Below are 54,728 nucleotides of genomic sequence, written 5' to 3'. Positions count from 1 at the left end.
GCCGTTGTTCTGCTGTTACGGGTCAGCCGTTGCCCTGGCCGCCGCCACCGCCACCGCCGGGGATGATCGGCGTTTCGGTGTTGCCCGGGTCGGTCGGGTCGGTGCTCGGCGGGGTGGGCGGGGCCTTCACGGCGATCGACAGGGTCACCTTGGTGCCCTCCTTGACCTTCGAGTTCGCGGCCACGCTTTGCTTGGTGACCGTGCCCTCGGGCGCGGTCGGGTTGGTGTCGTCGTTGACGTACCCGACGGTCAGACCCAGCGCCTTGAGCTGCGCGGTGGCGTCGTCCTTGCTCAGCGTGGTGACGTCAGGCACGGTGACCTCGACCTGGCCGGACGAGACGGTCAGGGTGAACTTGGTGCCCTTGGCGTACTGGCCGTCCTGGCCCGGGTCGATCGAGAGCACGGTGCCCTTGGGGGCCTCGTTGTCGACCTCCTTGGACTTCGACGCGACCTTGAACTGGCCGGCCGCGTTCTCCAGCGCCTTGCGCGCGTCGTCCTCCAACTTGCCGACCACGTCCGGTACGGCGAAGGTGTCGCGTCCGGCCGACACCACCAGCGCCACCGACGCGCCCTTTTCCAGCTTGGTGCCCGCCGGCGGGTCCTGGCTGATGACCGTGCTCTTGCCGACCGTGTTGCTGGCCTGAGAGGTCTGGGTGTACTTCAGCCCCTGGTCGGTCAGCGTCTGGATGGCCTCGGTGACCGAGAGACCCTCGACCTTCGGTACCTCGACCTGCTCCACGGGCTGACTGGAGTTGGTGGTCGGGCCGGCGCCACCGGTGTTGTTCTTGTCGCCCATGTTGGTGATGATCGCGTAGGCGCCGACGGCGATCGCCACGATCGCCAGGCCCAGCAGGAAGTACGCGAGCCCCCGGTTGCGACGGGCACGCGCGGTCTCCGCCTCGTCGTCCCCGTTGTCGGGCGGGAGCAGGTCGTGCGTCTGCGGCTGGTAGGCCTGGGTGGCGGCAGCCGGCGCGACCTGGGTCGGCGCCATCGCACGCGTCTCGGCGACGGCCGCCATCGGCGCGGTCACCTGCTGGCCGGCTAGTACCCGGTGGATGTCCTGGCGCATCTCGTTGGCGCTCTGGTACCGGTGCTCGCGGTTCTTCGTCAGCGCCTTCAGGACGACGGCGTCGACCTCCGGCGGGATGTCCGGGTCGAAGGACGACGGTGGCAGCGGCTCTTCCCGGACGTGCTGGTAGGCCACCGACACCGGCGACTCGCCGACGAAGGGCGGCCGGCCGACGAGCAGTTCGTACAACAGGCAGCCGGTCGAGTACAGGTCGGAGCGGGCGTCCACGGTCTCGCCGCGGGCCTGCTCGGGCGACAGGTACTGCGCGGTGCCGATCACGGCCGCCGTCTGGGTCATCGTGGACGAGGTGTCCGCGACGGCCCGGGCGATGCCGAAGTCCATCACCTTGACCTGGCCCTGCGGGGTCAGCATCACGTTGCCGGGCTTGATGTCGCGGTGCACGATGCCGGCCCGGTGGCTGTAGTCGAGCGCCTCGAGTACACCGGAGGTGATCTCCAGAGCGCGCTCGGGCATGATCTTGCGGCCCTCGCGGATCAGGTCGCGCAGCGTCTTCCCGGTCACCAGCTCCATCACGATGTACGGAATGGTGATGCCGGAGCCGTTCGGGTCCGGCTCCTCGCCGGTGTCGTAAACCGACACGATGGTGGGGTGGTTCAGCGAGGCGGCCGACTGGGCCTCCCGCCGGAACCGCGCCTGGAAGGTGGCGTCGCTGGCCAGGTCGACCCGCAGCCGCTTGATCGCGACGGCGCGGCCCAGACGGTTGTCGATGCCCCTTCGGACGTCTGCCATCCCCCCTCGACCGAGCGGTTCGCCTTCTTCGTAGCGCCCGCCGACGAGACGTGCCTGCGATGTCATTACTCTGCCTTCCAACCTGCGCGGATCGAACTCGGCCAAATCTTCAAAGTGCCCACGGTAGCCCGGACCATCCACCGGCTGTCGTCGGCCGGACGCTCTGTCACCGGGTTATATCGCATCGTCGTCACCGGCCGAGCACCGCTTCCATCATCTTCTTGGCGACCGGCGCGGCCAGCTTGCCGCCGGCGATGTCGTCGCGGCCGACGCCGACCGCGTCCTCGATGATCACCGCGACCGCGATCTGCGGGTCGTTGGCCGGCGCGAAGGCGGTGAACCAGGCGTACGGCGGCCGGTCCTTCGCGCTCTGCGCCGTACCGGTCTTGCCGGCCACGTCGATGCCGCTGATCTGGCCGGGCTTGCCGGTGCCGTTCTTGACGACGTTCACCATCATCGCGGTCAGCTCGCCGGCGACCTCCGGGGTGACCGCCTGGTGCAGCTCCTCGGGCTTGGTCTCCTCGACCGTCTTCAGGTCCGGGGTCCGGACGTTCTGGACCAGGTAGGGCTTCATCACGGTGCCCTTGTTGGCGATCCCGGCCGCCACCATCGCCATCTGCAGCGGGGTGGCCCGGACGTCGAACTGGCCGATCGCGGACTGCGCGACCTGCGGCGCGTTCGGGTCGCCGGGGAACTGGCTGGCGGCCGCGCCCAGCTCGGGCAGCTGCCGCTCGCCGAAGCCGAACTTCTCGGCCTGCTCGCGCAGCGCGTCCGCGCCGAGGTCGAGACCGACCGAGGCGAAGGCGGTGTTGCAGGACAGCGCCAGCGCGACCGTCAGGGTGGCGTTGTCGCTGCCGCCGCAGTTGCGGCCGTTCTCGTTCGGCAGCGGGGTGGTGGTCTGCGGCAGCGGCAGGCTGGCCGGCGAGTTCACCTTGGTGTCCGCCTTGTACCGGCCAGTCGACAGCGCGGCCGCCAGGGTGACCAGCTTGAAGGTCGACCCCGGCGGGTAGACCTCCTTGATCGCCCGGTTCGACATCGGCTTGTTGGCGCTCGCGTTCAGCGCCTTCCAGGCGTCGCTGGCCTTGTTCAGATCGTGCGAGGCGAGCAGGTTCGGGTCGTACGACGGCTTGCTGACCAGGGCGAGGATCTTGCCGGTCTTCGGCTCGATCGCGACCGCCGCGCCCTTGTTGTTGCCGAGTGCCGTGTACGCCGCCTGCTGGGCGGCCGCGTTCAGGGTCAGGCTGACGCTCGCGCCCTGCTGTCCCTTGTCGGTCAGCACGTCGACGAACCGGCGGAAGGCCAGCGACGGGTCGGACCCGTTCAGCTCACTGTTCTGGTTGAGCTCGATCCCGCCCCGGCCGAACTGGAAGGAGTAGTACCCGGTGACCGGCGCGTAGAGCGGGCCGTTGGAGTAGGTGCGCTGGTACTTGTACTGGTCGTTGCTCTCCACGCTGCGCGCGATCAGCGTGTTGCCGATCAGGATCGGGCCGCGGTTGACCGAGAACTGCTCGTTGCGGACCCGGCGGTTGTCGTTGCGGCCGTTCAGCTCGCCTGCGCGGAAGGCCTGCAGATAGGTCGAGTTGGCGATGAGGGCGAGCATCAGGATGATCGCCGCAACGGCCAGTCGTCGGATCGCTGAGTTCACTGCTTCTGCACCGCCATGGCGATCGTTTCGTCGGAGACCGGCGCCGCAGGGGTCTGCGGCCGCCGGGCCTGGTCACTGATCCGCAGCAGCAGCGCCACGATCGCCCAGTTGGCGACCAGCGACGTACCACCCAGGGCCATGAACGGCGTGGCCAGACCAGTCAGCGGGATCAGCCCGGTGACACCGCCGACGATCACGAACACCTGCAGCGCGAACGACATCGCCAGACCGGTCGCGATCAGCTTGCCGAAGATGTCCCGGCAGCCGAGCGCGGTGCGCAGGCCGCGCTCGATGATGAGGGTGTAGATCAGCAGGATCGCGATCAGGCCGGTCAGGCCCAGCTCCTCGGCGAACGAGGAGATGATCATGTCGCTGTTGCCGTAGAGGGTCCACTCCGGATGGCCCTGGCCGAGCCCGCGGCCGAGGATGCCGCCCCAGGCCTGGCCGAGCAGGCCGCCGGCGATCTGCCCGCCGTCGATCGAGAACGGGTCCAGCCAGTCGGTGATCCGTTCGTGCACGTGCCCGAAGGCCGTGTACGCGAAGAAGGCGCCGCCGGCGAACAGCAGGCCGCCGATGATCAGCCAGCCGGCCCGCTCGGTGGCGACGTACAGCAGGAACAGGAACAGGCCGAAGAACAGCAGCGACGAGCCGAGGTCGTTCTCGAAGACCAGAACGCCCAGGCTGACCACCCAGGCGATGCCGATCGGCCCGAGGTCACGGGCGCGCGGCAGGTCGAGGCCCAGGAACCTGTGCCCGGCCAGCGTCAGGACGTCGCGCTTCACCACCAGGTAGCCGGCGAAGAAGACGACCAGGCACAGCTTGGCGAACTCACCGGGCTGGAAGGACATCCCGGCCAGGTGGATCCAGATCCGGGCGCCGTTCAGGTTGACGCCGAGACCGGGGATCAGCGGCAGGACCAGCAACACCAGACCGGCCAGGCCGGCCGTGTAGGTGAGGGCCTGCAGCCGCCGGTGGTCGCGGATCACCAGGACGACGACGAGGAAGAGGACCACCCCGACAGCGGTCCAGGTGATCTGCTGCGGGGCCGCGGCCGCCTTGGGGTCCAGGCCCCGGGCCAGCCGGTCCGCGGCGATACCGAGGTCGATGCGGTGGATCATTGCGACGCCGAGGCCGTTCAGCAGCACTGCGCAGGGCAGCAGCACCGGGTCGGCGTACGGAGCGCGGTAGCGCAGGGCCAAGTGGGCGATAAGGGCGAGCAGGCCGATGCCGGCCGCGTAGTACCCGGTGCTGGCCGGGACTGCGTCCTGCACGGTGAGGCCGATGTTGACGTAGGCGGCCACCGAGACGCCGACCGCCAGGATGAGCAGCATCAGCTCCACCCCGCGCCGGGTCCGCGGGATGATCTGGATGACGGAAGTCGAAGCGATACTCATCTGACGCCGTCACAGTCGTCGGGGTTGACCGTGCCGTTGCTCGGGGTGGAGACCGGCGTGGAGGCCGGAGTCGAGACAGGCGTGGTCGCCGGCGGCTTGGGCGGCGTAGAGACCGGCGTACTGGGCTTCACGGTGGGCTTCACGGTGGGCTTCGGGGTGGTGGTCGGCTTGGGCTTGGCCGCGCACTCGTCGGCCGCATGCTGCAGCTCGGTGACGATCTGCCGGGCCGCGGCCAGGTTGTCGGCCTGGATCGTGCCCTCGACCTGCTCCCGGCTGTACGTCGGGAGCTTGTCGACCAGCAGCGTCTGCTTCTCGAAGACGGATGACAGGTCGAGTCCGGGGACGACCTCGTCGACTCCCTTGAAGATCGCCACGTAGTCGCCGTCGGTACCGACGTAGTACTGCTTCTGGGTCCAGTTGTAGGCGAACCATCCGCCACCACCGATCAACCCGAGGATGACGACCACCACTGCGAGCCGCCGCAGCCAGAGGAACCGCTTGGGCGCCTGCGGTGCGTACCGGAGCTCCTCCGGGTCGAGGCCACGACCGCCGCCGCCTGCTCCGCCGTCACCGTCGCCCTGGGCGCGCATGGTCGCGGTGGCCGGACCGGTCCCGCCCTGGGCGAGCTCGGCCGCGGCACCGACCAGTTGGGGCTGGGTGCCGCTCGCGGGCTCCGTCTCGACCACATCGGCTACGACACAGGTGATGTTGTCGTTGGATCCCGCCTCGAGCGCGTGGGTGATCAGCTCGACCACCACGGAGTCCGGCGTACCTTCGGCCATCGACGTGGCGATGACCTGCTCGCTCACATAGTCGGGCAGGCCGTCGCTGCACAGCATCAGCCGGTCGCCGGCCTGGACGTCGAGGATCTCCAGGTCCGGATCCGAGTCGGGGCGGCCGTCGAGCACACGGAGGATCAGGTTGCGGTGCGGGTGGGTGAAGGCCTCTTCCTTGGAGATCCGGCCCTCGTCCACCAGCGACTGGACGAACGTGTGGTCGTGGCTGAGCTGGTAGAGCAGCCCGTCGCGCATCCGGTAGGCGCGCGAGTCGCCGAGATGGGCGAGCCCGAGCTGCTGGCCGTCGAAGAGCAGTGCGGTGACGGTCGAGCCCATGCCCTCGCGCTCGGGGTCCTCCTCGACCAGCTCGGACAGCCGCTCGTTGGCCCGGTGGACGGCGCCCGCGAGCGCCTCCATCATGTCGGGGCCGGTGATCCCGGGCTTGTCCAGCCGGCGGATCACCTGGACGGCGGCCGAGCTCGCGACCTCGCCGGCCGCGGCGCCGCCCATCCCGTCGGCGAGCAGCAGCAGGTGCGGACCGGCGTACGCCGAGTCCTCGTTGTTGCGGCGGACCCGGCCGACATCGGACAGTGCGGCGTAGTCGAGCGATAGCGTCATGACCGGCGACCTACTTCGCGATGTTCAGCGTCGTGCGACCGATCCGGATGGAACCGCCGATCTCAGCCGGAACCGGACGGGTCACCCGCTGGCCGTCCAGGTACGTGCCGTTGGTGGAGCCGAGATCCTCCACCCACCATTCGCCCTCGGACAGGAACAACCGGGAGTGCCGGGTGGACGAGTAGTCGTCGTCGAGCCGGATCTGGCAGTCCGAGCCGCGGCCGATCACGACCGGGTCCTCGACCAGGGTCGCGCCGACCCCGGCCTGCGGGCCGTCGGCGATGGTGACCGAACCGGGCAGGCCCTTGCGCTTCTTCACCGGCTTGGCCGGCTTCGGGGTCCGGCCGTTCGGCTGCGGCGACGACGCGGGCGCGATCGCCCGGGCGTCGACCTTGGCGCCGAACAGGTCGGAGCGGATCACGGACAGCACCGCGAGGACGAACATCCACAACAGGGCCAGGAACCCCAGTTTGATCAGGGTCAGCGTCAGTTCCGACATGGAAGTTCCGTCACCACCCGCTGCTAGGCGGCTGGGCGATCGGCTCGTCCGCTAGGCGCAGCGTCATGGTGGTGTTCCCGATCCTCACGGTCGATCCGTCGGTCAGTTCGGCCTCGGCGGCCCGGCGTCCGTTGACCAGGGTGCCGTTGGTCGACCCGAGGTCGACCAGGACCACCCTGACACCTCCGGGGCCTTCCGGCATAAGCCGGATCTCCGCATGCCGCCGGGAGACGCCCGGATCGTTGATCTGGATGTCCGCGTCGGTCCCCCGGCCGAGCACGACGCCCGGCGGGTTGATCGGCCGGCGACGGCCGTTCACCTCGAGCATCACCTGCGGGTGGCCGCGGCGCACCGGCGGCGGGCCGGGCGGCGGCTGCACGGGCGCGCTCTGCAGCACGGTCGCGTTCGGATCCGGGGCCGGCTGGTACGACGGCTGCGGCGGGGGCTGCGGCGACCGTTGCTGGTTGCCGTGGGTGGCGCTGACGACGCGGAACTTCCCGGTCGGCAGGTCGTCTTCCTGGGTCAACTCGATCTCGATCGGTCCGGAGAAGGTGTAGCGCTGGATGTCCGCGTGATCGCGGAGTTCGTTGGCGAGCTCGTGGTTGAGCGTGCGGCCGTAGGCGTTCAGCCGCTCGAAGTCGCCCGGGCCGAGCTCGATGGTGAAGTGGTTCGGCACCAGCCGGCGGTCCCTGGACAGGATCCGCGCGGTGTTGTCGATCTCACGCTTGAGGGCCGCGGCCAGCTCGATCGGCTCCACGTCTCCCTTGAACGCGCGCGCGAAGACACCACTCACGATGCCCTCGAGGCGTCGCTCGAAGCGCTGCAGCGGTCGCACGCGTCCTCCTCCACGGTCGGTCGTCGGGTGGACCCAACGATCGTGCTTGCCGTACGGCACCTTCAAGAGGCTCGCCGTACCCCGTGCCCACCGGTGCGTGGGTGGACACACTGGTACGACGATCGATCGTATCGGCAGGTTCGACCGAACCCGCAATGTCAGAGTCTGCCTGAGGCCGTGCTAGTGTTTTCTCTCGGTCGCAGATGGCAGTTTTATCAGCCCGAAGTGACCAGCGCGCGAGTGGCGGAATAGGCAGACGCGCACGGTTCAGGTCCGTGTGCCCGAAAGGGTGTGGGGGTTCAACTCCCCCCTCGCGCACAGCAACTCCCGGTCAGATCACTGATCGGGAGTTTTTGTTTCCCCAGGACGTTCCGGCCGTTGCTTTCCTGCGGCATGCATCACACTCGGCGTTCGGTCAGCGGTTCCACAGGCCGTGCGTTCTCAGCACGGTGAGGACCTGGGTTTCGAGGTAGCGGGCGTCAGGGGTGTCGGGGGTGACCGACCAGGCGACCTCGAGGTCGAGGCGGAGGACGGCTTCGCGGGCCCAGTCCTGGGCGGTCTTCGGGCCGTGCCGGCGGAGGTCGTCGAGTTGCTGCTCCAGCCAGGCGGGGTCGGCCAGGGCGCGGTCGAGGGCTTCCTCGCCGAAGCCGCTGATCGCTCCGCGGCCGTTGCGATAGACGGTGAGGCGGCCGTAGAGGCCTTGGGGGCGGCCACTCGCTGCTCTTTCGCCGGCCATTCCGACGTACCGGATGATCGCGGTCAGTGGTTCGCGGAGGAGGTAGACGCCGGGCTCGCGGGGTGCGGAGGGGATCGCCTGCTCGAAGGGCATCCAGTCGGACCATTCGGCCAGGTCGCGGACTTCGGCGTACCGGTCTCTCAGTACGTGGTCGTGGACGGCGGACCAGTTCATGGCCCGAGCATGCCTGCCGCCGCCGACATTCCGGACAGCTTCGTGACGGTCGCCGCGTCCGGGCGGGATTGTCGGTCCGGGATGGGACCGTGGGGCGATGACGGGGATTCGTATTGCTGTTGCCGAGCCGATGATCACCAAGGATCCAGCGGAGAACGGCGCCAAGGTCCGGGAGCTCATGAAGGTCGCCGCCGGGCACAAGGCGCGGCTGATCCAGTTTCCGGAAGGTCAGTTGTCGGGGTTTCCGAACGAGCAGTTCCAGGACTGGTCCGAGGTCGACTGGCCGCTGGTCCGCGACGAGCTGGACAAGATCCAGAAGCTCGCCGCCCGGCTGAAGCTCTGGGTCGTGCTCGGTTCCGCCCATCCGCTGACCCCGCCGAACCGGCCGCACAACAGCCTGTACGTGATCTCCGACCAGGGCCGGATCGTGGACCGCTACGACAAGCGCTACTGCTCGAACACCGAACTGACCCGCTACTTCAGCCCCGGCTTCGAGCCGATCGTCTTCGACGTCGACGGCTACCGGTTCGGCTGCGCGCTCTGCGTCGAGGTCAACTTCCCCGCCCTCTTCAGCCACTACGAACGCCTCGGCGTGGAGTGCCTGCTCCTCTCGGCGTACCCAGCCGACGCGATCTTCGAGGTCAAAGCCCGCGCCCACGCCGCGATCAACAACTACTGGATCGCGATGTCCCTCCCCGCCCAGACCGCCGACCTGATGCCGTCGGGCCTGATCGCCCCCGACGGCACCTACGTAGCCACCGTCACCCCACCCGCCGAACTCACCATCGCCACCATCGACCGCGACGACCCCACCTACGAGATCCCCTTGACCAAACTCCGCCCCTGGCGAGCCCTGGCCCGCAAGGGCGACATCTACTCAGCCCGCCGGGTAGTCGGAGACCCCCGCTCCACCAACCACACCATCAGCTAGCTCGTACTACGGCCCAGGTACGTGACCACGTCGACGTCGGGGACGGGGATGTGGTGGAAGCCGAGGCGGTCGTAGAAGGCTCGCGCTGGGGTGTTGGTGGTGAGCATCGTCAAGTGGACGGCTGGGATGTTTGCGGCGGCCAGGGCTTTGAGGAGGGTGGCCATCAGAGCTCGGCCGTGGCCGGCGCCTTGGTAGGCGGGGAGTAGGTCGATGTGGAGATGGGCGGGGTAGGCGGCTACCTCGGGGATGACCAGGCGTTCGGGGTTGTGGAGCAGGCTGATCATTTGCTCGGTGGGGGTGGTGGGCGGCTCGGTGAGGGGTGGGTAGCGGTCGGCTACTCGGGGGAGCCATTCGGTGCGGAGGCGGCTGGCGAAGGTGGGGGTGTCGGGGGCGGCCAGGATGTAGCCGACGGGGTGGTCGGCGTCGGTGAGGACGAAGGCGTAGTCCGGTTCCAGGTCGGCGTACGGGAAGGCGAAGAGGGTCGGCATCAGGTCGAGGTCCGGGTAGAGGGATCGGGAGTCGCCGCCGTTGTCGGCGGTGCGGACGCAGATGTCGGCGACGGCGTCCCGATCGCTCGGGCGGTACGGCCGGATCTCAGGCATGGACCCCTCCAACAGGCTTGAGAGCGCACTTGAGAGCGCTCCCATACGGTAGTCGACCGGGGCCTGGGGGCCTAGAGGGCGGCCGTCAGCGGAGCTTCAGGCGGGCGAGTAGACGGTGTGCCGGGGCGCGGTGGCGGCCTGCGAGCGGCCGGGCGGGGGCCGGGTTTCCGGAATGTCGTGGCGCGCCGCGGTGAGGCGTGGTGGTGTTGGTGCCCAGGAATGTGCCGAGCAGGGTCCAGCCGGCGAGTACCGCGGCAGCAACCAGGCCGGCGAGGCCGGCGTAGTCCGTCCAGTTCATGGTGATCTCTCTCGATGGCGGCTCGGGCGGGAGGTCCGCGATTGCGTCTTTCACCGGTAGTGACGCCATGACCTGGATTTCGTGACGGCAGTTCGGTGCCACGATTAGGTGGAGTTTCGAGGAGGTGGGCACGATGCACGACGGATCGTTGCTGGACGCCGAGGAGGAGCAGGCGTACCGGCTGCTGGTCGGCCTGTCCGTGGCGCGGTCGGCGGAGCTCGCCGAGGTGGCCAAGCTGCCGCAGCACGAGGCGGCCGAGGTGCTGCAGCGACTGCAGGCGAAGGGTCTGGTCGCGGCCCAGCCGGGTGAGGATCCCGTCTTCCGGCCGCTGGCTCCCGACGTGGCGCTCGGTACAACGTTGTTACGGCGGCAGGAGTCACTGGAGTCGGCCCGGAAGACGGTGGCGTCGCTGAGTGAGGAGTTCCGCGCCAGCGCCAGCCGCCGGGACGCGCACCATCTGGTCGAGGTGATCGTTGGCGCGAACGTACTACGGGACCGCCTCCGCGATCTGCAGCAGTCTGCCCGCACGGAGATCCTCTGGTTCTGCCGTGCCAACCCACTGGCGATGCAGGGCGCGGAGAACACGGAAGAGTACGGCGCGCTCAGCCGGGGCGTCCGCTACCGGGCGATCTACGAGCGAGCGCTGCTGGAGACGCCGGGAGAGCTGGACAGCATCGCCGAGGGCGTGAGCTGGGGTGAGGAGGCCCGGGCGCTGCCGACACTCCCTGTGCGGCTGGCGATCGTGGACCGCGCTACTGCGGTCTGCCCGCTGGTGCGGGACGAGGAGGCGGGGATTGGCGAGCCCACGGCCGCAGTGATCGGCAGGGGTCAGCTACTGGATGCTCTGCTCGCTCTGTTCGAGAGCCACTGGGAGGCGGCGACTCCGGTGCGGCTGCAGTCCGGCGAGGCGCAGGATCCGGAGGGCCTGGACGACAACGAGCGGTTCCTGCTGTCGCTGCTCGTCGCGGGAGTACCGGACAAGTCCATCGCGTCCCAGCTCGGCATCAGCCGCCGGACAGTGCAGCGCCGCCTCGACCGTCTGATGTCTCTGGCCGGCGTAGATACCCGCACTGGCCTTGCCTTCCAGGCAGCCCGCCGCAACTGGCTTTAGGACTGTAGCCGGGGCCCCGCCCTGAGACCCCGGCTACAGCGATCTACTTGAGCCCGTAGGCCCTGATGACGGTCTGGGTCACCTTGTTGCCGGCGCTGTCACCAGCAACGACCTTCAGCGACACAGTCCCCTTGCCTGCCGGTACTACGGCCACGTAGTGACCCAGTGCTCCGACAGTGACGACCCGTCGCCACGTCTTGCCCTCATCGAAGGACACCGACGCCTGCAGCGATGTCGACCGCGCCGCAGCCGCACCCGCCTGCTGCTTGACGCTGAACCCGATCACGTGCGGCCGACCGGCCACCCGTCCAGTCAGATCGACCGGTACGTCGTACCCGACCTGCAGCAACGACAGCGGCACAGCCTTGTCCGCAGGAGCCTGCTTGGACCGGAAGTCCCAGACGGTGTTGGTGCTGGTTCCCCAGTTCCACTCCCCCTCCGTGTCCTTCCGCTCAGTCGACAGCTCCAGCTTGTACGCCGCGTCGCCGCCGCTCGTGATCACGTCCTCCCACGCATCCGGCAGCTCAGCCACCACAGCACCGTCACGGGTCAGTACCGCCGAAGCAGAGGTGGTCTCCCCGACGGTGTAGTGCCCGTCGGCGTCCACGAAGGACGGCACCCGCAGCGACAACCGGTCACCCGTCCGGGTGGAGACGACGCCAGGAGCAGCCGCCGGCCGTACCACCGGGCCGAACCAGGTCTCGCTGGACGTACCCGGCTTGTAGCTACGCGGCAGCGACGCCATCCCGCCCTGCAGCGGGTTCATGTCGTCCCAGGTGAAGAGGTGGTGCACCCGGTGTTGCCAGAGCGAGTCACCGGTGGTCACCCACTCCTCCCGGACCTTCGGCGTCTCGACGAAGCGCTGGGAGTCGTTCCAGGAGTACTCCTGCCACGGGCGCCAGCCGAACCGCTGCTCCTTGGCCCAGTTGAAGCCACCGTTGTCGGCGTACGAGGTGGTCACCCGGGCGCTGTTCGCCGAGGTCACCTTGTAGTCGATCTTGGCGGGGATCGAGCCGTTCGACACCTGCTGCACGTCGTACAGGTAAGGGCTCGAGGTGGTCAGCGTCAGGTCGACCGTCGCGTGGCCCTTGCGGATCCGGTCGAACAGCTTCTGGCCGTCGTTGCTACCGGTCACGAGCGCCACGATCGGCTCCCGGTCGCCGGTCGGCTTCCAGACCGTCCACGCCGACCAATCCGCAGGCCGGACCAGGATGATGCCCGCGGCACCTGCCTTGGCGGCCGCCTCGATCTGGGCCTTCTCGTCACCGTCTTCGGCCGTCTTGATCACGGCGATCGCGCCCTTGACGCCGCGCAGATCAGCGCCCGGCGCGACCAGCGCGAACTTCTTCTTGCCCTCGAACGACGGCGACTGGTGCAACAGGTTGATGTCCAGCGGTCCGCTGATGCCCGGGATCGACGTCTGCACCAGCGGCGCGACCAGCTGCCAGCGCGACGAGAACTCGAAGCTGCCACCGGCGACCGGCTTGGTCGGCGTCACCAGCACCTGCTTGACCGTGCTGAAGTGCATCACGCCATGGCTGATGCTGCGGCCGTTCGGGTAGACGCGGTGCACGTAGTAGCTGAGGATCGCCTGCTGCTCGGACGGCTTGGGCGTCGAGATCGTGATCGGCACCGCCTTGCGGGCGTCGATGACGATCTCGGTGTCCTTGGTGATCGAGATGTTCGGGTCGGTGAAGAGGCTGACCTTCTCGTCCTGCACGCTGTAGTCCTCGACCAGCGAGTGCAGCAGGTAGGTGCCCTCCTCGACCTCGGCCGTGTACTCCTCGCCGTCGCCGATCCACGCGAGCACGTCGGACCGCGAGTTGTCCCCGAACAGGCTGATCACCGGTACGCCGGTGGGCTTGCCGTCGAGTCCAACGGCGCGCAGCTTCACCTTGTGCTGCGGCCCGGCCTTGAGCGTGCCGACCGCCGTGTGGGTGACGACGCCGTTCGGGCCGGTGGCAACGACCCAGCCGCTGTAGAGGCCGCGACCGAGCTTCGCCGAATCGAGAGCCAGCGGTACGTCGACGCTGCCGCCGGCCGGCACGGTGACGGTGCTCGGTACCGAGAACGCCTGGGTCTCAGGCGTCTTCGAGTCGAGGTTGTCCACATCCACCGCCAGCGACAAGGTCACCGGAGCGGCCGTGTCGTTGCGGTAGGTGATCGTCTTGCTCGACCCCGCGCTGACCAGCCCGAAGTCGGCCGTCGCGGTCGCGTAGACCTTCTGCGCGACGGCGCGGGCTACGTCCACCCGGCCGGAGCCCTGGGCGTAGACGCTCAGGTCCTGGTTCGTCTTGGCCGTGCTGACCAGCGCGTTCTTGAGCTGGTCCGCCTTCCAGTCCGGGTGCGCCTGGGCGAGCAGCGCGGCCGAGCCGGCGACGTGCGGGGTCGCCATCGACGTACCGGAGGCTGCTGTGTAGAGGTCGTCGATCGGCTGGCCCATGATCGTTCCGGCCGCGCGGGCGGCGACGATGTCGACGCCGGGGGCGGTGATCTCGGGCTTCAGGCCGTTGTCGCCGAGTCGCGGTCCGCGGCTGGAGAAGTCGGCCAGCTGGTCGTTGCGGTCGACGGCGCCGACGGTGAGCGCGGACTGCGCAGTACCGGGGGTGCCGATGGACTGGTCGGCGCCGTCGTTGCCGGCGGCCACCACGAACAGGGTCCCGCTCGAGGCGGTAATCCGGTCGACTGCCTGGCTGAGCGGGTCGGTGCCGTCGGTGGGGCCGCCACCGAGGCTCATGTTGACGACCTTGGCGCCGGACGCCGCGGCCCACTCCATGCCGGCGATGATCGACGAGTCGTAGCCGTAGCCGTCGTCGCCGAGCACCTTGCCGATCAGCAGGTCGGCCTTCGGCGCTACGCCCTTGCGAGTGCCGCCTGCGCCCATGCCGGTACCGGCGATCGTCGCGGCGACGTGGGTGCCGTGGCCGAAGTGGTCCGCCGGGCCGGTGGGGCTGCCGGAGAAGTCCTCGGCCTCCTTGACCTTGCCCTGCAGGTCTGGGTGGTTCGCGTCGACACCGGTGTCCAGTACGGCGACCTTGACGCCGCTGCCCTCGAAGCCGGCTTGCCACGCGGCGGGTGCGCCGATCTGCGGCACGCTCTTGTCGAGGCTCGCGCGCACCCTGCCGTCGAGCCAGATCTTCGAGATGCCGCGGCTGAGCGCGCGGGCGTTCCCGGTCGGGTCGAGCGACTTCCAGAGCGCGGGCAGCTCGTCCTTGTCGGCGCGGACGGCTGCGGCGCCGATCGAGTCGAGGGTGCGGGTGGTCGTCGTACCGGTGAGCGACTGGGCACGGGCGGCGGACGGGTCGGCGTACCGGACGATCAGCGGCAGTGTGGTCGCTGCGGAGTCACCGAAGCCGTCGGCGACCAGCTCGTCGACGTCGAACAGGTTGGCGTCGAGCACACCGGTCGAGATGTAGGGGACGGCGTCGCTCGGTAGTACTCGCAGGCCGCCGTCGACCTCGATGGTGTGGAAGGCGATCCGCTCGCGTCCCGGTGCGGGGCGAACGGTGGCGGCCTTCTTGCCGCCGCCTGCGTCGGTGAGCTCGACGACGTCACCGGTGATCAGGGTGATGACCTTCGCACCCGGTACGCCGGTGGCGCGCGGCGTACTCGGAGTAGTTGGAGGCGGCGCGGCACCGGCGGGGATGACCGCGGCGACGCTGAGCGCCAGGACTGCCGCCAGGGTGACGGCGGGCTTGCGTGGGGAGGACATGGGCAGATCTCCTCTTCGAGAGGCGTAGGGGGCAGGGCACCTCTTTCGAGCGAGTCTGCAACGGGAACCCGGGCCTGCGCCCTGTCCATGGCTGCCGTAGCTGCGACATGGCGCAACCGCGCCACCTCGGCGAATTCCAGGCGAACGGCGGGCTACTCGCCGATCTTCTTCGACCGGAGCACGATCTTGCTGTCGACCGAGGCGGTCGTGCCGCCCTCCGGCGACTGGCTGACGACGACCCAGTTGCGGTCGTTGATCAGCAGCCGTCCCTTGCCGCTGGCGTCCTCTTCGGTCAGGTAGTAGAAGCCCGCCGCCTGCATCGTGTCCTGGGCCAGCTGATGGTTGAGCCCGACCACAGCCGGTACCACCGCAGCGCGCGCCGTCTGCGGCGGAGTCGGCGGCCGCGTGGGCGTCCGGGATGCCGTCGGCTGCGCTGGTTGACTGGCGGTGACCGTGACGGTCGCCGCCGGGCGAGGCTCTTGGGAGACACCACAGGCCGCGGTCAGCAACAGCAGCGGTGCGCACCAGGCGAATCTCATCGGCGTCCCCTCTCAGTTCGAGGTTACTGCCCGCAACGGACAGTTAACGGGACACGCGTCGCGACAAGGTGCAGCCGTCGCCCGACGGGTGCAGGATCTGGCTATGACGGCACAGCAGCTGGTGCGCAGGTGGGCCTGGGTTGGCACGTTCGTGATCGGCAGCGGGCTCTACCTGCTCGTCCTCGCGGTGCTGACGGACACCGGCAACCCGAACCTCTTTCCCACGATGATCCTGCTCGGGGCGCTCGTCGTACCGCTCACGTTCGTCATGTTCGCAGCCGGCCGCTCCGGTCGCTGGCTGATCGACGGGCCGACCCTGGGCGGCTCGCTGCTCTTCGGTGGTGTCGTCGGCGTGGTGGTCGCGGGTCTGCTCGAGTACGACGCGATGCGCAAGCTCGGCGCGCTCCCGATGCTGGGCGTCGGCCTGATCGAGGAGGCGGCCAAGCTGGTCGTGCCGGCCATCCTGGTGCTGTTCTTCGGGCATCGGTATCGCCACTCGATCGGTGGCGGCATCGTGATCGGGGTCGCGGTCGGTACCGGGTTCGCCGTGCTGGAGACGATGGGCTACGCCTTCGTCGCGCTGCTCCAGTCGGGCGGCAATGTGGGTGCTGCCGAGCAGTCCCTCTTCATCCGCGGTCTGCTGTCGCCCGCCGGTCACGCCTCCTGGACCGGGATCACCTGCTGGGGTCTGTGGCGCTTCGCCGTCGCGCCGAGCGGCAAGCGATTCCTCGGCTTCCTCGGCATGTACGCCGTGGCCGTCGCGCTGCACACCACCTGGGACGGCATCGGCGGCCGGGTCACCTACGCGATCGTCGGCGTGATCAGCATCGGCCTCCTGCTCATCGGCCTCCGCCGGGCCCAGCGCGACGACTCTCGCGTTCCCGCGCTGACCTGATTGGACAGTTTGTCCATGCTGGACGTACTGTCCAGGCATGGCTCATCACCTCGCCCCGATCTGCGACGCGATCACGCGTCTGCTGTCGCCGCATGCCGAGGTCGTGCTGCACGACCCGGTGACGGACGAGGTGATCGGGATCTGGAACTCGTTCTCCGAGCGCTCGGTCGGCGATCCGTCGCTGCTCGGTGAGCTGGACGAGCAGACCACCACCGGCCCGGACGTCTACGGGCCGTATCCGAAGTCGCTGGCCGATGGGCGGCGGCTGTCCAGCGTCAGCGCCGTACTACGGGACGCCGCCGGCGACCCCGAGGTCGTGCTGTGCATCAACGTCGACCGGACCGCCTTCGAGGAAGCAAGCAGGATGCTGGCCGCCTTCGCGTCGCCGGTCGTCGGGCAGCCGCGGGCGCTGTTCGAGCACGACTGGTCCGAGGCGCTGAACGAGATCATCGCCGACCACCTCCGGCGTCGCGGCACCACCGTCGACCGGCTGACCCGGGACGACCGGCTGGAGTTGCTCGCGAAGCTCGACAAGACGGGCGTGCTCAGCCAGCGCCGCGGCGTACCGGCCGTTGCCCGTGCGTTGCGGATCTCGCGGTCCGCCCTCTATCAGCTGCTCGGTCAAGTGCGTAAGGAGCCGATCGATGCCGACCCTTCCTGACTTCAAGCTGGAGACGTACTTCTCGCGGTGGGAGTTCAGCGCTCGCTATCACCTGACTGCGTCGGACGCGCAGACGATGGCGGTGTCTTCGTTGCTCGAGCTTGCTGACGATGACGGCCGGCGGCGGTGGGAGACGTTGGCGCTGGGGTATACCGAGACGCGCGGGTTGCCGGCCTTGCGGGAGGAGATCGCGGGGACGTACGACGTCGTCGTACCGGAGGATGTGCTGTGTTTCGCCGGGGCTGAGGAAGCCATCTATCTGGCGATGCATGCGTTGCTGGAGCCTGGTGACCACGCGGTGGTGCTGACGCCGAACTACCAAGCTGCCGAGACGATCCCGCTGTCCTTGGGTGAGGTCACCGGGGTCGCATTGGTTGCTGAGAGCAACTGGTCGCTCGATGTCGACGCGATCGAGGCTGCGCTCCGGCCGAACACCAAGCTGGTGTCGGTGAACTTCCCGAACAACCCGACCGGCGCGGTGCCGGAGCTCGATGCCTGGCTGCGGTTGGTGCGGTTGTGTGACGAGCGCGGGATCACGCTGTTCAGCGACGAGGTGTATCGCGGTCTCGAGCTCGACCGGCCGTCGTTGCCGCAGGCCGCGGACCTGTCGGGGACCGCGCTGTCGTTGAACGTGATGTCGAAGGCGTACGGCCTGCCCGGCCTGCGGATCGGCTGGATCGCCTGCCGGGATCGCGCTCTGCTGGACAAGCTCGAGCGGGCCAAGCACTACACCTCGATCTGCAACTCCGCGCCGAGTGAGATCCTCGCGCTGATCGGGCTCCGCGCCCGCAACCGATTGCTCGAACGCAACCGCGGCATCGTCGCGGCCAACCTTCCTTTGTTCGAGGAGTTCTTCAGCAACTACCCCGACCTCTTCGAGTTCGCCCGGCCGCAAGGCGGCTGCGTCTGCTACCCGCGCTACCTCGGGGCGGACGGCGTCGAGGCGATGTGCACCGACCTGGTCGAGCAAGCCGGCGTCCTGCTCCTGCCGTCGAGCATCTACCGCTCAGAGCTGACCGAGACGCCGACCGACCGCTTCCGGATCGGCGTCGGCCGACTCGCCCCCGAAGAAGCCCTCGCCGAATGGTCAACCTGGCTGGACAAACGCCGATGAACGCTCTGCCCGTTCTCGGACTGGCTGAGATCAGTGCGATCGCGACACCCGAGGTGATCTTCGGTGCTGTCAAGGAAGCATTGATCGCCCATGCCGAAGGTCGGACGCAAGTGCCTCCACCGATGGTGCTGGAGTTCCCGGACCACGCCGGCGACTGCCACGTGAAGGCAGGTCACGTCGCCGGATCACCGCACTTCGCGGTGAAGATCGCCAACACCTTCGCCTCGGTCAACAACGGTCTGATCCTCGCCATCGACGCGACCACCGGCGCACCAGCCGCGGTGCTCGCCGACGAAGGCAAGCTCACCGCCTGGCGCACAGCCGCCGCCGGCGCCCTGATCACCCATGCCCTCACTCCACCCCACATCGACGAGGTCGCCGTCCTGGGCACCGGCGAACAGGCCTTCCTCCAGGTCACCTGGCTCCGCAAACTCCGCCCGATCAACCGCGTTCACGTCTGGGGCCGCCGCCCCGAGGCGGCCGACTGCCTCTGCCAAGCCTTCGAAGACGAAGGCCTCACCGCCCACCCCGACGCGCTGGAAGCCGGCGCCCCCTGCGTCATCACCACCACAGCCGCCAGATCCCCGCTACCTCTAGAGGCCTTCCGCAACGCCGTCCACGTCACCGGCATGGGCACCGACATGCCCGGCAAACACGAACTCCCCACCGAGCTCTTCGCAGACGCCCTGATAGCCACCGACGACCACGCCCAATGCCTCCACCACGGCGACTTCGGCAACGCCGTCCGAGCCGGCGTGATCGCCTCCGACGCGGACCTCCCGGTGGGCGCGTTCCTCGACACCGCCGCCGGCGTGCTCCCCGGCCCGGTCCAGAGCGACGGACCTCGCCCCGGCCAGAGCGACGGCCCCCGCCCCGGCCAGAGCGACGGCCGCCGCGCCGGTTTCAGAGGCGACACGCCCAACCCCCACCCCCGCTCGATTGCCGACCTCACCGGCGTCGGCGCGACCGACGCGGCGGTGGCTTCCGCGGTGGTTTCGAGCGGGCTGGGAAATCGATTTCGACCGTAGTCGAATAGGTCTGGCCGGGAGGCCGAAGGTCTGCGAGGTTCGTAGGCGACCAGTGACACGTCGTCACCGCCCCTCACGACCGCTGGAAGGCCAGACCATGAAACGACGGACATTTCTCGGAAGCATCGCCGCGACCGGAGTCGGCGCCGCCATTGCCCCAGGGCTGATCGCACCCGCCACCGCACAAGCCGCCACCTGGAAGAAGCGGGTCACCGGTGCCGACCTCGACACCAACAGCCGCTGGCAGGTGGCCGGCACCGACCTCGGCATCCCGTACGTGCTCGAGAACGGCTCGATCGGCTACCTCTTCGGCGATACCTTCAACACCCCCTGGCCTGAGCAGCCCGACAACGACTGGCGCTCCCCGGTGATGCTGCGCTCCGCCATCCACCCAGGCGCGGCGGGCGGCATCGTCTTCGACAGCGCCGCCAAGGTGGCCGGCAACGGCCGCGCGCCCGAGATCATGCACAACGGTCACAACGGGATCGGCATCGACGGCCTCTGGGAGGTCACGGTGATCCCGAACGACGGCATCAGCTTCCCCGAGACCGGCCGCCAGCTCGTCTCGTACATGAGCATCGAGAACTGGAACTCGGCCGGCCCGAACGGCCCGCAGTGGAAGTCCCGGTACGCCGGACTCGCCTACACCGACAACGGCAACGACTACGTCCGTACCAACCTGAAGTGGTTCAACAGCGGCGACAACCTCGACCCGTTCCAGATGTGGACCATGCAGCGCGACGGCGACTGGGTCTACGTGTTCTCGGTCCGCTCCGGTCGCCAGGACGGCCCGATGATGCTGCGCCGTGTCCCCTGGGAGCGGATGTTCTCCCCCGAGGCCTACGAAGGCTGGGGCTGGAACGGCAGCAACTGGGGCTGGGGCCGGCCGTGCTCGCCGATCCTCAACGGCCGCTTCGGCGAACCGTCGGTCCGCCGGCTCGAGGACGGCACCTGGGCGATGGCCTACCTCAACTGCGCCACCGGCAACATCGTCACCCGGACCGCGGCCGGCCCGGACCAGGTCTGGACCGGCGAGAGGGTCCAGGTCACCTTCGCCCAGGAGCCGGCCCTGTACGGCGGATTCATCCATCCGTGGTCGACCAAGGCGGCCAACGGCCTACACCTGATGGTCTCGAAATGGACCCGCGACCCGGCCGGACACAGCACCGCTTACCACGTCAGCCAGTACGCCGGAAGCCTCTGACAGCAGTTAGCTCCAACTAAACTGGTCCGGTAAACGCTTTACCACCCGCGAAATTGGTCTGTTGCGTATTGCGCAACGCGTAATGCGGCACGCGCTCAGAAACAGCGGGTTTCGGCAAGGTTGCCGCGAGAGTGCGCTCTCACGACTTAGTAACGGATACTACTGAACTATTGACTGGTCAGCGGCCACTAGGCAATTCTCTACGCCACTGAACGACAGGTTCATACCAGTCAGCCGGAGGCCGATCCGGCTACTTCGCCAGAGGTGATCCGATGAAGTTCCGTTCCCTTGCCGTCGCCGCAGTCGCGGCTCTATCCCTGACCGCGCTCGCCGCGTGTGGAAGCTCGGACGACAAGCAAGACACCGCCGCCGACTCCGGCCCGAAGACCATCGACGTCTGGCTGATGAAGGGCAGCGTCTCCGACGACTTCCTGAAGCGGTTCGAGGCCGGCTTCGCCGCCGACCACCCGGACATCAAGGCCAACGTCCAGATCCAGGAATGGAACGGGATCGGCCCGAAGATCATCGGCGCGCTGGCCAGCAAGGACGCGCCGGACGTGATCGAGGTCGGCAACACCCAGGTCGCGCAGTACTCGGCCAGCGGTGGCGTCAAGGACCTGACCGACAAGAAGGCCGACCTCAAGGGCGACGACTGGATCGAGGGTCTGGCCGGACCGGGCCTGTACGAGGGCAAGCAGTTCGGCATTCCGTACTACGCCGCCAACCGCGTGGTCCTCTACCGCAAGGACCTCTTCCAGGCGGCCGGTATCACCACCCCGCCGAAGACCCGCGAGGAGTGGCTGGCCGACACCGCGAAGGTCAACACCGGCGGCAACCAGGGCATCTACCTGCCCGGCCAGAACTTCTACGTCCTGTCCGGCTTCATCTGGGACGAGGGCGGCGACCTCGCGGTCAAGGAAGGCGACCAGTGGAAGGGCGCGCTGGAGACCCCCGAGGCACTCAAGGGGATGGACTTCTACAAGCAGATCCAGGCGCTCGGCAAGGGCCCGAAGGACTCTGACGAGGCCAAGCCGACCCAGACCGACGTGTTCGCGCAGGGCAAGGTCGCGCAGATGATCGCCGTTCCGGGTGCCGCCGAGCTGATCGCCCAGGCGAACCCGGCGCTCAAGGACAAGATCGGCTTCTTCCCGATCCCGGGCAAGACCGCCGACAAGCCGGGCGCCGTCTTCACCGGTGGCTCCGACCTGATCATCCCGGAGGCCGCGGCCGAGCAGGATGCCGCCTACACCTTCATCAAGGAACTGGCCGGCGAGAAGTGGCAGACCGACTTGGCCAAGACGATGAAGTACGTGCCGAACCGGACCAGCCTCGCGTCGGCGGTCGGCTCGGACGAGGGCGTGGCGGCGATGGCGGCCGGTGCGGCCAACGGCAAGGCCACCCCGAACTCCCCGAACTGGGCCGCGGTCGAGGCGAAGAACCCGATCAAGGAGTACCAGACCAAGGTGCTGACCGGCGGTGACCCGGCCGCCGCGGCCAAGGCCGCCGACGAGATCATCACCCAGGCCCTGAACGCCAAGTAGAACTATGGCTGTGGCTGAGAAGACCACCACAGCAGCCCCCGCCCCCGAGCCCGGTACGCCGGTCTCGGTCCGGCGGGGGCGACCCCTGTGGGAACGCCTCCTCCCGTACCTGCTGGTCGCGCCGACGGTCGTCGGTACGGCATACCTGCTGGTCTATCCGCTGGTCCGCAACCTGCTGATCTCGTTCCAGAAGTTCGGCATCGCGCAGCTGATCCGTGGCGGCGCCGAGTTCGTCGGGTTCGACAACTACTCGAAGATCCTGAACGACGACAAGTTCTGGGGCGTCGTCGGCCGGACCTTCGTGTTCACCGCGGTCAACGTCGGCCTGATCATGGTGCTGGCCACCTTGGTGGCGCTGCTGATCGGTGCCCTGGGCAAGTGGATGCGGTTCGCCGTGATGGGCGGCCTCGTAGTCGCCTGGGCGATCCCGGTGATCGCGGCGACGACCGTGTTCCAGTGGCTGTTCCAGTCCCAGCTCGGCGTCGTGAACTGGGTGCTGGTCGCGCTCGGGTTCGAGCAGTTCGACGGCAAGGCCTGGTTCGCGGACGGCAACTCGACGTTCGCGATCGTGGTGCTGCTGATCGTCTGGCAGTCGGTGCCGTTCGCGGCGCTGACCCTCTACGCCGCGATGACGTCGGTACCGAAGGAACTGCACGAGGCGGCCCAGATCGACGGGGCCGGCGCGGTCAAGACCTTCTGGCTGATCACCTTCCCGATCCTGCGGCCGATGTTCGGGCTGATCCTGTGCCTGGAGGTGATCTGGGTGTTCAAGTGCTTCGTCCAGATCTGGGCGATCAGCCAGGGCGGTCCGGGCGACGCGCTGCTGACGCTGCCCGTCTACGCGTACCAGATCGCCACCGTGCTGAACCGGTACGACCTGGGCGCGGCGATCTCGATGGTCACGGTGCTGATCCTGGCCGTGGTGCTGCTGGCCTACTTCCGGCAGATGTTCAAGGAAGAGGGCGAACTGTGAGAGCCAGCCTCAGCCGCAAGCTCACCCTGAACGTGATCGCGCTCGGCGTTCTGCTGTTCTCGATCTTCCCGGTCTACTGGATGGTGCTGACCGCCTTCAAGCCGACCAAGGAGATCCAGGCCGAGACGCCGTCGTTCTTCCCGACCCATGTCACCTTCACGCACTTCAGCACCGCCGTGCACGCGGACGGCTTCTGGACCTTCTGGCGCAACAGCGGGTTGGTCGCGATCAGCGCCGTCCTGCTGTCGCTGGTGGTCGCCTGCGGCGCGGCGTACGCCGTCGGCCGGATGAAGTGGAAGGGGCGGCAGGGCTTCATCCTGATGGTGTTCATCGCCCAGATGACCCCCTGGGAGGCACTGCTGATCCCGATGTACGTGATCGCCCGCGACACGGACATGCTGGACAAGCTGCCGATCCTGACGCTGATCTACTTCATGATGACGCTGCCGTTCACGATCGTGACGTTGCGCGGATTCCTGAAGGGCATCCCGGTCGAGCTGGAGGAGGCCGCCCGGGTGGACGGCTGCAACCAGTTCGAGGCGTTCCGGCGGGTCGTCTTCCCGTTGCTCGCGCCGGGTCTGCTGTCGACGTCGTTGTTCGGCTTCATCACGGCGTGGAACGAGTTCGCCTTCGCCAACCTGCTGATCATCAAGAACCAGGACCAGCGCACGCTGCCGGTCTGGCTCTCGTCGTTCAGCAACACGTTCGGTACCGACTGGGGCGCGACGATGGCCGCCGCGACCCTGTTCATGCTGCCCGTGCTGCTGATCTTCCTGGTCCTGCAGGGCCGCGTCACCACCGGCGTGGCCGCGGGCGCCGTGAAGGGCTAATCCACTTCAGGGAACGACAGCCGCGTCGTGATCCGGTACCGGTCTCCTCGATAGATGGAGCGGGTGTACTCGATCACGGCGCGGTCCGCGTTCCGGGTGACGCGCTCGAAGAGCAGTGCCGGCGCGTGCAGCGGTACTCCGAGCAGCGCGGCCTCCTGCGCATCCGTGACGGTCGGCTCCGCCGTCTGGACGGCGCTCCTCGCGGCGACCTGGTACCGCGTCCGCAGCAGCCCGTACAGCGACCCGATCTCGAAGTCGCGGCCGGTGATACCGGGGACGAAGGCGACCGGGATCCGGATCCGCTCGATGCACATCGGCGCCTCGTCGACGATCCGCAGCCGGACCACCGAGACGAGCTGGTCACCCGGTGAGATCTCCATCCGCTGACCGATCCGGGCGCCGGCCGGTTCGAGGTCGAAGCTGATCAGCTTGCTCTGCCACGGCGTCCCCTCGGCCGGCGGCACCTGGAAGTCGCCCTCGGCGGTCGGCTCGAGCGCCTGGTGGATCTTGCGCGAGCTGATGAACGTGCCGCGCCCGTGCTCGCGGACGACCAGCCCGTCGCGGGCCAGATCGTCGAGTGCCGCCCGGAGCGTCGGGCGGGAGACGCCGAGCGACTCGCTCAGACTCCGCTCGGACGGCAGCGGCTCACCGGGGTTGCGGAGCTGGATGAGCCGCAGCAGCTCATCCCTCGCCTCGGTCTTTCTCATGCTCCGGAGCTTACCAGTGGTAAAGCTGTGAGAGCGGATTCACTCCGTGATTCAGGGTTGACTTTACCAATTGGATAGACCACCGTACGAAGGGTTCTCTCCGCCCCGAGATGAAGGTGTGTGAATCCATGACTCGATCTCGCAAGCTCCGCGTGACCGCGACAGCCGTCGTACTGGCCGCTCTTGCCGCGGCCGGCGCCAGTACCACCGCCAGTGCACGCACCGGCCCCGAGCAGTACCGCAAGCCGGCGTGTGGTGCGTTCTTCGACGACTTCAACTACAGCTCCCGGACCGATCCGAACTTCACCGGCCACGACTGGAGTGTCCGGACCGGCGGAGGTGGCCCGGGCATCGAGGGCACCTGGACCGCGAGCAACGTGACCTTCCCGGTTGTGGACGGGCAGAAGTCCCTGCAGCTCCGCGCCGCGACCAACGGCACGGTCAGCGGCACCACCCAGTCGCAGGTGCAGCAGAACCAGGAGCGGTTCTTCGAGGGCACCTACGCGACCCGGTTCAAGTTCAGCGACACCCCGGTCAGCGGCGCCGACGGCGATCACGTCAACCAGACCTTCTACACGATCTCGCCGCTCGACTACGACTGGGAGCCGACGTACAGCGAGCTCGACATCTCGGAGTACCTGCCGAACGGCGGCTGGGGCGAGGCGGGCCCGGTCGACTTCATCACCAGCTGGAACACGTACCAGGTCGATCCGTTCGACGGCTGGCGGATCAGCGCCGCGCGCCGGTTCAGCCACGCCGGCTGGCACACGCTGGTCGCCACGGTCGGCGGCGGCCACGTGAAGTACTACATCGACGGCAGCCTCGCCGCGGACCACACCACCGACGGCAACGGCCACTCGGTCTACCCGCGGCGGCCGATGACGCTCAACTACAACCAGTGGTTCATCGACCTGGACGGGCACAGCGGCGCTACCAGCGCCTACGTGCAGTCGGCGGACTGGGTCTACTACGCCAAGAACGAAGTACTGTCGCCGTCCACGGCCACTGCGCGGGTGAACTCCTACCGCTCGTCCGGCACGACGCATGCGGACACGATCAGCTGCTGAATCAGTGACCCGTCAGTAGCGTGAGACAGCCTCCACGACCCATGGACTTTCGGTTCGGACCTGAGTACGGTCCGTAGCGGCGTCCGCACCACGCCACCGTCGGAGAAGGACCTCAGGGTCCTCCTCTGTCAACTGACGGTGAGGTGCCACCCGCCAGTGGTGCCTCACTGGTGGATGGGCAAGCAGCCCGTGGCAGCAGCTACGAGCTGATGGGGGCCCGTACACCTAGGTGGGGCGGTGAGCGCAAGCGCTCCCGCCCCACCGACTCAATTCTTCTCGGGTTCACCCCCAACGCGGCATCGCCCCTGTTCGTCTTGATGATTGACAGGGAAGGGTGGTGCGCATGGCTGACTGGGAATCCGCGTTCGGCGAGTTGCTGCAGGCTCGTGGTGGCGCGTTGCGTTCCTACGCCTATCTGCTGACCGGCGATACCGCGTCCGCGGGCGATCTGGTCCAGGACGCGTTGCTGCGGGTCTTCAGCCGGCTCAGGGTCGGCAATGACGTGGCGCAACTCGAGGGGTACGTCCGGCGGGCGATCCTCAACCAGTACGTCGACGGCCGCCGGCGGGCCAAGCTGTGGCGGCAAGCCCAGCACCTGCTGGTGAATCCGCCGGTGCACGAGGACGCCGACGTCGGAATCGCCGACGAGGTACGCCGGGCGCTGTCGACGCTCTCGCCAAAGCAGCGGGCCTGCGTCGTCCTGCGCTACTACGAGGACCTGACCGTCCAAGACATCGCGGACCAGATCGGCTGCTCCGAAGGCACCGTCAAGCGCCACCTGTCCGACGCCCGGACGAAGCTGGCCAGCCAGCTCGGCACGACCGAGGAGAGCATGAGATGACCTCCCGAGACTTGAAAGACCTACTCCAGACCCTGGCCTCGGACGGCACCGACCGGGTGCCCGTTGACGAGCAGACCCTGATCCCCCGCATCCGCTCCCGCCGCCGCCGTCGCACCGGCATAGCAGCAGCCGTCGCCGCGTCGACCGCGGTAGTAGTCGCAGCGGGCGCGTACGCAGTACTGCCTGGTGCTGATCAGGAGCAGCCGCCTGCCGCAGCTCCTCCGGTGCCGACGGTGACCCTCAAGCCTCATCAAGAGAACGGGTTCGTCTGCGGAAGCCGTCTCACTGCTCCCATCGCCGGCGATCCGACGCTGGGCCTGGCGGTCACCCAGCAGACCGTCACACCGGACGCCAACGGGGTCATGGCCTCGATCAACGTCGAGTTGATCAACTCGGCCGCCGCGCCGGTGAACCTGTCGGGTAGCCCGGCCGGAGCGAGTCTCGTCGTCGTCAAGGACGGGATCGTGGTGGCTACCCCGCTCGCCGAGCGGGCCATCGCCAAGCGGTGGAAGTTCGGTCCGAACGAAACCGTGACCGTGAAGACGTTCCTGAGCATCCGTCAGTGCACGACAGACGGGCAGCAGGGGACTGTCCCGCTCGAGCCCGGGACCTATCAGCTCTATGCGACGAAGAGTTTCAAGGAGATCAGCGAGCTCCCCAAGCTCCCCGACATAGTGATCGCCGGCGGGCCGTGGACGATTGAGCTGAAGTAGCCGACATCCGGGGTTTGCCGGATTGTCGGACAAGTTTTGCCGGGGTTTGACGTTCGAACAGGGGCGGTCGGGGGCAGACTGATCTGCGATGCAGTGGTTCCCAACCGCCCCTGGGAGATTGCCGTGACTGCCCAACGTCTTCTTCGTCCTGCCGTGGTGATCGGCGCGCTGCTTGCGCTGGTCGGCTTCGGTGTCACCCCGTCGACCGCCGCGACGACGGCCACCCTCACCGTGAGTGCTGCGATCGGGCAGCAGAACGGGTCGGTCGGCACCGTCGTCGGCTATGTGGTCGGGCAGCCGACTGCCGCCAATACGGTGATCCGGAGCCGCTACACCGCCGACACCGCGCTCGCGCTGGCCGATTCGGCTTCGACGACCTCGACCGGGTCGATGCTCTACGTGCAGATCCCGAGCGGTTTCAGGGCGCAGTACGGACTGAAGACCAACCCGGGATTGCTCGGCGCGCAGATCACCGTCACCGGGACGCTGACGCCGTACTTCACGCCGCATGCGGGGTTGAAGGATCCGACGGCGTTCAGCGGTGGTGGCGGTTCGGACCCTGGTGATCCGGGTGACCCTGGCGACTACTACGCGGCCGCCTCCGGCAAGACCGGCGCTGCGTTGAAGTCGGCGCTGCACACGATCATCTCTAGTCAGACCAAGCTGACGTACGAGCAGGTCTGGAACGCTTTGAAGGACACCGACCAGGATCCCGCCAATCCCAACAACGTGATCCTGCTGTACTCCGGTCGCTCGCAGGCCAAGAGCACCAACGGCGGTGGGGTCAACGACTGGAACCGTGAACACGTCTGGGCCAAGTCGCACGGTGACTTCGGTACGGCGACCGGTCCGGGGACGGATGTGCACCACCTGCGTCCCGAGGACGTGTCGGTGAACTCGGCACGAGGCAACCTCGACTTCGACAACGGCGGCTCGGCGGTCACCGAGTGCCCCGGGTGTACGGCCGACAGCGACTCGTTCGCGCCGCGGGCCGCAGTACGGGGTGATGTCGCGCGGATGATCTTCTACATGGCGGTCCGGTACGAGGGCGGCGACGGTTGGCCGGACCTGGAGCCGAACAACTCGGTGAACAACGGCACCGCGCCGTACATCGGCAAGCTCTCTGTCCTGAAGGCCTGGAGCGCCGCCGACCCGCCGGACGCGTTCGAGAAGCGCCGCAACCAGGTCATCTACGACACCTGGCAGCACAACCGCAACCCGTTCATCGACCACCCCGAATGGGTCAGCTCGATCTGGCCGTAGGCCGGCTCGTCGTAGGTTGGTCGGTATGAGCCCCTCAGTACCGCGCTTCCACCTGGCCATGCCGGTCGACGATCTAGCAGCCGCCGCGGAGTTCTACGGCTCCGTGGTCGGCTGCGAACGCGGCCGCAGCTCCGACACCTGGATCGACTGGAACCTCCGCGGCCACCAGTTCGTCACGCACCTGGCCTCGACGCGGGCCGAGGCGATCCACAACCCCGTAGACGGCCACGACGTCCCCGTTCCCCACTTCGGCCTGATCCTCGAGATCCCGGACTTCCACGCGTTGGCCGACCGCTTCCGCGCCGCCAACACCTCCTTCGTCATCGAGCCGTACCTCCGCTTCGAAGGCAAACCCGGCGAACAATGGACCATGTTCCTCCACGACCCCGCCGGCAACGCCCTGGAGTTCAAGGCTTTCGCCAACGACGAAGACGTCTTCGCCACCTAACCCGACGCCGAGCAAACCCCACGCCGGCGCCTCCGTTCGCTCCTACGTCGCTCCCACGGCGCTGAGCTCCCGCCCACCCTGGCGCGCGGGCTGCTCCGCACGCCCGCCTGGCGAGAGCGGGCCGTCGTCGACACAGCTGTTGTTGCGGGGCGGGTGCCGTGTGCCCGACTGGCGGCTGGGCGGACCGGCCTGCGTCCAAGTACCGAACACCTACTGTGCCCTCGAGTGCAACCGCCCTACAACGGCGGTTGCACCCAACTGGTTGCGGACCGTTGGCTCATCGTCTCTGCTCGTCGACGAGGTTGCTCAGCGGGCTGTCCGTGGCCGTTTGTGTCGGGGCGGTCTGCTTGTGGCGGCTCGGTGGCTTCACCTTGCCCTCGGCAACCAAGTCGTCGAGGCTGCTCGCCAGCCGGAGCGGCACAAGCCGAGCGACCGGCTTGCCGTGGCGGGTGATGGTGAAGCTGCGCCCTTGGCTCACATCCTCGAGGTAGCGCCCAAGCCCGTCACGTAGTTGCTGGTGGCCGACCGTATCCATCGGATCTCCTTTTCGCTGGTGACTCGAGCCTAAGAAGGCCAGCGCGTGCGGGCGAGGGCAGATCGCAGGGCAGCGTCGGGCAGTTAGATGGCCGGGACCGGGGCTGGTGAGCGGCTGCTGGCTGTGTCGTCGCCAGAGCCAGCCGTGGGTTTGCGGGCGCATCGAGTCGGGGCGGCGGTTCGCGGCGAAGCGGGACCTGCCCGGGCACCCCGCAGCGGGCCGATGACAGCCAGGCCGCCAGTTGCTACACACGGCAGCCACCCCGCAACACCTGCAGGTCCACACAGGGCCCGGCGACCGCCGGCGTGGGGTTTTGCTCGGGCTTGTTGATACAGCTTTCGGTGAATACATCATCTGATGTACTGTCTGGGTGTGGACACGATCAGTCGGGGTGAGGTGTTGGCTCGGTTCGGGCATGCGTTGTCGGATCCGACCAGGACTCAGGTGATGCTTGTTCTCAGTGAAGGGGCCAGCTATCCGGCTGATCTGGCTGAGCGGATCGGGGTCAGCCGGCAGTCGCTGTCCAATCATTTGGCTTGCCTGCGCGGGTGTGGGCTGGTGGTGGCGGAGCCCGAAGGACGCCGGACTCGGTACGAATTGGCCGATCCGTCGCTCGGCACCGCTCTCGCTCAACTTCTCAACGTGGTTCTGGCAGTGGACCCCGCCTGCTGCCGGCCCGACGCGACGGGTGAGTGCCGATGACTGAAGCAACAAACAGCCCTCGCCAACTCCCCATCGCCATCGGTGAGCCACGGCTCCTCCCGCTCACCAGTCCGCTGCAGAAGGTGCAGCCGTCGGCGGCGGAGGTTGACAGGCGTCTGCGGTTGGGGCGGCGTGCACAGATGCTGGCCGGGACGAGTGTTGGCTACAACGTGGTTGAGGCTGCGGTGGCTATCGCGGCCGGCACCGTGTCCGGGTCGGTGGCGCTGGTGGGGTTCGGGTTGGACTCCATCGTCGAGGTGGCCAGCGGGCTGATCATCTTGTGGCAGTTCCGGAGTCCGATGCCGGAGACGCGGGAGCGCCGGGCGTTGCGGCTGATCGCGTTGTCGTTCTTCGGGTTGGCGCTCTACGTGTCGTTCGAGTCCGTACGGTCCCTTGTCACCGGTTCGGCGCCCGACGCGTCCGGCGTCGGCATCGGGTTGGCGATCGCGTCGCTGATCGTCATGCCGGTGCTGTCGGCCGCGCAACGGCGTACCGGCAAAGCACTGCAATCCAACTCAGTAGTTGCCGACGGCACCCAAACCCTGCTTTGCACCTATCTGTCAGCCGTGCTCCTGGTCGGCCTCGTGCTCAACGCGACGCTCGGCTGGTCCTGGGCGGACCCGATCGCCGGCCTCGTCATCGCCGCGATCGCCCTTCGCGAAGGAATCCAAGCCTGGCAAGGAAAAGGCTGCTGCGCCCCCACCAACGCAGGAGCCCACGCCTGCGAAGACGGCTGCTGCTGACTATCCGTTCACCCGGAACGTCGTGTTGCCGACCTGTCGAGTCGAGGTGACCCGGCCCGGTACGTGCTGACCGGGCGCAGGAGTGATCGCGGGTACCGGCGTACCGGGCAACGCAACCCCAGCATGCGCAGCCGACTGCCCGACGCGTGTCTGGACCCAGTCCTGCAAACCAGGATCAGCCAGCGACAACCGTGAACCGCTGTCCCGCACCATCCCGCGAGCGACCAGCCCCTGCCGAGCCGCATCCACCTCTTGCCACTTGCCCGGCCCGGCTGCCTGCGTCTCGCCCTGCATCGCCAACCCCCGCGGTCCCCGCACGGCGACCTTCGCCAGCAAATCCTTCTCCGCCGGCGAACAGGAATTCCAAGCAGCCTGGTAGAACACCCGAGCCTGATCGTTCACCCGAGCCGTCGCCGCCTTCGCCACGTCAGCAGTGATCCCGTACGGCGGCCGCGCGAACTCCAAAGCCGTCTCCGACAAATCCCGCAACCGGCTCGGATTGCCATTGGCCGACTTGAGCAGCTGCTCCACCGCCTCCGGCTGATACGGGATTCCGGCCCGGCGCAACGGCTCGGTGACGCTCGGCCGCAGCTCGTCGGCACTCAGCGGCCCACACTCCCGTACGTCGAAACGCCCCGTCACCCCAGTAGCGACCCCAGACATCCCGCCCGACGCAGCCATCAGCCGAGTAGCAGCCATCTCGCCTCCCGCCCCCACGAGATAAACGCGCTGCCCCTGCCGCTCCAGATGCGCCGACAACTCCGTCAACGCCGCCAGATCCCGATCGGACGCGACGTCGAGGTTGTCGACCATCAGCATCACCGGCTGACCCTTCTTGGCGGCCAGCTCGCCCAGGTTGTCGGCGAGCTGATTGAGCGTGCTGCCGACCCCGTCCTTGCCGGGCGCCTCCCATTGCTTCTTGACCACCGCCTGGACGGGCGCGACCCCGAAGCGGAGTTCGGCCCCGCGTTGCTCGCTGCGACTGCGCTGGGTCAGATCCCGAAGCGTCTTCTTCAGCTTGCGCAGCGCGAAGTACCCGTGCTGTTTGCGAAGCCCGCCGAGGTCCTCGCTGACCGCGCGCACGAACCGGTTCTCCAACGGCTCCCGCGGCGACGCGTCGACCCGCACCGCGATCCAGCCGTTGCGTTGCGCGAAGGCCTGCGCTCGATCCAGCTCCAGGCTCTTACCCATCCCAGGTGCACCGGTGAACAGCACCGAATTGCCCTCGGGCTCCCGCCGGTCGAGCGAGATCGGCCGGCCCAGCCGATCGGTCCGGGTCACCATGTACGCCGGGCGCCGGGGCGTGCCGAAGACGCGACTCATCCCCCCACCCAACGCCGCGCAACCAGCCGGGACGAGATCACCAGATGAACATCCGGGCGGTCGCCGTTGAACCCCTCAGAACACTTGATGCGCCACGCGCCGGAAAAGTTGCGACAAATAGCTGGTCAATTTGTTCCCAAAAGAAACAGCCCGGATAATTCACCAGGCCCTGTGAACTTTGCAATCTCCGTGTCATTCTGCGCAAATGAACAGATGGTCGGCGCGGTTTTGCGTGGTAATAGCGGGAATGGTCTCGATGCTGGTGGCCGCCCCGGCCGGAGCCGCGCCCCAGGTGGCGCAGTCGCCGGACCCGAAGCTGACCGTCACGGACGTGGTCCTCGGCCGGACGTCGGTCGCCGTCTCCGGCCTCAACCGGGTCGCCGTGCCGGTGACGGTCAAGGCGGGCTACAACTCCGACGACCCGAGCGACGCCGGCACGCTGCTCAACGTGTTCCTGAAGCGAACCGCTGGAATCGGTGCGGTCCCGCTGATGATCGCCGGTCACCTGACCCGGACGGCCGGAACGCTGAAGAACGGCACCTGGACCGGCACGGTCGACGTGCCCTCGACCGCGAACGGGACCTTCCGCGTGGTCGGCGTGCTCCCCGGCGCAACCCTCGACGGCTCGGACGGCAGCATGACCAGTGAGACGCCCTTCAACGGCCCGAGTATCGCGGTCACCGGACTGCACCAGCCGAAGCTCGGAGTCTCGGTGATCCCGCGGGTGGTGCCGTTCGGCTCGGGCTTCACGGTGAAGGCCGCCATCTACGACTCCACCACCGGCAAGCCCTACGCCAGCCGGATCCTGCTCCAGATCCAGAACGACAACCTGTGCATCGAGTACGACGCCGGCTCGAAGTACACCGACCGCTCCGGCATCCTGCTGGCGTCCTTCCCGGCCGCCGCCGCTGACTACCTGACCTGTGTCCGGGTGCGAGGCAAGTACTTCGACACCCTCGGGACCGGCTGGTTCGTACTCCGCCCCGGCATCGTCAGCGCGACGCCGTCGAAGACCAGCGCCGGGATCGGGACGATCGTCCCGGTCAACGGCTCGGTGCGCGGCGCCCCGGCCGGCTGCCCGGTCGTCCTGCAACGCCTGTACGCCGGGGCGCACTGGCGCGGCGTAAGCGCGGCAACTGTCCGCGCCAGCGGCCGGTTCACGGTCAACGCTCAACCGCCGTACGCCGGAAACGTCAGCTACCGGGTGTCCTTGCCGACCTGCGACAGATTCCAGGCCGGAGTCAGCAAAACCTTCGTCATCAGGGGAATCTAATGCGCATCAGAAGTACTGGGGTGGTGATCGCGGCGCTCGCCGTGATCGCCTCGACGATGGTCGCGGCACCAGCGGCCCAAGCAATGCCCCCGGACCCGGACCTGTCGGTCACCAGCGTGACGCTGGGGAGAACGTCGGTCGCGGTCTCGGGGATGAACATGTATCCGGTCGCAGTGACGCTCAAGGCCAGCTATCCGCCCAGCAGCCCACCGACCGCCCACAAGGTGCTCGCCGTCATCCTCGAGCGCTCGGGCGGTGTCGGGCCGATCAATCTGATCGTCGCCGGCAACCTGGTGCGGACCGTCGGTACGGCGCAGAACGGCACCTGGACCGGCAATCTCAACGTCCCGTCGACGGCCAATGGGACCTTCAAGGTCAGCGGCGTGGTCGAGGGAGACAGCTACACCGGCGACGACGGCAGCAAGCCCGGTCCGACGCCGTTCGCCGGGCCGAGTCTCGCGATCCGTGGCGTCCACATCCCGAAGATCGGTGTCTCGGTGGTGCCGCGGGTGGTGCCGTTCAACGCGGCGTACCAGGTCAGGGCCGCGATCTACGACTCCGCGACCGGCAAGGCCTACGGGACCCGCATCCTGCTGCAGGTGGTCCGGTCCAACCTCTGCGCCGAGTACGACGCCGGATCCAAGTACACCAACACGGCCGGCCTCCTCGTCACGAACTTCCCGGGCGCCGGCGGAGACGTCAACCACTGCGTCCGGGTCCGCGGCCCGTACGTGGACCAACTGGCCTTCCGCTTCTACCCGCTCCGGCCGGGCATCGTCTCAGCCGCGCCGGCGAAGCCGAGTGCGCCCGCCGGCCAGGTCGTGCTCGTCAACGGCTCCGTCAAAGGCGGGTACTTCCCGGTGCCACGCCCGGTGACGCTGCAGCGCCTCTACAGCACCGGATGGCGCGGGGTCAGCAGCTCGACGGTTCGCCAGAGCGGCCGGATCACGCTCACGGCGCAGCCGCCGTCCGTCGGAAACTTCACTTACCGGGTGTATCTGCCGACCTTCCAGCACTACCAGGCCGGAGCCGGCAAGACCTTCGTGATCCGCGGGACCTGAGGGCGTTGGGCGGAGTGAGTTAGCCTAACTTAGGTATGCCTAACTCATTCCGCCCGACCGTCGAGAGGACCGTGCTCGCGTGAGTACCCCCGCACCCCGTAACCGCCGCGCCAAGCTGGGGGTCGTCCTCAGGACCGAGCGCGTCACCCCGCACATGATCAGGGTGGTGCTGAGCTGCGACGAGTTCGTCGACAACGGCACCACCGACCACTACGTCAAGCTCCTCTTCCTGCAGCCGGGCGTGGAGTATCCGGAACCGCTCGACATGGGCGAGGTCCGGGAGAAGCTGCCGTCCGAGCACTGGCCGACGATGCGGACCTACACCGTTCGCGCGTGGGACGAGTCCACCAAGGAACTGACGATCGACTTCGTCCACCACGGTGACGAGGGTGTCGCCGGTCCGTGGGCCGCGGCGGCTCAGCCCGGCGACAAGCTCTGGTTCAACGGTCCCGGTGGTGCGTACGCGCCGCAGGAGACGGCCGCCTGGCACCTGCTGGTCGGCGACGAGAGCGCGTTGCCGGCGATCGGGGCTGCCATCGAGGGTCTCCCGCCGGGCGCGCACGCGAAGGTGTTCGTCGAGGTCGAGGACGAGACCGAGGAGCAGAAGTTCAGCGGCTCCGGCGAGGTCGAGCTGACCTATCTGCACCGGGCAGGTGCGACGGGCGAACGCGGTGACGGCCTGGTCGAGCTGGTCGAGGCGCTGGAGTTCCCGGCCGGCGACGTACAGGTGTTCGTGCACGGCGAGGCCGGCTTCGTACTGCGGTTGCGCAAGCATCTCTTCGGCGAGCGTGGTCTCGCGCGCGACCAGGTCTCGCTGTCGGGGTACTGGCGGCTCGGCAAGAACGAGGACGGCTGGCAGGCCGAGAAGGCCGACACCGCCCGCAAGGAACGCGAAGCGGCCGGCAACTGATCAACAGCCCGGATGATTCCAAGCTCCTCTGGTGTTGTCGCCTTCGGGGGACAACTTCAGAGGAGCAGATGTGAAGATCGGCATCATCGGCAGCGGCAACATCGGTGGCACCCTGACCCGGCGGCTGAGCGCCCTCGGCCATGACGTCTCGGTGGCGAACTCGCGCGGACCCGAGTCCCTGCGCGACCTCGCCGCGGAGACGGGCGCGACCCCGGTCGAGGTGAGCGAGGCCGCCAACGGCGCGGAGCTCGTCGTCGTGACGATTCCCGAGGGCAAGGTGCCGGCGCTGCCGGCCGGGCTGTTCGACGGTGCGGCCGACGGGTTCGTGGTCGTTGACACAGGCAACTACTACCCGCAGCGCGACGGCCGGATCGCGGGCATCGAGGACGAGGGGCTGACCGAGAGCGGCTGGGTCGCCCAGCAGCTCGGGCAGCCAGTGGTCAAGGCCTTCAACAACATCATGGCCCAGCACTTGCTGGAGAACGGTGTCCCAGCCGGTACGCCGGGCCGGATCGCGCTCCCGGTGGCCGGCGACGACCAGCAGGCGAAGGAGAAGGTGTCCCGCCTGATCGACGAACTCGGCTTCGACGCCGTCGACACCGGCACCCTCGCCGACTCCTGGCGCCAGCAGCCCGGCTCCCCGGTCTACGTAGCCGACGCCGACGCCGACGGAGTCCGCAAACTCCTGGCCGAAGCAACCCCCGACCGCCAGGACGCCTTCAAGGGCTGACCCGGCACCACCCGCCGCGCCGGGGCACCCGGCTTGCCCCACCCACCACCCACCCACCCACCGGGCGCCCACCCACCGGGCGCCCACCCACCGGGCGCCCGCCCACCGGGCGCCCGCCCACGGCGCGGCCGCGGGGGTTAGAGCGTGCGGGCGGTGGCGACGCGGCGTTCGAGGATTTCGGCGATGGCCGGCGCCTCGTTCTGCGGGAGTACCCAGTCCTCGCCCTGCGCTTGCAAGATGAGCGCAGGGCCTGGGCTGCTCGCGGGTGCGAGCTTCATCGCCACCGGATACTTGAGCCGCTCGGAGCCCGACAGCGTCACCGCGTACACGCCCGTCAGCGCGGTGAGCGGGTAGGACTTCTCCCGTACCGTGCTCTCCCCGTCGAGCGTCTGCAACACCATCTGCTCGTGCAAGGTGACCTGCTCGGCGCCGATCGACATCCGCAGCCGGGTCAGCCCGCGCATCCGGAAGCTCAGCTCGTACTCCGAATCCGCCAGCTCCGGAATCGCCGGCATCATCAGAACCCGGAACCCGTACCGCCCGAAGCCCGTACCGACGATGGCACCGGCGACCGTGATGGGCAGTGCCCACGCTGTCAGCCCGTCGGCGCCGAGCACCTTCGCGTCGAACGCCGTCAGCAGCGCCGCCACCCCACCGAGCAGGAATCCGGCCCGGGGCCACCGCACGGGGCGATACCGGCTCTTCGCCCGCCACCGCCATCCAGCGGCGAGCACCGCGACCGGAACCGGCGCCGCCGCCCACTTCGCCGGACCCTCATCGGAGGCGGCGCTGACCCACAGGACCAGCGCGAGGAAGATCAGCGGGATGCCGACGTAGATGAACGACACGACCCGTTGCGCCTGCCGCTGCCTTGCCTCCAGTGAGCTCACCTGGAAAACCCAAGCACAGCGGACGCCAGACGCCTAAAGTTGCCGGGGATGACCGCGCTCTTCGAAGTACCGGCCCCGCTGTTCAAGACGCTCTCCGACCAGCTGCCGTGGCTCGACGCCGCGCCCGCGCTGGCCGCGGAGTACCTCGACCGCTGGAACCTTCGCCTCGACGGCAAGCCGCTGCACGGAATGGCCTCGATCGTCCTGCCGGTCGTCCGGACAGCCGACGCAACCCCGGCGATGCTCAAGCTCCAGCCCTTCACCGACGAGAACAAGGGCGAGGCCCTCGGCCTCAAGACCTGGAGCACCGACGACGTCGTCGAGGTCCTCGACGACGACCCGGCGACCGCCACGATCCTCCTCGAGCGACTCGAACCGCGTTCGCTCGCCGACGTCCCCGACGACATCGAGGCGACGAGGATCCTGGCCGAGCTGCTAGCCCGGCTGTCCGTAGTACCGGCTCCACCCGGTCTGCGACGACTCGACGACATCGTCACCGAGATGCTCGCCGACGCGACCCGACTGATCCCGCGCCTGGCCGACCCCGACCAACAGTCGCTCGTACGCCGGTACGCCGCACAAGCCGCCGAATTGGTGCAGGACCCAGGCGACCGACTCCTCCACTGGGACCTCCACTACGAGAACGTGCTCGCCGCCCACCGCAAACCCTGGCTGGTGATCGATCCGAAGCCGCTGGCCGGCGACCCGGGCTTCGAGGTCCTGCCCGTCCTGCACAACCGCTGGGACGACCTGGTAGCCACCGGTGACCTCCACCGGGCGATCCACCGGCGCTTCGACCTGATGCTCGACGTCACCGGCATCGACCGCGAGCGGGCGGTCGGCTGGACGAGGGTCCGGATCCTGCAGAACGTGCTCTGGGGCCTCGACGGACCCGAGGACGAGCGCGAGGACGAGATCGATCCGCACCAGCTGGAGATCGCCAGAGCCCTTGACCCTGCCAACCTGATTACATAGTTACATGACTACACCAACTGTGTATGAGTGGGCAGGCGGCGCGGAGGCGTTCCGCCGGCTGACCGACGTGTTCTACGACGAGGTGGCGAAGGATCCGATCCTCGCCCCCGTCTTCGCGCACATGAGCGACCAGCACAAGGAGCACGTAGCGATCTGGCTCGGCGAGGTGTTCGGCGGCCCGAGCCGTTACACCGACGAGCTCGGTGGCTACTCCGCGATGCTCGGCCACCACCTGAATCTCGGTCTGACCGAGGAGCAGCGCTCCCGCTGGGCTGCCCTGATCGCCGCCAGCGCCGACCCGGCCGGCCTTCCCAGCGACCCGGAGTTCCGCTCGGCCTTCGTCGCATACATCGAGTGGGGCACCCGCATCGCTCTAGCCAACTCGCAGCCCGGCGCAACCCCGCCCCCGAAGGCCCCGGTCCCACACTGGGGTTGGGGTGAAGCACCGCCGTACCAGCCGTGATAGTTGTGACATAACCGGTGCCGCGAGAGGCTTTCGCCGCAGTGACGCCGGGGTAAGACCTGGTAAAGGTTGCAGTGTCAGACACCCGTCGGGGGAAACCGGGAACCAGGGCTTCGATATTGTCGGCGGTTCACGACGAACCCGGTGGCCGGGATGCGAGGGTGAACCATAGTGACCGCTCAGCTCGAGTACCCCGACTTGCAGGACAGCGAGGCGCTGCTGTCGATCCAGGGTCTGTGGAAGGTGTTCGGGCCGAAGGCGGCCCGGGTGCCCCGCCGGCCGGAGCTGGCGGCGCTCAGTCGCGCCCAGCTGCTCGACCGGACCGGCTGTACGGCGGCCGTCCGCGACCTGAGCTTCGACGTCGCCCCTGGTGAGGTGTTCGTCGTGATGGGCCTGTCGGGCTCCGGCAAGTCGACGCTGGTCCGCTGCCTGACCCGGCTGATCGAGCCGACCGCCGGCAGCATCTTCTTCGAGGGCGAGGACCTGCGCGCCGCCGACGAGAAGCGGCTGCGGACGCTGCGCCGGAGCAAGTTCTCGATGGTCTTCCAGCACTTCGGCCTGCTCCCGCACCGCAAGGTGATCGACAACGTCTCGTACGGGCTCGAGGTCCGCGGCGAGAGCAAGCCGGACCGCAAGCGCCGCGCCCAGGAGGTCATCGACCTGGTCGGCCTCCGCGGCAACGAGAACCTGTACCCCGAACAGCTCTCCGGCGGCATGCAGCAGCGCGTCGGCCTGGCCCGCGCGCTCGCCTGCGACCCGGACGTCCTGCTCTTCGACGAGCCGTTCTCCGCGCTCGACCCGCTGATCCGCCGGGAGATGCAGACCGAGGTCGTCCGGCTGCACCGCGAGGTCGGCAAGACGATGGTCTTCATCACCCACGACCTGAACGAGGCGCTGAAGCTCGGCGACCGGATCCTGCTGATGCGCGACGGCGAAGCGGTCCAGCTCGGCACCGGCGACGAGCTCGTCGGGGCGCCGGCCGACGACTACGTGCGCGACTTCGTCCGCGACATCCCGCGGGCCGACGTCCTCACCCTGCGCTGGATCGTCCGCCAGCCGCGTCCGGACGAGGAGCTGTCCGCGCTGGAGCTGGGCCCGGACGTCCTGGTCCGCGAGGCGACCCGGCAGGTGCTCGAGTCCTCGCTCCCGGTCAAGGTGGTCGCCGACGGGCAGTTGCTCGGCGTGATCGGCGACGAGGAGATCCTGACCGTCGTCGCGGACCGGGAAACTCACTCCTCACCCGCGCGCGCCTGACATGGCCTCCATCACCGGCTCGGTTCACATCGAGGTCAAACGGCCCCGGCGCTCTGTCATCGTCGGGGTGCTGCTGGTCGTCTGGGTCGCCGCCTGGTTCGTGCTCAAGGGCATCAACACGCTGGCGCTCGGCGGGCAGGAGACGACCGGGCTGCACCGCTGGCTGACCGAGCACCGCGACTTCATGGGCAGCGGCAACGCGGTCCTCGACGGGATCCGGGTCGCCGTCGACCAACTCGTCATCCTGCTGCAGGCGGTCATCTCGCAACCGTCGTACGGGCGGCCCGTGCCGGTCATCGGGTGGCTGGGGGTCGTGGCTGTTTCGGCGTACCTGGCCTGGGCCTTCGGCAACTGGAAAGTCGCGCTGCTGACCGCGGGCGGGCTGACCTTCCTCGGGCTGCAGGGGTTGTGGCAGGAGAGCATGGACACGCTCTCGCTGACCATCGCCGCCGTACTGCTCGCGCTGCTGGTCGGCATCCCGCTCGGTATCTGGGCAGGCCTGTCGAATCGGGTGTTCAAGGTCGCGACGCTGATCCTCGACCTGATGCAGACCCTGCCGACCTTCGTGTACCTCGCGCCGCTGACCCTCTTCTTCGCGATCGGCCCGGCCGCCGCGACGATCGCGACGCTGATCTACGCCGCGCCGCCGGTGGTCCGGCTGACCGCGCACGCGATCCGCTCGGTGCCGCGCGAGAGTGTCGAGGCGGCGCGCTCGCTCGGCTCGTCGGGCGGGCAGACGCTGGTCAAGGTGCTGCTGCCGATGTCGCGCAGCACGGTCGTCGTCGGCATCAACCAGACGATCATGGCCGCGCTGTCGATGGTGACGGTGGCCGCGCTGATCGACGCGCCCGGCCTCGGCCAGACGGTGCTGAAGGCGCTGCAGACGCTCGACGTCGGGGTCGCGTTCAACGCCGGGCTGGCGATCGTCGTACTGGCCATCGTGCTCGACCGGGTGACCACGGCGGCCGGCGACCGGCCATGGCGTACCGCGAGCCTGCGGCGCAAGGTGCTGCTCGGCGCCGGCGCAGCGGCTGTGTTGGTGGCGGTCTGGTTCTCGCGTACCTACGTGTGGGCGGCCGAGTTCCCGACCGGTGCGAATGTCGGCTCGAAGATCGCGGTCGCGGCGACCGACGTGACCACCTGGGTGCAGGACGTCTTCGGCGGGTTCACGTACGGGGTCCGCGACGCGGTGACGAAGGGCGTGCTCAACCCGTTCGAGGGGTTGCTCACTGAGTCGCCCTGGTGGCTCGTGGCGGCGATTGTCGTCGCGCTGGCCGCGTTGCTGGGGAGCTGGCGGGGCGCAGTACCGGCTGCTGTGTGCCTGGGTCTGCTGGTGGCGACCGGGGTGTGGCACGACAGCATGGTGACGCTGGCGTCGACGCTGCTCGCGACCGTCGTGGTCGTTGCCGTCGGGCTCGTGCTCGGGGTGTGGACGGGGCGTAATCACCGTGCGGACAGCTGGCTGCGGCCTGTGCTGGACGCCGGCCAGACGATGCCGCCGTTCGTTTACCTCGTACCTTTCCTGGCGCTGTTCGGGACCAGCCGGTTCACCGCGATCGCGGCGGCCGTGGTCTTCGCCGTACCGGTCACCACCAAGATCGTTGCCGATGGCATCCGCGCGGTGCCGGTCGCGACGGTCGAGGCGGCCAACTCGGTCGGGTCGAGCACGTGGCAGGTGATCAGCAAGGTGCAGTTGCCGGTGGCCCGCCGGGCGATCACGCTGGCGGTCAACCAGGGCCTGATCTACGTGCTCTCGATGGTCGTCGTCGGCGGTCTCGTCGGCGCCGGCGCACTCGGGTACGACGTCGCCGCCGGTTTCGCCCAGAGCGAGCTGTACGGCAAGGGACTCGCCGCCGGGCTGGCTATCGTGCTGCTCGGCGTGATGCTCGACCGGATCACGCAGGCTGCGGCCCGGCGGACCCGGAAGTACAAGGGAAGATCTAGAGGAGACAACCTGTGGTGACCAACAAGCTCCGTACCGCTGGAGTGCTGACCGCCTTGGCGCTGGCCCTGACTGCCTGTGGCGGTGCGAAGGTCGGATCGGACAAGCCGGCCGCCGGCAGCAGTGGCAAGGAGTGCGGCACCTTCAACCTGACCGTCAGCCCGTGGGTCGGGTACGAGGCGAACGCGGCCGTCGTCGCGTACGTCGCGACCAAGGAACTCGGCTGCAAGGTGGTGAAGAAGAACCTCAAGGAAGAGATCGCCTGGCAGGGGTTCAGCACCGGCGAGGTCGACGTGAACCTGGAGAACTGGGGGCACGAGGACCTGAAGAAGAAGTACATCGAGACCGACAAGGTCGCGGTCGAGGCCGGGTCCACCGGGGTCAAAGGCGTGATCGGCTGGTACGTGCCGCCGTGGATGGCGGCCAAGTACCCCGACATCACCGACTCGAAGAACCTGAACAAGTACGCCGACCTGTTCAAGACCTCGGAGTCCGGCGGCAAGGGCCAGTTGCTGGACGGCGATCCGTCGTACGTGACGAACGACGAGGCGCTGGTGAAGAACCTGAACCTCGACTACAAGGTGGTCCAGAGCGGCAGCGAGACCGCGCTGATCCAGGCCTTCCGCGACGCCGAGAAGAACAAGAAGCCGCTGCTCGCCTACTTCTACGAGCCGCAGTGGTTCTTCAACGAGGTCAAGCTGGTGAAGATCAACCTGCCGGCGTACAAGGCCGGGTGTGACGCGGTTCCGGCGAAGGTCGCCTGCGACTACCCGCCGTACGACCTGGACAAGATCGTCTCGAAGAAGTTCGCCGACTCGGGCAGCCCGGCGTACGAGCTGGTGAAGAAGTTCAGCTGGACCAACGACGACCAGAACGTGGTGGCGAAGTACATCGCCGAGGACAAGCTGACCCCGGACGCGGCGGCCGAGAAGTGGGTCAAGGACAACCAGTCGAAGGTCGACGCCTGGCTGGGTAAGTAGTCTCCGCTTTCCTTCCTTCCCCCGAGATCAGAAGATTTTCGGGCCGGGGGTCAGGATTCCGGCCGGGTCTGTTGTCCGCTTGAGTTCTTGAAGGTGGGGCCAGCGGTCGCCGTAGTGGTCGGCCCAGTCGGCCTGGCTGAAGGGGACCGACTCGATCGGGTACCGCGTGCCGCCGAGCGCGCGGGCCCGGTCGTACAGGCGGCGGTTGCGGGCGAGCATCTCGTCGGCGAACTCCGCGCCGGGCTGTCCGGCCGTCATGACGGTGAAGAGGTAGACCCACTCGCTGTCGTCCTGGGGCAGGCGCAGCGATGGGCGGGTGAGCTTGGCGCGGCGGTGCGCATAGAGCAGGACGAAGCCGCCGATGCCGATGTCCACCGGGGTCAGGCTCTGAACGACCTCGGTGACGTAGTGCTCGACGGACTCCTCGGGCAGCCAGAGGGTGAGCCAGGGTTTGGCCAGGTGGTCCCAGTCGAGCGCTTCGCGGAGTTGTTCGACCGCGTCGTCGATCCGGGTGACGTGCGGGAGGAAGTCGTTGTGGGTGAGCGTGGTTTCGGTGGGTGTCAGCTCTCGTAGTACGTGCTGGTCGTCCGGCGGCTCGGCGGTCTGATGGAACGTGAAGGCGCTGAGCTGCTGGATCTCGCCGAACTCGCCGTACAACTCGCTCACCTCGGACCGGTGGAGCAGAGTCCGGAAATCCCGGAGAAGCTCCCGTATGTCCGCATAGGCGAGCGTGTATCCCCGAACCCGCTCCGGAGCGGGCACCAGCCGAACAGTCGCCTTGGTGATGATCCCGAACTGCCCCACGCCGGCCAGCACAGCCTCGAACAGCTCTTTGTCGTGCTCCGCCGAACAGGTGCGCAGCTCGCCGGTGCCGGTGACCACCTCCAGCTCGATCACCGAGTCGACCTGGCCGCCCGACTGGATCGCCGGTGGGATCCCACCCAGCGAGAGCGTCCCGCCGAAGGTCAACCCGAGGAACCCGGTGAGTGCCGGCGGAGTCAGGCCTTTCGCATGCGCCGCGTTGGTGAGCTGCAGCCAGTCGGCGCCGGCATCGACGACCGCGTAGTCGTCGCCGATCTCATGGATGGTGTTGAGCGAGGTCATGTCGATCAACACGCCGTCGGTGAGCCCCTGGCCGTCGGTGGTGTTGGCGAGGCCGCGGGCGGCGACCGGAATGCCGTCCTGTGCGCAGCGCCGGACGATCTCCTGGATGTCCTCGACCGAGGCCGGTCTGAGCACACCTTGTGGCACCTTCGTCCGGTACCTCCCCGCGTCCTCCGACACCCGCTCACGGCTGGCACGGTCGACCAGGTACTCACCCTGCAAGGGGACCTCCGGCGTACAGGTTGAAGGGTGGTTGAGCTAGTTCGGGGCTACCGGCAATTATCACGCGGCGCGCGAGCAACGCCGACGACACGCCGGAAATGTGGCCGGACCGGGTAGCGTCGGTTCCATGATCATCGTGACAGCTGCACTGAAGGGCGGGGTAGGTAAGACAACCACGTCGGTGTATTTGGCCGCGCTGGCATCTTCCAACCGTCGCACAGCCACCCTCATCGACGCCGACCCGCAGGGGAGCGCCGCGGACTGGATCGCCGATTCCGACGACGAGCACCTGGCCAGGATCGAGATCTCCGAGGCGCCGACCGAGCGACTCCTGACGAAGGCGCTGGACCGGGTGCCACCGGAAGGCATCGGGGTGGTGGACATGCCCCCCTCCCACGAACGCCTCCTCAACAAGGCGCTCGAACGGGCCCGCATGGTAGTCATCCCCACCCGGGTCGGCGGCGTGGAAACCCCACGGGTGAAGGCAGTCCTGGAGCTGGTTCCCAAGGAAATCCCGGTCGGCCTGGTGATCTGCTCGGCCCGCACCTACACCCGCAGCTACCAAGAGGCGATGCAGCAGTACGCCGAGGAGAACATCCCCGTCTGGGGCACCATCCCCGAACGGGTCTCCATCACCGCCGGCCCCACCGGACCCCTGGCCGAAGACGGCCTGGAGTCCTACCGCAAGGTCTGGCGAAAAATCCTAGCCGCCGCCCGCAGCTAGCCACACCTTCGACCGGGGAGGTAAATACCCCCGGCAAGGGCTAAAAACTGCCCCAACCCCCGCCGAAAGCTCAGCGGGTGAGGGGTGGTTCGCCTCGGACGTAGGAGCGGATGACCGTGGCGGCAGCGCCTCGGGCCCAGTCGTCGAAGGTGTGGGAGCGGAGCATCAGGCGGCAGTCGCCGGCGGCGCCGAAGGCGTGGTCGGCGAAGGCCTGGCGCATGCGCTGGTCGTAGAGGTCGTAGTCGGCGACGCCCTCGCCGGCGATGACGACCAGTTCGGGGCCGACCAGGTTGACCATCGCGGCCAGGGCCGAGCCGATGACCTCGCCGGCCCGGTCGAAGGCCTCGCGGGCGTGTTCGTCGCCGTCGTGGGCCAGCTCGATGGCTCCGGACAGGTCCAGGTCCGGCTGGCCAGTGGTTTCCCGTACCCGGGCCAGAATCGCGTCCGACGACGCGACCGTCTCCACGCAACCCCGTCGTCCACAAGTGCACACGAGCTCCCCGGGCGCCAACGGCAGATGCCCGAGCTCACCCGACACCCCATGCGCCCCCGACACCACCTCGCCGTTGATGTAGAGCCCGCACCCGACCCCAGACCCGATCGTCACAACAGCGAACGAGTCGGCATCCACACCGACCCCGAACCAGTGCTCAGCCACCGTCAGTGCCCGCACGTCGTTCGACACCACGACCGGCACCTTCAACTGCTCCGACAGCAGCGCAGCGAGCGGCACATCGCGCCATCCCATGAACGGCGAGTCCCGCACCACCCCGTGCAGCGCGTCGACATCCCCCGAGACCGCGACCCCGATCCCGATCAGCGGCCCCGCGGGATCAGCCGGATCGTCGAGCGTCTCGATCAGCTCCTTGGCCAGCTCGGCCAGCCGCTTGATCACCGACTCCGCCGACGTGTCGGTCACCTGCTGGTGACGTACCGCCCGGATCCCCGCCCGGAAGTCCGTCGTCACGCCGATCAGGTCCGTCGGCGTCACCTTCAGCCCGATCACCGAGATGCTGTCCGGTACCACCGTCAGCGGGCTCACCGGCCGCCCGATCCCCAGCTCCACCCGCCCCACGTCGTCGACCGGCACGGCGACCGGCTGATCGGTCACGAACCCCGCCTCGATCAGCGGCGCGACGGCCTTGGTGACGGCGGCTTGGGAGAGTCCGGTACGCCGGGCGATCTCGACCCGCGGGATCGGTCCCTGGGTCAGAATCCTGGTCAGCACCTCGACCCCCGCCGGAGTAGCGAGAGGCAGCGGGCGGTTCGGGCGCAACGGCACAGGACCAAACTACCGGCGTCGGGAGCCTTTCATCGCTCCGGGCGCACCTCCGACCGCAAAACAGTGCAAAGACTGCCTCGCCGCCCGGAGGATCACCGCCGCTCCGGTTTAGCCTCGAGCGAGGGGAAAAGCTACCGGGGCGACCGGAAAGAGGTTGGTGAATGCCCGACCCGACGAGCCAGGACCCCGTCGTGGCTCCCGGTGTCGACGCCACCAAACCGAGTGTCGCGCGGGTGTACGACGCGTTCCTCGGCGGCAAGGACAACTACGAGTGCGACCGCACCGTCGTCCGGCAGATCCTCGAGATCGCCCCCGAACTGCCCGACTGGACCCGGGAGAACCGCCGCTGGCTCGCCCGCGTCGTCGAGTGGCTGACCCGCGACGCGCGGCTGACCCAGTTCCTCGACCTCGGCTCCGGCCTGCCGACCGCGCAGAACACCCACCAGCTCGCCCAGCAGATCAACCCCGCCGCCAAGGTCGTGTACGTCGACAACGATCCGGCCGTGATCGCCCACGGCCGCGCCCTGCTCCTCGACAACGACAACACCTTCTTCGTACCGGCCGACTTCACCGAGCCGGAGAAGCTGCTCGCCGACCCGATCGTCACCGGCAACCTCGACCCCGGCCGCCCGATCGCGATGATCCAGGCGCTCGTCCTGCATCACCTCGAGGACTACGACCAGACCCGCGAACTGGTCCGTACGTACGTCGACGCGCTCCCATCCGGCTCGTTCCTGGCGATCAGCCACGCCTGCAACCCACGCGACGGCAGCGAAGCGGCGCGCCTGTCGACGGACCTCGAAGCGAAATTCCACGAACGGTTCCCGTCCCTGCGCTTCCGCACCCCCGCCGAGATCACCGCGTTCTTCGACGGCCTGGAGCTCCTCGACCCCGGCGTCGTCCGCCTCTACGACTGGTGGCCGCCGGGCGTCGTCCTCGAAGAGAGCCCGGCCGCCGGCCTCCGCGCAGGCGCCGGCCAGATCCTGTACTGCGGCCTCGCGCGCAAGCCCTAATCCGGCAGGGGCGACTTGTCGACATTCATCGCGGCCTCGAGCGTGGGCGACGCCAACGCCCACCGAATCGTCCGGGTCAGCCCCTCCCCAGCGGCCCGCACCACAGTCCCCTCAGCCAGCGGCAAGAACGGCAACCGTAACGGCCACCGAGTCCACCAGGGCAACAGCCCGACCGCCGCAGCAGTCAGTACGGCGTACGCAGGCCGTGCAGCGAGTGGCACCGGCGGGTGCACCAGGATGAAGCGAGCCGCCTGCCGTGCTTCCGTCGTACCGCGCAACTCCGGCCGGTACTCCTCCAGCATCTGCCGCAGTTCCACCTGAGTGGTCGGCGGCTCCACCACGCCCAGTGCCCGAGCAACCCGAGCCGTGTCCTCGATGTACCCATCACTCTCAGCACTGTCGAGCGGCGCTGCGCCGTACTGCCGATAAGCGGCCAGGAAGCTATCCACCTCAGCAAGGTGCACCCACTTGAGCAAGTGCGGGTCGGACGCCCGGTACCGAACACCATCGGGGCTAGACCCGCGCACACGTGAATGCACCCCGCGTACCCGAGCCACCGCCTCCTCCGCGTCAGCACTAGCCCCGTACGTCGTGATGGCAAGGAAATAGCTGGTCCGCTGCAGCCGTCCCCACGGGTCACCGCGATAGCCCGAGTGAGCCGACACCGCCGCCATGGCCAACGGATGCAGCGACTGCAGCAGCAATGCCCGCAACCCACCCGCGAACATCGACGCATCCCCGTGCACCCGCCGAATCGGCCGATCCGGCGCAAACCACCGAGGACCCGGGGTGTCGTGCACCCGCGCCCGCTCAGCCAGGGGATCCGGCCCGGCCACCTTCGTCAGGATCATCCGGGCAAGCCCGTCCCTCAACGGGTTGAACAGGTTCTCCTGCGAAGTGGTGGACATACTCCCAGTCTGCCCACCACTCCATGCCCCCGACCATCAGTGAGAGACGTCGACGAACACCGGGTTCGTGTACAGCCAGGTGTCGAGCCACGGGTCGCCATCGCCGTTCGGGTGCTGGATCGGGCCCGCCGGGTCGATCTTGCGGCCCAGGTAGCCGGGACCGTTCCGCCTGCCGTCACTACCGCGCAGGCGGATGTAGTGCGACCGCTCTGCCCGGCCCAGCGGGATGCGCAGCGTGTAGGTACCGGTCTTCCGGTGTACGTCGATCTGCTCGACCACTCGCGTGTCCGGTGCCCGCCAGTTGTCCTTGTCCGGCGCCGTACCGGTCACCACGCCCCGGATGACGTCCAGGTGAGCCAGCTGCGGCACCAGACCGTGGAAGTTCGGCCGGGTCGCAGTGGTCACCGTGACCCGCAGCTCCAGCCGCTCACTGCGGCGTACCTTCAACCGTCCGCCCAGCGTGACCCCGCGATGCGACGAGCCGGCCGGAGCCACCCGTACGTCGATCCCGTCGACCAGCTGCCCGTGGTCCACCCACACCCGGCCGGCCCGCAGTCCAGCCATCACGTCCAGGTAGCCGTACTTCGTCACGCCCACATGCGTCCGGCTGAACTGACCCGGCCAGAAGTCGCTACCGGCCTGCGGAGTACCCGCATCGGTCGGGGACGGCTTCCACCCGAGCGAGTCGAAGTTCTGCCCGGGCGGGAACACCCCATCCGTCCAGGTGTCCCAGATCGTCCGGTGGTTGTCGCTGTTCGAGGTGATCGAGAACAGCTTGCCCTCGGCGAGCAGGGCATCCCAGAGGCCACCCACTGTCGCCGTCGCCCAGTCGAAGCCGCCGTAGGTCCGGTAGGCGTCGTTCGGGTACCCCGGGAAGCTGCCGTTGCCCGGGTTGTTCACGTACTCACCGCGCTGCGAGTTGGTCGTCCCGCGGAAGGCCACCCAGGCGGGATCGGCGTCGCCCTGCGAACCCGGCGCACCCTCCATGCCGATCATCACGCCGCTGTCCCGCCAGGCCCTGAGCTCGTGCGGCGAGTCGATGCCCAGCCGCAGTGGGTGGTTGGCCAGCACGAGTACGTCGTCGACGAACCCGCTCTGCTTCTGCGCGGCCAGCCATTGCAGCGCCTTGAGCGCGTGCGCCTCGTTCTCAGGAGTGTCGGCGGAGCGGCCGGTCAGCTTGCCGTCGTACTCGCGTTCGAACTGCTGGAGCAGCGCGACGTTGTTCGGCCCCGGCGCGACCAGCACCGTGCCGTGCTCCGCCGCCGGGATGTACCACTCGAGGCCCTGGAAGATCAGCATCCGCGGGTTCTCGGCCCGCGCCTTCAGCACCTCGACGTTCTCCGCGGCCGCGCCCTTGTCCGCGTGCCCGAAGTTGCTGTGCTCGGTGAACGCCATCCAGTCCAGCCCGAACTGCGCCCCACGCTGCGCGTGCTGGGTGAAGTCGTACTTCGCGTCATGGCTGTACCGCGTGTGCACGTGATGGTCGCCGACCAGATAGACCAGCTCCGGGTCCCCAGACGAAGTACTGGCCGCCGCCTCACCGGCTCCCGCGACCCCACTGATCCCGGCTGCGGCGAACCCCGCACCCAGCAGCCCGGCGCCCCGGATCAACCCACGGCGCGACACCCCCTGCGGATCGAGTGCCTCTTCGGGAACGTCGGGATCGGCCCACTCGGGGACTTGCTGCTCGGTCATGGCGGGAACCTTTCTTGTGCTGACAAGTCACTGTCAAGGCCCGCGATGACGCGAAGATGTGCACCGGATGAACTGTCGCCGCACATACCGATGGTTGTCATATACCGATGAACTGACTATGGTGATCGGCATGCCTTCCACCGAGATGCGCGAGCCGACGTTCCTCGTCCTGGCCGCGCTGGCCGACGGCCGCAAACACGGCTATGCCGTGATCACCGAGGTGACCGGCCTGTCCAGCGGCCGCGTCACCCTCCGCCCAGGCACTCTGTACGCCGCCCTGGACCGCCTCTGTGATGAGGGCCTGGTCCGCCCGGCCGGCGAGGAGATCGTCGACGGCCGCCTCCGCCGGTACTACGAACTGACCGACTCCGGCGCCGAGGCGCTGGCCACCGAGGCCTCCCGCCTCCAGTCGAACGCCGCCCAGGCGATCAGCCGCCTCCGCCTCCGCCCGAGCGGGGGTGCCGCATGAGCACGTTGTACAGGGGAGTGCTCAGCTGCTACCCCCGCTGGTGGCGTGAACGGCACGGCGAGGAGGCACTCGGCCTGCTCATCGACTCCGCCGAAGCCCGCGGTCGTACCGACCTCAGAGACCTGCTCAACCTGGCAGCTCATGCCGCCCGGGTCCGACTGACCCAGTCGGGTCCTCCCACTCTGGTCCAGGGCATCCGCAACCGCGTGTCGGTGATCGCTGCGACCTTGCTCGCGGCGATCGGCAGTACCTTCCTGATCTTCGGTGAGTGGGCGCCCTGGGATCCGCAGACCAGCATGGGAGGTTCGCCGGTCGCCAACGTGACCACCGGATCGATCTGCTTCCTCGCCGGGCTGCTCGCCGCGATCACGATGGTCTTCGACCGCCCGGTCGCCGCACGCTGGTTGACGGCAACCAGCGCCGTGAGCGCGCTCGCCGTCATGTTCCCGCCGCTCGAGCAGTTGGCCGAGTCGTTCGGCTTCACCCGTCCCCCAGGCACGATCTTGCTGTTCACCGCCGTGATCGCAACCCTCGCCGCCGCCGGCGTCCCAACAAGGTCCATGACTTCTCGTGGCCGATTCGCTGTGCTGGTGGCGTGCCCTTCCATGGGCGCGGTGCTGGTGACGGCTCTGTCGCTCTACCCCGACAACTGGTTCTTCTACCGGCTGCCCGACCAGCAGTCGCTGCGGATCGGCCTAGGAGTCCTGCTCGGCACGGCGTTGATCGTGATCGCCATCGTCCTGCTGCTCGCCGGTCACCGCGCCTGGGGAGCGGCACTCGCCATCAACTCGGTGCCGTGGCTGCTGATGTTCTACCTCGACCCACTGGGGAGTGGGACCTGGGCGTCCAGCGGCCCACTAGGAGTGGTCAGCTCCATGCCGCTCGGCGGTCTCGGCGTACTGCTCTTGGTGATGCTCGCAGCTTTGGCAGCCGGACTGATCGCCGTCCGGATCAACCGCCGGCCTCAGCCGGCCGCGAACTCCGTGGCCAGCAGCGAGTAGAGCAGTGAGTCGCGCCAGTCGCCGTTGGTGAAGACGTGGTGCCGGATCCGGCCCTCGTAGCTGAAGCCGAGGCGCTTGACCACCGCGATCGAGGCCAGGTTGTCCGGGCCGATCGCGGCGCTGACCCGATGCAGCTCGAGCGGCCCGAAGGCGAACTTCAGCATCGCCCGGGCCGCCTCGGTGGCGTAGCCCTGACCCCAGTGGTCCGCGGCGATCGCATAGCCGAGGTGCGCTGCCCGTACTCCGGTGGGCCCGAGCCGGGCGAAGCCGATCATCCTGTCGTCGTCGAGGCGGGTGACGGCGAGCAGGTAGTCGGGCCGCTCGGGCTGCTGGGACCGCTCGACGATCGCGGTCAGCGTCGTGGCTGCCGCCGCGCGGTCCCGGCTGTCGAACGACAGCCAGTTGGTCACCCGATCGTCACCGACGATGGCCAGATAGGCATCCAGATCGTCAAGCACGAACTCGCGCAGCTTGACGCCATCGCCGGTGAGCGGATCCATCCCGCCTGCTACCGCGGGAAGGTCTGCATCGGCGTCCGGGTGAACATCTCGATCTCTTCCTGCAGTTCGCGGGCGTCGTCGCCGTGCCCGGACTGCCGCAGGGCCTGGTGCACCCGGCGGGCCGAGTGCACGACACCGTTGATCCGGCGCTCGGCCGGCAGGCCGAGCACCGGCGCGAGTGCGTCGGCGGCGCCTTCCAGTTCACCGCTCGCGATCCGGGTGATGGCCATGGCGGCGTGGCTGCCGGCGGCGTCGCCGAAGGCCCACTCGGGGTGCGATTGGTCGTTGTAGGCGTCTACTGCCTGCCGGGAGTACTGCTCGGCGGTCTCCCGCTCGCCCGGAAGCCAGGCCAGCGCGTCGGCCGCGTAGTACAGCTGGCGGTTGCGGCCGAACGTGCACAGGCCGCCCATCTCGTCGAGCTCGTCGGCCTGGACCGTGCCCCACGCGTTCTCCGCGCGGACCAGGGCGGCCCGGGCGGCGTCCGCGTTGCCCAGTGCGGCCCAGGCGCGGGCCTCGCTCACCGGGAGCCAGACACCCGTGGTGCTGTTGGCCTGCTCGGCATACCCGGCGCCCAGCTGGGCATACCGGACCGAGTCGTGCGGGTTGCCGGCCCAGTAGGAGACCAGCGACTGCAGTCCACGGACCCAGGCGCGCAGCCCGTGGTGGTCGGCGTTGTCGGCGCACAGGAAGGCGGTCCTGGCCTGGGTCAGCGCGGCGTGCGGGTTGCCGAGGTCGTGTGACGCCTTGGCGAGGAGGCCACCGGTCACGCCGCCGAGGAAGTACAGCTGCCGCAGGTGTTCCGGACGCTGCCGGCTCTCCAGCAACGCGAAGACCAGGTCCTGCGTCTCGACCAGCTGGCCGAGGATTTCCGGCAGCGGGCGCTGCGGGTAGGCCTTCGCGACGTGTCTCACGTCGTCGTACACCTGTTCCATGGCCTCGCTTCCGAGACCGGTCTGGGCCGCGAGGGCAAAAGCCCGCGCACGGCTGGCAGCCATGTCGAGTACCTCCATCTCATTACCTGTCGTGATCCGTCCACCCGCCGCAGGCGCCGGCACCACCTGGGCGGCCTGCTCGGGGACGTACGGAGCGAGGAGTTCCTCGACCGGCTTGCCGAACATGCGTTGCAGGGTGCGCCGGGTCTGTGGAGTGGTCCCTGCTCGCTCGCCCGATGCGAGGCGCCGCAGGTGCCGCTCGGTGATGGTTCCACCCAGCTCGACGAACTCGGCGACGATCTCGGAGTAGGTCTGGTTCCGGCGCTGGATCAGGTGCGCCAGGACCGTCTTTGGCGTATACCTACCCGCCATCGTTCCTCCCGTTCACGTCAGATAAGACGTTGTCTCGACTCGTGCCCCACTACAAGGTGCAGTCACCCAGATGTCCGCCAGAGGTCCGGGAGAGGTCCGGCAAAGGTCCTCTCCAGGTCCTAGAGCGGTCACGGTCGGTCTGTGCACCATTACTGCCATGACAACCAGTAAGTCCAACTGGTTGCAAGGGCTGAGAGTTACGGGGTGAGCAAGCAGTGACTGTTGCGGAAATGACGTCGAGGCAGCACCGGCGCCGAGTGCGGGTCTGGTTCGGTGAGCATGTGATCGCGCAGTACGTGGCAGAAGCACCGTTGGCAGCGCGCTACGAGCAGGCGATGCGGCGCCGTTTCGCCGGTCTCAAGGTCACCAACGACCTGCTCGGCCCGCAGCAGGAAACCGACGTCTAACACCAAATTCTTCCGGGTCCTCCTCAGACCCGGAGCTGCTCCTGGGGTCTCCTCACGTCCAGGGTCAGCGTTCGAAGGTCCGGGGCACTCCTCAGCTCCGGACGAAACCATAGGTGCGGTCCGGGGCATCCTCAGCTCCGGACCGCACCGCCCACCAGCCCGGCTGGGCTGGCGGCTGAGTCCCTGTATCGCCGCCGCCCAGCCGTTCCAAACCACCTCCTGGCCGACACCTCGGGCCGGGCGGGGCAAGTGGCTCCTGACACCTCACCAGGAGCCACACTCCGAGGTGGCCGGATCCGCTGTGTGACCGCCGCGCCTGGGCGGTCACACAGCGGAACCATTTGCGGGCCGGTAGCCGAGATTGACCGCCATCCGGCGCAGGACGTCGAGCGTCTGCAGATACTCCGCGTCGACGATCCCGTTGGTGATCCGCCGCCGCTGCGCCTGGACCTTCTCGTTCAGTTGCGCGTGTGCCGCCACTCCGGCCGGCGTCAGTCCGTCGTCGTCGAGCCAGCCGCGCTCCGTCAGCGGACCTGTCAACGATGCCAGCTCGGCCGGATCGCCGGACAGGAACGGCGCCAGCGCGACCGCGACCGGCGCCTCGCCCTGGACGGCGTTCAGGATCTGCCATTGGCGCCGGCTCACGCCGTCGGCCGCGAGGACCTGCTCGAAGGACTGCTCGAGCAGCCGGTCCACTTCCTTCAGCCACCATCCGATAGGCTTGTTGTCATCTGACATGTGCATGTCAATGAGCATATATCTTGGAGGGCTGATGGTCGACCCCGTCGCCGAGGTCGAGGCCGCGATGGTGGCGATCCGGCGCCGCCAGACGAAGCGGATGTTCGCCCGCGCGGCCGGCGTCGCCGACGACTCGGGCCAGCAGGTGATCGACGCGATCGAGGCCGCCGGCCCCGACCCCTTGGGCGTGAACGGCATCGCCGAGGCCCTCGGCGTCGACCAGCCCCGCGCCAGCAAACTCGTCGCCGCCGCGGTCGCCGCAGGCCTGGTACGCCGCGAAGCCGATCAACTGGACGGTCGACGAACCAACCTCGTCCTCACCCAGGCGGGCCACGACCGCCTAGCCGCAGTCCACGCCATCCGCCGCACCCGCTTCGCCGAAGCAATGACCGACTGGCCGGACTCAGACAAAGAAACCTTCGCCATCCTCCTCACCCGCTTCGTCGCAGCCCTCAACCGCAGCTAGCCGCAGTACCACCGCCGCGCTCCCGCCGCGCTCCCACCGCGCTCCCACCGCGCTCCCACCGCGGCCCCACCGCGGCCCCACCGCGGCCCCACCGCGCTCCCACCGCGCTCCCGCCGCGCTCCCGCCACGGCCCCGCCGCG

General features: G+C 68.4%; 54 protein-coding genes and 1 tRNA gene. 33 read left to right on the top strand and 22 right to left on the bottom strand.

Annotated features, from left to right (window positions below):
• Positions 1–22 precede the first annotated feature (22 nt).
• The 6 genes from pknB to ABD116_RS11270 all read right to left on the bottom strand — a co-directional run bounded on the left by pknB (position 23) and on the right by ABD116_RS11270 (position 7,586).
• A complete protein-coding gene (gene pknB / locus ABD116_RS11295) occupies positions 23–1,885 on the bottom strand; it encodes a Stk1 family PASTA domain-containing Ser/Thr kinase (protein WP_343967800.1) in 1,863 nt (620 codons plus the stop codon).
• Positions 1,886–2,009: 124 nt separating this feature from the next.
• Positions 2,010–3,464, bottom strand: coding sequence for a peptidoglycan D,D-transpeptidase FtsI family protein (locus tag ABD116_RS11290; RefSeq protein WP_343967798.1), 1,455 nt, complete (start codon positions 3,462–3,464; stop codon positions 2,010–2,012).
• Positions 3,461–4,858 carry an FtsW/RodA/SpoVE family cell cycle protein gene (locus ABD116_RS11285; protein ID WP_343967796.1) on the bottom strand — a complete coding sequence of 466 codons (1,398 nt, stop codon included), beginning with the start codon at positions 4,856–4,858 and terminating at the stop codon, positions 3,461–3,463. Before ABD116_RS11285 ends, ABD116_RS11290 begins: the two co-directional genes overlap by 4 nt.
• Positions 4,855–6,252 carry a PP2C family protein-serine/threonine phosphatase gene (locus ABD116_RS11280; RefSeq protein WP_343967794.1) on the bottom strand — a complete coding sequence of 466 codons (1,398 nt, stop codon included), beginning with the start codon at positions 6,250–6,252 and terminating at the stop codon, positions 4,855–4,857. The genes ABD116_RS11285 and ABD116_RS11280 overlap by 4 nt, the downstream gene beginning before the upstream one ends.
• A 10-nt stretch (positions 6,253–6,262) precedes the next feature.
• Positions 6,263–6,751, bottom strand: a complete 489-nt coding sequence (locus ABD116_RS11275; protein WP_343967792.1) for an FHA domain-containing protein FhaB/FipA — start codon at positions 6,749–6,751, stop codon at positions 6,263–6,265.
• 10 nt (positions 6,752–6,761) lie between these two features.
• A complete protein-coding gene (locus ABD116_RS11270; RefSeq protein WP_343967790.1) occupies positions 6,762–7,586 on the bottom strand; it encodes an FHA domain-containing protein in 825 nt (274 codons plus the stop codon).
• 234 nt (positions 7,587–7,820) lie between these two features.
• Here ABD116_RS11270 and ABD116_RS11265 point away from each other — a divergent pair.
• Positions 7,821–7,904 (top strand) — tRNA-Leu (locus ABD116_RS11265).
• Between the two features lie 97 nt (positions 7,905–8,001).
• Here ABD116_RS11265 and ABD116_RS11260 read toward each other — a convergent pair.
• On the bottom strand, positions 8,002–8,496 hold the full coding sequence (locus ABD116_RS11260; RefSeq protein WP_343967787.1) for a hypothetical protein: 495 nt from the start codon (positions 8,494–8,496) through the stop codon (positions 8,002–8,004).
• Positions 8,497–8,593: 97 nt separating this feature from the next.
• Here ABD116_RS11260 and ABD116_RS11255 point away from each other — a divergent pair, with 97 nt between their 5' ends.
• The gene (locus tag ABD116_RS11255; RefSeq protein ID WP_343967784.1) at positions 8,594–9,427 is read left to right on the top strand and encodes a carbon-nitrogen hydrolase family protein; all 834 of its coding nucleotides are present in this window, start codon (positions 8,594–8,596) and stop codon (positions 9,425–9,427) included.
• On the opposite strand, the gene ABD116_RS11250 is transcribed toward ABD116_RS11255, so the two are convergent.
• Complete coding sequence (locus ABD116_RS11250; RefSeq protein ID WP_343967782.1) at positions 9,424–10,029, bottom strand: GNAT family N-acetyltransferase; 606 nt, start codon at positions 10,027–10,029, stop codon at positions 9,424–9,426. The two genes, ABD116_RS11255 and ABD116_RS11250, sit on opposite strands and share 4 nt — an antisense overlap.
• An 85-nt stretch (positions 10,030–10,114) precedes the next feature.
• A complete protein-coding gene (locus ABD116_RS11245) occupies positions 10,115–10,327 on the bottom strand; it encodes a hypothetical protein (protein ID WP_343967781.1) in 213 nt (70 codons plus the stop codon).
• Between the two features lie 133 nt (positions 10,328–10,460).
• Here ABD116_RS11245 and ABD116_RS11240 point away from each other — a divergent pair, with 133 nt between their 5' ends.
• Positions 10,461–11,438: a helix-turn-helix domain-containing protein gene (locus ABD116_RS11240; RefSeq protein WP_343967779.1), complete on the top strand. Its 978-nt coding sequence runs from the start codon at positions 10,461–10,463 to the stop codon at positions 11,436–11,438.
• A 43-nt stretch (positions 11,439–11,481) separates the two neighbouring features.
• Here ABD116_RS11240 and ABD116_RS11235 read toward each other — a convergent pair whose 3' ends face one another.
• Together ABD116_RS11235 and ABD116_RS11230 are read right to left on the bottom strand one after the other, a co-directional pair.
• On the bottom strand, positions 11,482–15,150 hold the full coding sequence (locus tag ABD116_RS11235; RefSeq protein ID WP_343967777.1) for a S8 family peptidase: 3,669 nt from the start codon (positions 15,148–15,150) through the stop codon (positions 11,482–11,484).
• Between the two features lie 152 nt (positions 15,151–15,302).
• Positions 15,303–15,689, bottom strand: a complete 387-nt coding sequence (locus ABD116_RS11230; protein WP_343967775.1) for a PASTA domain-containing protein — start codon at positions 15,687–15,689, stop codon at positions 15,303–15,305.
• 103 nt (positions 15,690–15,792) lie between these two features.
• On the opposite strand from ABD116_RS11230, the gene ABD116_RS11225 reads away from it, so the two are divergent.
• The 8 genes from ABD116_RS11225 (at position 15,793) to ABD116_RS11190 (ending at position 23,935) form a co-directional block, all read left to right on the top strand.
• On the top strand, positions 15,793–16,584 hold the full coding sequence (locus tag ABD116_RS11225) for a PrsW family intramembrane metalloprotease (protein ID WP_343967773.1): 792 nt from the start codon (positions 15,793–15,795) through the stop codon (positions 16,582–16,584).
• Positions 16,585–16,621: 37 nt separating this feature from the next.
• Complete coding sequence (locus ABD116_RS11220) at positions 16,622–17,245, top strand: helix-turn-helix transcriptional regulator (RefSeq protein ID WP_343967771.1); 624 nt, start codon at positions 16,622–16,624, stop codon at positions 17,243–17,245.
• Positions 17,229–18,359, top strand: a complete 1,131-nt coding sequence (locus ABD116_RS11215; protein WP_343967769.1) for an aminotransferase class I/II-fold pyridoxal phosphate-dependent enzyme — start codon at positions 17,229–17,231, stop codon at positions 18,357–18,359. The genes ABD116_RS11220 and ABD116_RS11215 overlap by 17 nt, the downstream gene beginning before the upstream one ends.
• Positions 18,356–19,387 carry an ornithine cyclodeaminase family protein gene (locus ABD116_RS11210; protein WP_343967767.1) on the top strand — a complete coding sequence of 344 codons (1,032 nt, stop codon included), beginning with the start codon at positions 18,356–18,358 and terminating at the stop codon, positions 19,385–19,387. The genes ABD116_RS11215 and ABD116_RS11210 overlap by 4 nt, the downstream gene beginning before the upstream one ends.
• Before the next feature lie 97 nt (positions 19,388–19,484).
• A complete protein-coding gene (locus ABD116_RS11205; RefSeq protein WP_343967765.1) occupies positions 19,485–20,591 on the top strand; it encodes a glycoside hydrolase family 183 protein in 1,107 nt (368 codons plus the stop codon).
• 272 nt (positions 20,592–20,863) lie between these two features.
• Positions 20,864–22,132 (top strand): extracellular solute-binding protein, encoded by a 1,269-nt coding sequence (locus ABD116_RS11200; protein WP_343967763.1) that lies wholly within the window; start codon positions 20,864–20,866, stop codon positions 22,130–22,132.
• A 10-nt stretch (positions 22,133–22,142) separates the two neighbouring features.
• On the top strand, positions 22,143–23,105 hold the full coding sequence (locus ABD116_RS11195; RefSeq protein ID WP_425552079.1) for a carbohydrate ABC transporter permease: 963 nt from the start codon (positions 22,143–22,145) through the stop codon (positions 23,103–23,105).
• Entirely contained in the window at positions 23,102–23,935 is an 834-nt protein-coding gene (locus tag ABD116_RS11190) for a carbohydrate ABC transporter permease (RefSeq protein WP_343967758.1), read from the top strand. Before ABD116_RS11195 ends, ABD116_RS11190 begins: the two co-directional genes overlap by 4 nt.
• Here the strand turns inward: ABD116_RS11190 and ABD116_RS11185 are convergent.
• On the bottom strand, positions 23,932–24,642 hold the full coding sequence (locus ABD116_RS11185) for a GntR family transcriptional regulator (RefSeq protein ID WP_343967757.1): 711 nt from the start codon (positions 24,640–24,642) through the stop codon (positions 23,932–23,934). The two genes, ABD116_RS11190 and ABD116_RS11185, sit on opposite strands and share 4 nt — an antisense overlap.
• Positions 24,643–24,770: 128 nt before the next feature.
• Here ABD116_RS11185 and ABD116_RS11180 point away from each other — a divergent pair, with 128 nt between their 5' ends.
• The 5 genes from ABD116_RS11180 (at position 24,771) to ABD116_RS11160 (ending at position 28,974) form a co-directional block, all read left to right on the top strand.
• Complete coding sequence (locus ABD116_RS11180) at positions 24,771–25,709, top strand: glycoside hydrolase family 16 protein (RefSeq protein ID WP_343967755.1); 939 nt, start codon at positions 24,771–24,773, stop codon at positions 25,707–25,709.
• Between the two features lie 343 nt (positions 25,710–26,052).
• Positions 26,053–26,550: an RNA polymerase sigma factor gene (locus ABD116_RS11175; RefSeq protein ID WP_343967753.1), complete on the top strand. Its 498-nt coding sequence runs from the start codon at positions 26,053–26,055 to the stop codon at positions 26,548–26,550.
• Positions 26,547–27,263: a hypothetical protein gene (locus ABD116_RS11170; protein WP_343967751.1), complete on the top strand. Its 717-nt coding sequence runs from the start codon at positions 26,547–26,549 to the stop codon at positions 27,261–27,263. The genes ABD116_RS11175 and ABD116_RS11170 overlap by 4 nt, the downstream gene beginning before the upstream one ends.
• 123 nt (positions 27,264–27,386) lie before the next feature.
• Positions 27,387–28,526 carry an endonuclease gene (locus tag ABD116_RS11165; protein ID WP_343967749.1) on the top strand — a complete coding sequence of 380 codons (1,140 nt, stop codon included), beginning with the start codon at positions 27,387–27,389 and terminating at the stop codon, positions 28,524–28,526.
• Between the two features lie 25 nt (positions 28,527–28,551).
• Positions 28,552–28,974 (top strand): VOC family protein, encoded by a 423-nt coding sequence (locus tag ABD116_RS11160; protein ID WP_343967747.1) that lies wholly within the window; start codon positions 28,552–28,554, stop codon positions 28,972–28,974.
• A 277-nt stretch (positions 28,975–29,251) separates the two neighbouring features.
• Here the strand turns inward: ABD116_RS11160 and ABD116_RS11155 are convergent, their stop codons facing one another.
• The gene (locus tag ABD116_RS11155) at positions 29,252–29,509 is read right to left on the bottom strand and encodes a type II toxin-antitoxin system Phd/YefM family antitoxin (protein WP_343967745.1); all 258 of its coding nucleotides are present in this window, start codon (positions 29,507–29,509) and stop codon (positions 29,252–29,254) included.
• Positions 29,510–29,866: 357 nt separating this feature from the next.
• On the opposite strand from ABD116_RS11155, the gene ABD116_RS11150 reads away from it, so the two are divergent.
• Together ABD116_RS11150 and ABD116_RS11145 are read left to right on the top strand one after the other, a co-directional pair.
• Entirely contained in the window at positions 29,867–30,211 is a 345-nt protein-coding gene (locus tag ABD116_RS11150; RefSeq protein WP_425552078.1) for an ArsR/SmtB family transcription factor, read from the top strand.
• Positions 30,208–30,954 (top strand): cation diffusion facilitator family transporter, encoded by a 747-nt coding sequence (locus tag ABD116_RS11145; protein ID WP_343967742.1) that lies wholly within the window; start codon positions 30,208–30,210, stop codon positions 30,952–30,954. The genes ABD116_RS11150 and ABD116_RS11145 overlap by 4 nt, the downstream gene beginning before the upstream one ends.
• Here ABD116_RS11145 and ABD116_RS11140 read toward each other — a convergent pair whose 3' ends face one another.
• Positions 30,955–32,277, bottom strand: a complete 1,323-nt coding sequence (locus ABD116_RS11140; protein ID WP_343967740.1) for an ATP-binding protein — start codon at positions 32,275–32,277, stop codon at positions 30,955–30,957. It abuts the gene before it with no gap.
• A 205-nt stretch (positions 32,278–32,482) separates the two neighbouring features.
• Between ABD116_RS11140 and ABD116_RS11135 the strand changes: the two genes are divergently transcribed.
• From ABD116_RS11135 to ABD116_RS11120, 4 genes are all read left to right on the top strand, one after another.
• Positions 32,483–33,550 carry a hypothetical protein gene (locus ABD116_RS11135; protein ID WP_343967737.1) on the top strand — a complete coding sequence of 356 codons (1,068 nt, stop codon included), beginning with the start codon at positions 32,483–32,485 and terminating at the stop codon, positions 33,548–33,550.
• Positions 33,550–34,611, top strand: coding sequence for a hypothetical protein (locus tag ABD116_RS11130; protein WP_343967735.1), 1,062 nt, complete (start codon positions 33,550–33,552; stop codon positions 34,609–34,611). The genes ABD116_RS11135 and ABD116_RS11130 overlap by 1 nt, the downstream gene beginning before the upstream one ends.
• A gap of 79 nt (positions 34,612–34,690) precedes the next feature.
• Complete coding sequence (locus ABD116_RS11125; protein ID WP_343967733.1) at positions 34,691–35,521, top strand: siderophore-interacting protein; 831 nt, start codon at positions 34,691–34,693, stop codon at positions 35,519–35,521.
• Between the two features lie 31 nt (positions 35,522–35,552).
• Entirely contained in the window at positions 35,553–36,251 is a 699-nt protein-coding gene (locus tag ABD116_RS11120; RefSeq protein WP_425552077.1) for an NADPH-dependent F420 reductase, read from the top strand.
• 137 nt (positions 36,252–36,388) lie between these two features.
• Here the strand turns inward: ABD116_RS11120 and ABD116_RS11115 are convergent, their stop codons facing one another.
• Positions 36,389–37,141, bottom strand: a complete 753-nt coding sequence (locus tag ABD116_RS11115) for a hypothetical protein (RefSeq protein ID WP_343967729.1) — start codon at positions 37,139–37,141, stop codon at positions 36,389–36,391.
• 48 nt (positions 37,142–37,189) lie between these two features.
• On the opposite strand from ABD116_RS11115, the gene ABD116_RS11110 reads away from it, so the two are divergent.
• The 5 genes from ABD116_RS11110 (at position 37,190) to ABD116_RS11090 (ending at position 42,755) form a co-directional block, all read left to right on the top strand.
• A complete protein-coding gene (locus tag ABD116_RS11110; RefSeq protein WP_343967727.1) occupies positions 37,190–38,116 on the top strand; it encodes an aminoglycoside phosphotransferase family protein in 927 nt (308 codons plus the stop codon).
• 4 nt (positions 38,117–38,120) lie between these two features.
• On the top strand, positions 38,121–38,579 hold the full coding sequence (locus ABD116_RS11105; RefSeq protein WP_343967725.1) for a group II truncated hemoglobin: 459 nt from the start codon (positions 38,121–38,123) through the stop codon (positions 38,577–38,579).
• A 171-nt stretch (positions 38,580–38,750) separates the two neighbouring features.
• Entirely contained in the window at positions 38,751–39,833 is a 1,083-nt protein-coding gene (locus ABD116_RS11100; RefSeq protein WP_343967723.1) for a quaternary amine ABC transporter ATP-binding protein, read from the top strand.
• Between the two features lies 1 nt (position 39,834).
• Positions 39,835–41,796 (top strand): ABC transporter permease subunit, encoded by a 1,962-nt coding sequence (locus tag ABD116_RS11095; RefSeq protein ID WP_343967722.1) that lies wholly within the window; start codon positions 39,835–39,837, stop codon positions 41,794–41,796.
• The gene (locus ABD116_RS11090) at positions 41,793–42,755 is read left to right on the top strand and encodes an ABC transporter substrate-binding protein (RefSeq protein ID WP_343967720.1); all 963 of its coding nucleotides are present in this window, start codon (positions 41,793–41,795) and stop codon (positions 42,753–42,755) included. Before ABD116_RS11095 ends, ABD116_RS11090 begins: the two co-directional genes overlap by 4 nt.
• 27 nt (positions 42,756–42,782) lie before the next feature.
• Here the strand turns inward: ABD116_RS11090 and ABD116_RS11085 are convergent, their stop codons facing one another.
• Complete coding sequence (locus ABD116_RS11085; RefSeq protein ID WP_343967718.1) at positions 42,783–43,994, bottom strand: FAD-binding protein; 1,212 nt, start codon at positions 43,992–43,994, stop codon at positions 42,783–42,785.
• A gap of 214 nt (positions 43,995–44,208) precedes the next feature.
• On the opposite strand from ABD116_RS11085, the gene ABD116_RS11080 reads away from it, so the two are divergent.
• A complete protein-coding gene (locus tag ABD116_RS11080) occupies positions 44,209–44,805 on the top strand; it encodes a ParA family protein (RefSeq protein ID WP_343967716.1) in 597 nt (198 codons plus the stop codon).
• A gap of 70 nt (positions 44,806–44,875) precedes the next feature.
• Here the strand turns inward: ABD116_RS11080 and ABD116_RS11075 are convergent, their stop codons facing one another.
• Positions 44,876–46,087, bottom strand: a complete 1,212-nt coding sequence (locus ABD116_RS11075; RefSeq protein WP_343967714.1) for an ROK family transcriptional regulator — start codon at positions 46,085–46,087, stop codon at positions 44,876–44,878.
• 161 nt (positions 46,088–46,248) lie between these two features.
• Between ABD116_RS11075 and ABD116_RS11070 the strand changes: the two genes are divergently transcribed.
• A complete protein-coding gene (locus tag ABD116_RS11070) occupies positions 46,249–47,100 on the top strand; it encodes an SAM-dependent methyltransferase (protein WP_343967712.1) in 852 nt (283 codons plus the stop codon).
• Here ABD116_RS11070 and ABD116_RS11065 read toward each other — a convergent pair.
• Together ABD116_RS11065 and ABD116_RS11060 are read right to left on the bottom strand one after the other, a co-directional pair.
• Complete coding sequence (locus ABD116_RS11065; protein ID WP_343967710.1) at positions 47,097–48,008, bottom strand: oxygenase MpaB family protein; 912 nt, start codon at positions 48,006–48,008, stop codon at positions 47,097–47,099. The genes ABD116_RS11070 and ABD116_RS11065 overlap by 4 nt on opposite strands.
• A gap of 36 nt (positions 48,009–48,044) precedes the next feature.
• Positions 48,045–49,703: a PHP domain-containing protein gene (locus ABD116_RS11060; RefSeq protein WP_343967708.1), complete on the bottom strand. Its 1,659-nt coding sequence runs from the start codon at positions 49,701–49,703 to the stop codon at positions 48,045–48,047.
• Between the two features lie 130 nt (positions 49,704–49,833).
• On the opposite strand from ABD116_RS11060, the gene ABD116_RS11055 reads away from it, so the two are divergent.
• Together ABD116_RS11055 and ABD116_RS11050 are read left to right on the top strand one after the other, a co-directional pair.
• Entirely contained in the window at positions 49,834–50,172 is a 339-nt protein-coding gene (locus tag ABD116_RS11055) for a PadR family transcriptional regulator (RefSeq protein WP_343967706.1), read from the top strand.
• Positions 50,169–51,173: a hypothetical protein gene (locus ABD116_RS11050; RefSeq protein ID WP_343967704.1), complete on the top strand. Its 1,005-nt coding sequence runs from the start codon at positions 50,169–50,171 to the stop codon at positions 51,171–51,173. The genes ABD116_RS11055 and ABD116_RS11050 overlap by 4 nt, the downstream gene beginning before the upstream one ends.
• Here the strand turns inward: ABD116_RS11050 and ABD116_RS11045 are convergent.
• Both ABD116_RS11045 and ABD116_RS11040 read right to left on the bottom strand, forming a co-directional pair.
• Complete coding sequence (locus ABD116_RS11045) at positions 51,137–51,673, bottom strand: GNAT family N-acetyltransferase (protein ID WP_343967703.1); 537 nt, start codon at positions 51,671–51,673, stop codon at positions 51,137–51,139. The genes ABD116_RS11050 and ABD116_RS11045 overlap by 37 nt on opposite strands.
• 8 nt (positions 51,674–51,681) lie before the next feature.
• Positions 51,682–52,977, bottom strand: coding sequence for an NsdA family TPR-like regulatory protein (locus ABD116_RS11040; protein ID WP_343967702.1), 1,296 nt, complete (start codon positions 52,975–52,977; stop codon positions 51,682–51,684).
• 230 nt (positions 52,978–53,207) lie between these two features.
• On the opposite strand from ABD116_RS11040, the gene ABD116_RS11035 reads away from it, so the two are divergent.
• Positions 53,208–53,384 carry a hypothetical protein gene (locus tag ABD116_RS11035; protein ID WP_343967700.1) on the top strand — a complete coding sequence of 59 codons (177 nt, stop codon included), beginning with the start codon at positions 53,208–53,210 and terminating at the stop codon, positions 53,382–53,384.
• A 324-nt stretch (positions 53,385–53,708) separates the two neighbouring features.
• Here the strand turns inward: ABD116_RS11035 and ABD116_RS11030 are convergent, their stop codons facing one another.
• Positions 53,709–54,128: a MarR family winged helix-turn-helix transcriptional regulator gene (locus tag ABD116_RS11030; RefSeq protein WP_343967698.1), complete on the bottom strand. Its 420-nt coding sequence runs from the start codon at positions 54,126–54,128 to the stop codon at positions 53,709–53,711.
• Positions 54,129–54,156: 28 nt separating this feature from the next.
• Between ABD116_RS11030 and ABD116_RS11025 the strand changes: the two genes are divergently transcribed.
• Entirely contained in the window at positions 54,157–54,588 is a 432-nt protein-coding gene (locus tag ABD116_RS11025) for a MarR family winged helix-turn-helix transcriptional regulator (protein WP_343967697.1), read from the top strand.
• Positions 54,589–54,728: the final 140 nt, after the last annotated feature.

The sequence above is a fragment of the Kribbella koreensis genome, assembly GCF_039525325.1.
Lineage (GTDB): Bacteria > Actinomycetota > Actinomycetes > Propionibacteriales > Kribbellaceae > Kribbella > Kribbella koreensis.
This window is presented reverse-complemented; position numbering and strand designations above follow the sequence as displayed.

What these genes read in the sequence shown, in the direction of transcription:
- pknB (WP_343967800.1), bottom strand. Translation starts at nt 1,885, where the DNA reads ATGACATCGCAGGCACGTCTCGTCGGCGGGCGCTACGAAGAAGGCGAA.
- ABD116_RS11285 (WP_343967796.1), bottom strand. Translation starts at nt 4,858, where the DNA reads ATGAGTATCGCTTCGACTTCCGTCATCCAGATCATCCCGCGGACCCGG.
- ABD116_RS11280 (WP_343967794.1), bottom strand. Translation starts at nt 6,252, where the DNA reads ATGACGCTATCGCTCGACTACGCCGCACTGTCCGATGTCGGCCGGGTC.
- ABD116_RS11275 (WP_343967792.1), bottom strand. Translation starts at nt 6,751, where the DNA reads ATGTCGGAACTGACGCTGACCCTGATCAAACTGGGGTTCCTGGCCCTG.
- ABD116_RS11260 (WP_343967787.1), bottom strand. Translation starts at nt 8,496, where the DNA reads ATGAACTGGTCCGCCGTCCACGACCACGTACTGAGAGACCGGTACGCC.
- ABD116_RS11255 (WP_343967784.1), top strand. Translation starts at nt 8,594, where the DNA reads ATGACGGGGATTCGTATTGCTGTTGCCGAGCCGATGATCACCAAGGAT.
- ABD116_RS11250 (WP_343967782.1), bottom strand. Translation starts at nt 10,029, where the DNA reads ATGCCTGAGATCCGGCCGTACCGCCCGAGCGATCGGGACGCCGTCGCC.
- ABD116_RS11245 (WP_343967781.1), bottom strand. Translation starts at nt 10,327, where the DNA reads ATGAACTGGACGGACTACGCCGGCCTCGCCGGCCTGGTTGCTGCCGCG.
- ABD116_RS11240 (WP_343967779.1), top strand. Translation starts at nt 10,461, where the DNA reads ATGCACGACGGATCGTTGCTGGACGCCGAGGAGGAGCAGGCGTACCGG.
- ABD116_RS11235 (WP_343967777.1), bottom strand. Translation starts at nt 15,150, where the DNA reads ATGTCCTCCCCACGCAAGCCCGCCGTCACCCTGGCGGCAGTCCTGGCG.
- ABD116_RS11230 (WP_343967775.1), bottom strand. Translation starts at nt 15,689, where the DNA reads ATGAGATTCGCCTGGTGCGCACCGCTGCTGTTGCTGACCGCGGCCTGT.
- ABD116_RS11225 (WP_343967773.1), top strand. Translation starts at nt 15,793, where the DNA reads ATGACGGCACAGCAGCTGGTGCGCAGGTGGGCCTGGGTTGGCACGTTC.
- ABD116_RS11220 (WP_343967771.1), top strand. Translation starts at nt 16,622, where the DNA reads ATGGCTCATCACCTCGCCCCGATCTGCGACGCGATCACGCGTCTGCTG.
- ABD116_RS11215 (WP_343967769.1), top strand. Translation starts at nt 17,229, where the DNA reads ATGCCGACCCTTCCTGACTTCAAGCTGGAGACGTACTTCTCGCGGTGG.
- ABD116_RS11210 (WP_343967767.1), top strand. Translation starts at nt 18,356, where the DNA reads ATGAACGCTCTGCCCGTTCTCGGACTGGCTGAGATCAGTGCGATCGCG.
- ABD116_RS11205 (WP_343967765.1), top strand. Translation starts at nt 19,485, where the DNA reads ATGAAACGACGGACATTTCTCGGAAGCATCGCCGCGACCGGAGTCGGC.
- ABD116_RS11200 (WP_343967763.1), top strand. Translation starts at nt 20,864, where the DNA reads ATGAAGTTCCGTTCCCTTGCCGTCGCCGCAGTCGCGGCTCTATCCCTG.
- ABD116_RS11185 (WP_343967757.1), bottom strand. Translation starts at nt 24,642, where the DNA reads ATGAGAAAGACCGAGGCGAGGGATGAGCTGCTGCGGCTCATCCAGCTC.
- ABD116_RS11180 (WP_343967755.1), top strand. Translation starts at nt 24,771, where the DNA reads ATGACTCGATCTCGCAAGCTCCGCGTGACCGCGACAGCCGTCGTACTG.
- ABD116_RS11175 (WP_343967753.1), top strand. Translation starts at nt 26,053, where the DNA reads ATGGCTGACTGGGAATCCGCGTTCGGCGAGTTGCTGCAGGCTCGTGGT.
- ABD116_RS11170 (WP_343967751.1), top strand. Translation starts at nt 26,547, where the DNA reads ATGACCTCCCGAGACTTGAAAGACCTACTCCAGACCCTGGCCTCGGAC.
- ABD116_RS11160 (WP_343967747.1), top strand. Translation starts at nt 28,552, where the DNA reads ATGAGCCCCTCAGTACCGCGCTTCCACCTGGCCATGCCGGTCGACGAT.
- ABD116_RS11155 (WP_343967745.1), bottom strand. Translation starts at nt 29,509, where the DNA reads ATGGATACGGTCGGCCACCAGCAACTACGTGACGGGCTTGGGCGCTAC.
- ABD116_RS11150 (WP_425552078.1), top strand. Translation starts at nt 29,867, where the DNA reads ATGTACTGTCTGGGTGTGGACACGATCAGTCGGGGTGAGGTGTTGGCT.
- ABD116_RS11145 (WP_343967742.1), top strand. Translation starts at nt 30,208, where the DNA reads ATGACTGAAGCAACAAACAGCCCTCGCCAACTCCCCATCGCCATCGGT.
- ABD116_RS11140 (WP_343967740.1), bottom strand. Translation starts at nt 32,277, where the DNA reads ATGAGTCGCGTCTTCGGCACGCCCCGGCGCCCGGCGTACATGGTGACC.
- ABD116_RS11135 (WP_343967737.1), top strand. Translation starts at nt 32,483, where the DNA reads ATGAACAGATGGTCGGCGCGGTTTTGCGTGGTAATAGCGGGAATGGTC.
- ABD116_RS11130 (WP_343967735.1), top strand. Translation starts at nt 33,550, where the DNA reads ATGCGCATCAGAAGTACTGGGGTGGTGATCGCGGCGCTCGCCGTGATC.
- ABD116_RS11110 (WP_343967727.1), top strand. Translation starts at nt 37,190, where the DNA reads ATGACCGCGCTCTTCGAAGTACCGGCCCCGCTGTTCAAGACGCTCTCC.
- ABD116_RS11105 (WP_343967725.1), top strand. Translation starts at nt 38,121, where the DNA reads ATGACTACACCAACTGTGTATGAGTGGGCAGGCGGCGCGGAGGCGTTC.
- ABD116_RS11095 (WP_343967722.1), top strand. Translation starts at nt 39,835, where the DNA reads ATGGCCTCCATCACCGGCTCGGTTCACATCGAGGTCAAACGGCCCCGG.
- ABD116_RS11080 (WP_343967716.1), top strand. Translation starts at nt 44,209, where the DNA reads ATGATCATCGTGACAGCTGCACTGAAGGGCGGGGTAGGTAAGACAACC.
- ABD116_RS11070 (WP_343967712.1), top strand. Translation starts at nt 46,249, where the DNA reads ATGCCCGACCCGACGAGCCAGGACCCCGTCGTGGCTCCCGGTGTCGAC.
- ABD116_RS11065 (WP_343967710.1), bottom strand. Translation starts at nt 48,008, where the DNA reads ATGTCCACCACTTCGCAGGAGAACCTGTTCAACCCGTTGAGGGACGGG.
- ABD116_RS11060 (WP_343967708.1), bottom strand. Translation starts at nt 49,703, where the DNA reads ATGACCGAGCAGCAAGTCCCCGAGTGGGCCGATCCCGACGTTCCCGAA.
- ABD116_RS11055 (WP_343967706.1), top strand. Translation starts at nt 49,834, where the DNA reads ATGCCTTCCACCGAGATGCGCGAGCCGACGTTCCTCGTCCTGGCCGCG.
- ABD116_RS11050 (WP_343967704.1), top strand. Translation starts at nt 50,169, where the DNA reads ATGAGCACGTTGTACAGGGGAGTGCTCAGCTGCTACCCCCGCTGGTGG.
- ABD116_RS11045 (WP_343967703.1), bottom strand. Translation starts at nt 51,673, where the DNA reads ATGGATCCGCTCACCGGCGATGGCGTCAAGCTGCGCGAGTTCGTGCTT.
- ABD116_RS11040 (WP_343967702.1), bottom strand. Translation starts at nt 52,977, where the DNA reads ATGGCGGGTAGGTATACGCCAAAGACGGTCCTGGCGCACCTGATCCAG.
- ABD116_RS11035 (WP_343967700.1), top strand. Translation starts at nt 53,208, where the DNA reads ATGACGTCGAGGCAGCACCGGCGCCGAGTGCGGGTCTGGTTCGGTGAG.
- ABD116_RS11030 (WP_343967698.1), bottom strand. Translation starts at nt 54,128, where the DNA reads ATGCACATGTCAGATGACAACAAGCCTATCGGATGGTGGCTGAAGGAA.
- ABD116_RS11025 (WP_343967697.1), top strand. Translation starts at nt 54,157, where the DNA reads ATGGTCGACCCCGTCGCCGAGGTCGAGGCCGCGATGGTGGCGATCCGG.